The organism is Paenibacillus typhae, assembly GCF_900099765.1.
Taxonomy (GTDB): domain Bacteria; phylum Bacillota; class Bacilli; order Paenibacillales; family Paenibacillaceae; genus Paenibacillus_AQ; species Paenibacillus_AQ typhae.
On the sequence record NZ_FNDX01000005.1, the window covers coordinates 80057 to 137727 of the forward strand.

Consider the following 57671-nt stretch of genomic DNA (forward strand, 5'->3'; position numbering starts at 1 on the left):
ACAGGAGCGACCGGAGAGACAGGGGCAACCGGTGCGACTGGTGTGACGGGTGCGACCGGAGAGACAGGAGCAACCGGGTTGACAGGTGCGACTGGAGTAACCGGCGCGACCGGAGAGACAGGGGCAACCGGGTTGACAGGAGCGACTGGTGTAACGGGTGCGACTGGAGAGACAGGAGCAACCGGGTTGACAGGAGCGACTGGTGTAACGGGCGCGACCGGAGAGACAGGGGCAACCGGGTTGACAGGAGCGACTGGTGTAACGGGTGCGACTGGAGAGACAGGAGCAACCGGGTTGACAGGAACGACTGGTGTAACGGGCGCGACCGGAGAGACAGGGGCAACCGGGTTAACAGGTGCGACTGGTGTAACCGGCGCGACCGGAGAGACAGGGGCAACCGGGTTAACAGGCGCGACTGGTGTAACTGGAGCAACTGGTGCAACCGGTGCAACCGGAGAGACAGGAGCAACAGGCGTTACCGGGGTAACCGGAGCCACGGGAGCAGGTGTGGCCACGGAAGGATTCTCGGCATTTTTGCCTACAATCTCTGCAGCCGCAAGTACTCAGCTTACAGGCTGGACTGTAACGACACCTTATTATGACAGTGCCACCTTCGATGAGGTGACGGGTAACTATACCGTTCCTGTAACCGGCCGGTACTCTTTTGAGGCAACCATCAACTATGCAACGACTGCGGCTATCACAATATCTTTAGGCGCAGGCACGAATCCGGCATTTGTTATCCGGAGAACCTCTCCGACCACAACCGACCTTGTAAGCGGACTGTTCCCGCTGCTTAATGTCAACGTAGCCCTTGTTTTAACACTTAGAACCATTCTGGGCAATGGCACGGTTACACTGACGGGTGACTTTTTGCTGAACGCCGGCGATGTAATCGGACTGTTCTATGAGGCGGACGGCCTGACGGTTCCGCTTGATCTGGGCGGCGACTCCTTGGGTATTGTCTGGTCTGTTGTCCGGCTGACTTAATGTCCAGCATGTCCGACAACAGCCGAATAGCAAAAAGAGCTGGTTCCCGGGAGCAATCCCGGGGCCGGCTCTTTTACACTTTTAGCGTGATAGGGTTAGTTTGAAAGCTCTACAAAATCCCCGCGGAACCGCTCATAGTCGGCAGCCCGGCATTCCAGCGCCAGCTTTGTTCCCTGCTCCCCGTAGCTGATCTCCTGGACATGGGCATGTTCATTGAAATAAGAGACGATGCTGCCGCGGTCATACGGAATCAGAATTTCGCACTGAATGTAATCATTGAATACCTGTGAGCGAATCAGTCCCGTAAGCTCGGCAATCCCTCTGCTCTGTTTAGCGGACAAAGTGACCGAGTCGCCTTCAACAGCCGGATATGCACGCCCGGTCAGATCTGCCTTGTTGTAGGCATACACGGTAGGGATGCCGTCAGCCCCCAGCGCCTTCAGCGTTTCGGTGGTGACAGCCATATGCTGCTCATGCTGCGGATCTGAGGCGTCTACGACATGAATCAGCAGGTCAGCTTCGGTCACCTCCTCCAGGGTAGAGCGGAACGCTTTGACCAGATGATGGGGCAGCTGGCTGACAAAGCCTACCGTATCGGTTAGCAGGAAGGTTTTGTGGTCAGGCAGCCTGATGCTGCGCACCGAAGTTTCGAGAGTGGCAAACAGCATATTTTTGGCAAATACCTGTTTATTGGAGCCGGGATGATAAGTCTCAACCATAGCATTCAGCAGGCTGGACTTGCCCGCATTGGTATAGCCGACGAGACAGACCACCGGCACCTCATTTTTATGGCGCTGTTTCCGCTGGATCTGACGCCGTTCAACCTGAGCCTGCAGCTCCGTCTGCAGTGCGGTAATCCGTTCCTCAATTCTTCTGCGGTCGAGCTCCAGCTTCGTTTCACCGGCACCTCTGTTCTTCAGGCCCGATCCGCCGCCCTGGCGGCCTAATGATTCGCGCATGCCCGTCAGCCGGGGGAGCATATACTGCAGCCGGGCAACTTCAACCTGCAGCTGTGCCTCTTTCGTTTTGGCCCGGTCGGCAAAGATATTGAGGATCAGAATGGTCCGGTCAATAACCTGGCGGTCAAGCGATGACTCCAGATTCCGGATTTGGGAAGGCGTCAGCTCATCGTTAAAAATAATAACGGTGTCCTCATCCTGCACCATCGCGGCCAGCTCCTGGATTTTACCGGTACCCAGATAGTGGGAAGGGTTAATACGGCTGGACTTTTGGCTCAATTCGCCAATGACGGTAATATTGCAGGCAGCGGCCAGATTGCGCAGCTCCTCCATGGAATAAGCAAAGTTTGTATCATTCTGCAGCTGTATCCCGACAATAATCGCTTGCTGTTGAGTGGTTTCCATATGGTGAACAACCTCCTGAGATTTTAAAAATAGAGTAAAGACAGGCGAAGGACAGGTAGGCTGCGGTCTAACCGACATGAAAAAGCACAGGCGTTATCTGCCTGTGCTTGTAATTGAGGTAACAGAATAGACCAGAGGTAACATGCCGCGTACGCACGTTACCTGCCAGCAGGTACGCTCTACAGCTGGAATGATCAGGAGAACCCGGTGCCTGTAAACAGTAAATAAAACAGTATTTCCGTTATGACGGACCGGGTGGATCAAAAGCTATAGAGATGCAATTTCTAAAGGCGCAGGCTGCTTCCGGCCGTAACAACGGTCAGCCTGCATACATTATGGGTTGCCTTTAAAAATGGATAGACCTATCCTGAGACCTCTGCACATGGGCAGAACTTTAGCGCTATTCATATCTGATTAGCCGCGCAAAGTACGAATCCGGATAAAATCTATCACATTCATTTGCAACCCTCCGTTCCTAAAAGTTGAATTAAGCTTAGCATATCCGTCATTTTTTGGCAAACAGACTTATGGATATAGGACTAATCCAGAAACTTCTAGACTTGTATGCATAGTATATAGAATCTGAGGTTACCTGGAGAGGAGGAAAGCGGAATGCCTGTATTAACTTCGAATACGCTGACAAGCAATCCCATATCCGGTCTGGGTCCGATAAGCCAGGCCGTTATCAAAATAGTCAACAACGGTACATCCAGAGCCGTAGTTTATTTGACAGGCCTGAACAATGATGTGAGCCCGGGCACGCTGTTCGTTCAGGAGTTGTTTGAACTGGATTATGAGGAAGTTATCAGCAGAACCTATAATATTGTGCAGGATTTTTTTCAGTTTAATCTGGTGTATTCCCAGGAGAATGTACATGTTCAGATTTTTCTGATCGACAGCGCGGGCACCTATTATCCGGTTGAGCTGACGCGGACTGCGGTAAGCCGGATCACCTCCGAGTTTCGTGACAATATCTCACTGACGGCCACTGATTTTGCTGCAATCAGTTTCCGCAGGAGCGGGATCATTGCAATACCTGAGGCGGTTGCAGCTGAGCTAAGAGCGGAAAGCCTGGAGATCCTCGCCTCTACACCGATCCGTTACCAGCTGGTGGCAGGCGGTACGGTCAACGGCAGCTTTGTCAATTTCCCGACCCCGACCACCGCAATTCCTGCAGCAGGAACTGCACTGCAGGTCAATTATACCTGTACGGCAGTAACGGGCGGGAGGGTGATTACACAGGGGCTCGGGTCGGGCATTTCCGGTGCTTATCAGAATGTTTCGGTGAATCTGCTGGGCCAGCTGCTGCTCTACGATCTGCAGGAAGAGCCTATAACGCTTGTCATCAGCTCGCTTGCCGGTGAGGACAATGTGGCTGCTACGTTTAGAATGTCAGAGCAGTGGTGAGGAGTTGTATAGTACATGTACACTTCAAGAAGGATGATTCAGTAAGCCGGAGATGTCTGCGGCATTGTAGGTGTCGTTGTCTACTTTCCATGTGCCTCTGGTTTTTATAAGCTGGATAGTGCCTTCCAGGGTCAGTTTATCTGATGCGGTGTTTCCGAAGCGGAGAGTGCCGGTATAGGTAAGCTCGACAGATGCTTCCGAAATATTTATTTGTGTAAAGCTTATGAAGGTGATCCGGAGATTGTGCTGTTTAAGAAAAGAGAGTCTGGGGGCCGGAGAATATCCCTTGCTGTTTCCCGGCGCATCGAAAAATGCTGCTGTAGTCAGGCTGCGGATCTTGTCTCTTTTTGCCTGCTCCTGTACTGTGATTTCTTCCGGCGCAGCCGGAAGATCAGCTTCTAGTTCAGCCCTTTTGTAGGAATTGGCTAGGCTCACTGCCTCGGTCACATTGTTGCTAAGAGCAGCAGGTTCCTGATTTAAACAGGCGGAGATTATTATTAAACATACAATTACGAGTGCATTAAGGATAAATGTATTCAGCCGCATTTTAGCTCCTCATTTCCCGGGAAACTATTTAATTCCAATTCCAATATTATACACTGCGGAAATGAAAAAGACGGCCCGTCCTGGACCGTCTTTTTTGAAATATTCGGGCTTACGCTGTTACGTGCGCTGCTGATTCATTAGCAACCATCAGGCTTAACTGCACTATATACAACTAAAGCACCGATTTTCCTCTCTGATGTCTGCTTAACTGTATTTCATGCAATTAAAAAGCCGGAAAAGGGCTGTTTCAGTCATTCCAGACAGATTTAATTGCACAAACTACATTTATATGCCCCCCGGTGCTTGTTGTGGCTGTTTTTAAGTGTATAAAATGCAGCTATCCGGTTTAGTGTGGCGGTGACGGGGTAGGATGGCCTGTTAAAAAGACTTCTGTTATGCATCAAGAGCATCTGCAGCCGGGCACTTCTGCAAAACAATCAGCTCACCCATTCCCGCCGCAGCGTGAACAAATCCTTCAGCGCATCATTGTTCAGCTCGGTAATCCAGTTCTCGGAGCCGGAGATGACATCATCGCTGAGCTGCTGCTTGCTCTCCAGCATCTCGTCAATGCGCTCCTCTAGTGTGCCAAGTGAGATGAATTTATGCACCTGTACATCCTTGGTCTGGCCCATCCGGTAGGCGCGGTCTGTGGCCTGATTCTCTACGGCCGGATTCCACCAGCGGTCGAAGTGGAACACGTGATTGGCTGCCGTCAGATTGAGGCCTACCCCGCCCGCCTTGAGTGAAAGAATGAATACATTCGGCTGATCCGCAGCAGGGGGAGCTCCGTCCGGCAGAGCCGGAGTCTGAAACTGCTCAATCATGCGGTCGCGGGCCTGCTTGGAGGTACTGCCGTTTAAGTACAGCACCGGCTCCTTCAGCTCCTGCTGAAGCACGGACTGGAGCATCTGGCCCATGCCGACATATTGGGTAAAGATCAGGCAGCGCTCATTCTCTTCACGCAGCTCCCGCACCATCGCGAGCAGCCGTTCCAGCTTGGAGGAGCGCTCGATCAGGGTGGCGGCATCCAGTCCATCCCCTGACTCCGGAAGGGCTTCCTTCGTCAGCAGCACCGGATGATCGCAGAGCTGCTTGAGGCTGGTCAGTGCAGCAAGAATGGCACCCTTGCGCTCGATCCCTTCCAGCTTGTTCATTTTCTCCAGCAGTCCGGTCACGTTCTGGTCATAAAGCGCCGCCTGCTCTGCTGTGAGATTGACATAGGTCTTCATTTCGTTTTTGTCCGGCAGATCCAGCTGGATGCTCGGGTCCTTCTTTTTGCGGCGCAGCATGAACGGCTTCACCAGCTTCTGGAGATCGGCCGTCCGCTCGGGATTCCGCTCCTTCTCAATCGCATTCGCGAACCGGTCCTGAAAGGACTTGGCCGTGCCCAGGTATCCCGGTGTGATGAAGTCGTAGATCGACCACAGCTCGGACAGCCGGTTCTCAATCGGCGTGCCGGTAAGGGCAATCCGGTGCAGCGCCGGGAAGCTGCGCACGGCAGCGGACTGCTTGGTCCCGGCGTTTTTGATATTCTGCGCCTCATCGAGACAGACGGCAGCCCAGGTGAACTGCTGGAGCAGCTCCTGATCAAGTGCTGCCGTAGCATACGAGGTCAGGACCACGTCGGCCTGGGATGCCACGCCGTAGAAATATCCGGCGTTCAGCCGTCTGCCGCCGTAGTGCAGCATGACGTTCAGTGAAGGAGCGAAGCGCTGCAGCTCCTTCTGCCAGTTGCCGAGCACGGAGGTCGGGCAGATGATCAGCGCCGGCCAGCCGGGCGGATCGGTCTGCGGCCCGCCCGCCTCCGGGCCGGCCTCCTTCATGTGCAGCAGATAGGAGATCAGCTGCACGGTTTTGCCGAGGCCCATGTCGTCGGCCAGGACAGCGCCGAGGCCGAAGCGGCGGAGGAAGGCCAGCCAGGCGAAGCCTTCGTGCTGGTAGCTGCGCAGCTCCGCCTGCAGCCCGGCCGGCACAGCCGGCCTCGGCCACTCGGCCCGCTGGCCGAGCTGTCCAATCAGCTGAACCAGCTGCTCGTTCAGCTCCACCTCCAGCTGCACGCGCGCTGCCTGCTGTCCGGCCTGCTCCGCCGCGGCCTCCGCATCGTCGCCCTCATCGCCGCTGCCCAGCAGGTGCAGCTGCAGCACATCCTGGAAGGACAAGCCGTGCGACTTGTCCATCCCGGCCATGGCCCGCTGAATCTGGGCCAGCAGGGCGGGGTCAAGCGGGATCCACTTGCCCCGGAACTGCACGAGCCGTTCGCCGCGGGCGACCAGCTCGGCGAACTCCGCCTCCGAGAGGTCGGCGTCGCCGATCGAGATGCGCCAGTCGAAGTCGACCAGCGCATCCAGCCCGAACAGCGACCTGCCGCCGCCGCGGCTGTCTTCGCCGGAGCTGACCCGGGCGCGCAGCCGCGGCTTCCGGCGGCTGGCGGCCTCCCACCACGCCGGCAGCAGCACCTGCCAGCCGGCTTCCAGCAGCAGCCGGCTGTCCTGGTTCAGGAACCGCCACGCGAGCTCATCGCTGAGCGGTTCCCCCAGCACATCGTCCCCGTGGCCGATGTGCCCGCCGGGCAGGCTCTCGCGCAGCCGCGAGAGCCATCCGGGCGCCCGCTCGCGGACGTGGGCGTCCCACGGAGCGGGCCACAGGCCGTGCGGCTCACCGTCCGTGGTGAGCCGCAGCGGCACAAGCGCGGTTTCATCGCGCTTGTCCTGAAGCAGCAGCCGGAGCCGCCAGTAAGGCGACTCCTCATCCGGCTCGAGCAGCTGCAGCGCCGGCCGGAACGGCGCGGTGTCGGCCTTCCAGCCGATCGACATCAGCCAGCTCTCCTCGTCCAGGCCAAGGGCGGCTGCGCCGCCTGCACTGAACAGCAGCGGGAATTCGCTGCGCAGGTCGCCGGCTTCGGTCTCCGTGCCGTAATAGCGCTGGAAGACCGCTGCCGAGAAGGCGGCGCCAAGACCTGCCGCAAGAGCCGGCCGTCCGGCCAGCCCCTGCAGCGCTGCAGCGAGCTCGCCGTTGTCCTCGGCCAGCAGCTGCAGCGCCTGCTGGTCCCAGCTCCACTGCAGCTGGCCCTCGCGGTGTGCGGCGAAGTCGGGTACATACCGCTTCTCCGCCAGCAGCCCGGATACGGCCGGAGCCAGCTCGGTCAGCAGGGCGGCATCGCCCTGCCAGCTCCAGCCGACATGCGTGAGCAGCTGCAGTTCAGCGAAGAACGGAACCACCTGCTCGGCAGGCAGGACAACCAGATCCACGCCGTCTGCATTTTGGAGGGTCAGCTCTGTGCCATAGAAGGAGGCCTCATGCCAGGCGAACAGCATCTGCTTCAGCTGGACGCCTGGAACATATTCATTCCTGCCGTCAACGGCGTAAATCAGCGCATCGCCGTACCGGGTCAAGGCAAGCTGGACTGTAATATTCTGTATATGCTTGCTCATGGGATCAGTTTTCCTTTCCGCAGCTCTTCCTGCAAGGCGCGTAGCCGGCTGTTCCGGGAGGTGAAGGCCTCCAGAAATGCCTCCCAGCGTTCGTCGCGCTTCAGTTTTTTATATAGCTTGGCCAGTCGCTTGATCAGCTTGACAGCGGATTTATAGCTGTGCCGGTTCTTCTCCAGGACGAACCGCTCCACAGCCTGGTGATAGAAGGGCAGCAGCAGCTCCGGCGCGTTCTTCTCCAGCGGCTGGAGATCGCTGACGCGGAAGTCGGCCGGCGTCTTGCCGGAGGCGAGCTGGTAATCCATCCATTCCTGGTACCTGCCGTGCTGCAGCAGCAGCTCCTCGTAGATTTCCCGCGAGAGGGGCAGCATGGCGGCCAGGGTATCCCACATGAGCGGCTCCGTCTCCGGTACATGCCGCACTGCATCCATCCAGTGCCGGGCGTAATCGCCCAGGTTATATAACCGGCTTGTCAGCAGCGGGCCGGTCTCGGCGAGCCAGGCCGCAAGGCGTGACCACTGCCCGTCTGCACTCAACGGGGCGAGGAAGCTGAGCAGCTCGTCAGGGTGAATGCCGGGCCGTCCGGAGGCCTTGCGGAGCAGCTCCCATGCCGCCCGGTCATCGCCCAGCAGGAAATACATCCGGCTCTCTGCCAGCAGCAGTGCCTGCTGGGATTGCGGGGCCGTAAGCTCTCCCTCCGTCTGGCGCAGTGCCTCCAGCTCATCCAGGTAAAGAACCGTACTGTCCGCATTAGGGGAGAGCCAGCGTCTCCACAAGAGGTCATAGCAGGCCGAAAAATAAGGCTGCTCCCGCGAACGGTCCCGCCCCTCCTCCAGCATCTTCCTGCGCAGATAAGATAAGGTCTCCAGCACCCTCGGCCATTCTCCGGGCTCTGCCTGAAGCGGCAGCGGCTGCTGCATCAGCCCGGTGATGTCCGTCTGCAGCTCGGAAACGGCAATGGCCGTGTAATAGCCGAGTGAATAGCCCAGGCCGGCGTTGGCCGCTCCGGGCAGGACAGGCTGCAGCAGCTTCTCCAGAATAAATAGATGGGAATGCAGCCTGAACAGCCTGCCGGCAGCGGGTGAGAGCGGCGGCTGGGCTTCATGAATGGCAGACATCGCCCGGCTTGCATACTGGGGATTGCGCACCGTATGATCCAGCGGTGCCGCAAGCAGCTGCATATACTCATGCCACTGGGCTATGGTCGCTTCGGGAATCAGCCCGCTGAGCTTCTTCAGCAGGGCGCTGCGGCTCCCTTTCTCTTCCGGATCGGCTGCCGCCTTGGGCCGGTTGGCTGTTGCTTTGGCATTCGCAAGGAGCGCAACCGACCGTCCCTGGGCATTTGCATAGTGCATCAGCACCGCGGCGATATGCTTGCACAGCCCGTCTGCGGCACAATCGCAATAGCTGCCGGAGAATTTGTCCAGATTGATATAAACGCTGAAGTCCTGTCCGTCCTCAACCAGCGCGCGCATCTTGCGGGGTTCGCTGATCGAGAAGGTCTGAACGCGCTTTTGCTTGAAATATTGAAACCCCCGCTTCAGGGTCAAATCATCGAAATAATGGGCTGCATCTGAAATAAGCTTCTCCCATTCGGCCTCATCCAGAACATAATTTGGCTGCATCACAATCGGTCTCCTGTAAGCAAAAATGTGTTGTTCAAAGATCTGTTCCCCCATTATACCATCTGTGCGAGAGTTGCCTGTTATCTTTCACGTGCCTTTTACGGAGCGCCAATATGTATATTTTTCAATAATTAAAGCGAATCTATGACAATTTAATTTAAATTTTAAAAAAAGACACCGGATATGACATGCCCCATATTGCAGCAGGACCATCCATGCTACTCTAAGGTTCTGAAACTTAAGAGAACTAGCGGAAGGATGAAGCTGTAACCATGCTGCGATTCAAACTGAAGTACCTGCTGAACAACAAACAGAACCGGCTGATTCTGTTTCTTACCATAAGTGTCTCACTTTGTATTACACTGATCGGCTTGTTCTCCTACCGGGAATACCGCCAGGCGCTTGATACGGAGCTGAACACGCCGAACGTCGAGCTGCTGCAGATTAATGTGGATGTGACGAACCGGGCGTTCCGGGAGGCTGACAACAAAGCGGTCGACCTCTCCTTTAATCCGGCTGTGCTGGCGTTCCTGTCTGCAGATGCGGATCATGCGGCGGAAGCGGCCGCGCAGCCGCAGAATGTGCTGAAGGCGCTGGTGTCGGAGCCGGACATTCATGCAATCAGCGTCATTAATTTTCAGGAGCACTCTGTAGTATCAAGCCGGTATGGCTACAAATCTGGCTGGGAGGAAGCGCCGGAGCACGACTGGAGCGGATGGCTGGAGGAAATTAAGGAGAAGCCGCTTCTGATAAAAAGAAGACTCTACACCGGTTCCGATACACAGCTGAGCAATACGGAGCTGCTCTCCCTGGCCCGTCCGGTTGTCCGGGGCGGGAATGTTACCGGGGCGGTGCTCATTGACCTCGATTACGATACGCTTTTCTCCAAAATGTACACCCATTTATCCAGCTACCAGTTTGTATACAATCTGGAGGGGGAGCTGATCTATCCCAAGATCAATCTGCCTGTACCGCTGGAGGAGATGAAGGATGTGCTGACGGAGATTGATGTAAGCCCGTTTGCCCATGTCAAAATAAACGGCCAGGCTTATATGGCCAACCAGGCCTTCTCCAATGTCACCGGCTGGCGCCTTGTTTCGCTGGTTCCGATGGAGCAGCTGCTGAAGAATGTAACGACTGCCCGCAATATGATGCTGATGCTGTCGCTGATCTCGATAGCCGTCGGCTGGTCTGCGATCTACTATTATAATTTTGCCGCCTTTCGGCCGCTCAAACGGATTAACAGGCTGCTTAGCCCGGAGCAAAAAGGGGCGGGACACGGCAATCTCTATGATCTGGAACCGGTCATCAGCAAGCTGGTCGGCGAGTTCCGGAGCAAATCGCTTGTAGCTGACTGGAGCCTCCCGGAGCTGCGCTCCAAATTCCTCGGCGATCTGATTACCCGGAATATGGGCAAGCAGGAGACAGCGACGAAATGGGAGCATTATTTTGCCGGCTGGAAGGAGGGGCCTTTTGAGCTGCTGGTCATTTCCATCGACCGCCATTCACAGTGGGTGGCTGCCTATACAGAGGAAGACCAGCAGCTGCTCAAGTATGCGATGAACAATATGGTATCTGAATTCTTCAGTTCATCCTGGCGGACGGTTACGGCATCACCGCGTAAGGATAGCCTGGTTCTGCTGCTTCAGTCCGCGGAAGGGGAGAATGTGCGGAGTCTGTACGAAGATACCCTGAAGCTGGTTGGCATTGTGTCCGATGTACTGGGAATATCCGTGTCTGCCGGAATCGGTTCGCAGGCAGCGCTGATTGGTCAGGCTGCCCGCTCCTATACGGAGGCAGAGGTCGCTTTATCCTACCGTCTGTACGACGGATACGGGCGTGTCCGCCTCTACTCCGCGCTGGAGAACAAGCTTGATGAGAGCAGCACAGCAGCTGATGACACCTGGCAGCAGGAGGTGCTGCAGGCCCTCAAAAGCTCAGACGCCGCTACCGGGCGCCAGCGGGTGCACAGATGGGCGGCAGATGTACGCAAGAGAGGTCTTCAGCCGCAAAAAATGATCCGCATGCTGGATGATCTGCTGGAGGAAATTATCCGCATTGCCGCCGTAGGAGGACATGTTTTGCCTCCGGAGCTGGCTGACTATACCATTCACCAGGTATCTACACTCGATTTGACGGATATTGAAGAGATGCTGTGCCGTATCATTGAGCAGATGGCGCATGCACTGGAAGTGCACCGGCAGTCCAAGGAGTATGTACTGGTCCAGCAGCTGATTGCTTATATGGAGGAGCATTTGCAGCATAATATTGGCCTGCAGGATATCGCAGCCCATGTCAATCTGGGGGTCTCCTCGGTCAGCAACCTCTTCAAGGAAGAGACCGGAACGACCCTGTATGACTATTTGACCAACCTCAGAATCGAAAAAGCCTGTGAACTGCTGCAGGGCAGCACCCTGAAGGTGGCTGAGATTGCACAGCTTGTCGGCTATCAGAATGAGAACAGCTTTATCCGGGTCTTCCGGAAGAGCAAATCCATTACACCGGGCAAGTTCCGGGAGAACAGCAAATCTTCCAATCAATATGCAGATCTGCCAAAACCGCATAGTTCCGGCGTTTCTGACGATTCAAAATAAGATAATACGATTGCTGCATACCCTCTGAATGCTTTAAAGTTCTGTTTGAGAAAACTTTCACATCCCCGCACGCTGCGGCTGATGTGTAAAATATTCAGGGGGTGGAGCACTGTATACAGACTAAGAAAGAGGGATAGCCGTTGAAACGGACAACAAAGATCGCGTTAGGAATAGCAGCAGTTATGATAGCTGCACTTCTCTTTATTGGAGCCCGCATAACCGGATACCGGGGCGACAACGGCGTCAGCGCCGATTTTCCCGATAAACCGATCACACTGATCGTACCTTATGCCGCCGGCGGAGGAACAGATACAACCGCACGGGCTTTGGCTAAAGCTGCGGAGAAGGTGCTCGGACAGCCGGTAATCGTACTCAACCGGACAGGCGGCGGAGGTTCCGTCGGACTGATGGAAGGTGCGAATGCTAAGGCTGACGGCTACACGGTCACTTTTTTGCCGGCGGAGCTGACAATTCTGCCGCATCTGGGACTGCTGCCCATTACTTATGAGAAGTTTAAACCGATCGCCCAGACGAATTTTGATCCTTCCGCCATTACCGTAAGAGCCGAAGCGCCATGGCAAACTGTGAATGAATTTCTCGACTTTGCGAAAGCGCATCCAGGCGAATTGAAAATGGGAAACGCAGGAACGGGGAGCATATGGCATTTAGCTGCCGTAACATTGGAACGGGAAACAGGTGTGAAGTTCGCCCATATCCCCTTTGAAGGTGCGGGGCCGGCTGTCTCTGCTTTGATGGACGGCTTTGTCGATGCGGTACCTGTAAGTCCGGCCGAGGTGAAGAAGGTTGTGGATGAAGGAAAGCTGCGGACACTGGCAATCAATGCCGACAAGCGCTCAGAAGCGCTGCCTGATGTGCCCACACTGGAGGAACAGACCGGAATACATGTGAACTTTACCGGTACATGGAGAGGGCTTGCAGTACCTAAGGATACGCCGGATGCCATTTCGGAGCTGCTGGCAGAGGCCTTTATTAAAGGGACGGAAGACCGTAACTTTCGCGAAGCTATGACAATGAACGGGCTTGGACTGCTGGTTAAGGACGGTAAGGCGTTCTCGCGGCAGCTCAAGGAAAGCGATGATTTATTCTCACGGATGATTCCGGAGCTTGGACTGAGCCGTAACTGAGATGAAGGTGCGGCCGGGCAACACCATAAGATGAAAGGTATGATTAATGACTATGAAAATTAAAAAGACGCTCGACCGGATCCCCGGCGGCATGATGCTGGTACCGCTGTTCCTGGGGGCGATTATCCACACAGCTTTCCCTAATGCGGGCGAATATTTCGGCGGTTTCACCAAGGGGCTTATGACCGGTACGGTGCCTATTCTTGCTGTATGGTTCTTCTGCATGGGCGCAGCGATTGACGTGCGGGCGACTGGAACGGTACTGCGCAAATCCGGAACACTGGTATTGACCAAAATAGCCGTAGCCTGGGTTGTGGCCATCATTGCCATCCAGTTCCTGCCTGAAGGCGGCGTGAAGAACGGCTTCTTCGCCGGCTTGTCAGTGCTTGCTATCATCTCGGCAATGGATATGACCAACGGCGGCTTGTATGCCTCCATTATGCAGCAGTACGGCACCAAAGAGGAATCCGGCGCGTTCGTGCTGATGTCCCTGGAATCCGGCCCGCTCGTAACCATGCTGATTCTCGGCAGTACCGGTGTAGCTGTGTTTGAACCGCATGTATTCGTAGGCGCTGTGCTTCCGTTCCTGGTCGGCTTCCTGCTGGGTAACCTTGACCACGACCTGCGCGCTTATTTCGGAAAAGCAACACAGACCCTCATTCCGTTCTTTGGCTTCGCACTCGGCAGCTCGATTGACCTTGGCGTCATTCTGGATACAGGTCTGCTGGGTATTCTGCTTGGTTTCGCTGTTATTGTGATTACCGGTATTCCGCTGATCTTTGCCGACAAGTACATCGGCGGGGGTAATGGTACTGCAGGACTGGCCGCATCCAGCACCGCCGGAGCAGCTGTCGCGAATCCTATGCTGGTGGCCAACCTCAAGCCGGAATTCCTGCCTGCGGCTGAAACCGCAACAGCGCTGGTAGCCGCATCCGTTATTGTGACCTCCATTCTGGTTCCAATCATTACGGCTTACTATTCCGATTATATGAAAAAGAAGAAACCGCCGGTGTCAGAGGGGCCTTCTGATGTTGGAGCACCAAAAGCTGCTGTTTAAATAATTCTCATAACAACGTTAGTAATATAGTTTATAAAATAGATCTATTTGCTGAACAACCCTCCGTACGCATCATGGCGTGATGCGGAGGGTTCTTTTTGCGTACGGTTACGACCCTGTTAAATACTGTACAGCCGTTTCAGCCTGCGCTGTCGTAATCTTGCTCTCCTGTTCCGGAAACCTGCATAAGCCGGGGCCAATCGTTTATACTGGCGGTATGAGGTGATGTGATTATGGAGCAGGCATTGTTTGAGCGTATTTATGCTTCAGTAGTGAACCGAGAGCCGACCTATGACGGCATTTATTATACGGCAGTGCGTACGACACGTATCGTCTGCCGCCCGTCCTGCCGGGCCAGGACGCCCAAGGCGGAGAATGTGGAGTTTTATACGTCTTTGGAAAAAGCGGTCCGGGCGGGCTTCCGCCCGTGCAAGCGGTGCCGGCCCGAGGAGGGCGGCACACTCCGCCCGGATGCGGTGCTGGCCGCCCGGGCGGATGCCGTTATGGAGGCCCGGCTGGCTGAGAAGCTGACGCTGGCGAAGCTGGCTGAGGAACTTGCAGTCAGCCCGTTCCATCTGCAGCGGACGTATAAGCGCGTGGCCGGCTGCTCGCCGGCCGCGCGGCTGGACCAGCTGCGGTCGGACAAAGCGTGCGGGCTCCTGGCCCGCACAGATATGCCGGTTGCTGAGATCGGCAGGGCGGCGGGCTTTAAGGGCGCCTCGCATTTTGCCGCCTGGTTCACGCGCAAGAACGGTCTGTCACCAACAGAGTACCGCAATCAGATTAAGGGAGGGAAGGCTCATGAGCAGAATCACGAATAAACCGGAAATGGCCGGGAACCGGAGGAAGGCTGCGGCCCAGCCGGTCACAATCTATCATCATACCGTTAATCTTGGGGGCAGGGCATGGACGCTTTGGGCGAGCGCCAAGGGGTTGATCCGGGTTTCCTATGAGCAGGATCAGGGTCAGCTTCCGGCAGGCTGGCTTAACCTGCATGCCCCTTCCGCACAGCTTGAAGAGAATGCAGGCGTTTTTGCGGAGATGGGTGTTACGGGTCTGCTTGAACGCTATTTCGCGGGTGAAGCTGTCAGCTTCGGCAGTCTGCCGCTTGATCTGTGGGGAACCGCCTTTCAGCAGGAGGTCTGGAAAGGGCTGATGCAGATCCCGCACGGGCAGCTTGCTACCTATAAGGAGCTGGCTGTGCAGATCGGCCGCCCGCTCGCAGTCCGCGCGGTCGGAGCAGCCAATGGGCAGAACCCCGTTCCGGTTATTGTCCCGTGTCACCGGGTCATAGGTGCGAACGGTACCCTGACCGGCTACCGGGGCGGGCTGAAGCTGAAGCAGGAGCTGCTGGCATTGGAGGGAATTACGCATGTGGGGGCGCAGGGACATGAACGATTTGCTTTTTGAGCTGCCGCTGCCGGATTATTTTGATTTGAATGCATGCCTGGCTTATATGAACCGTTCCCCGCTGGAGTGCCTGTTCCGCCCGGACAATGAAGGGGTTAACCGGCTGTTTATGCCGGAAGGGAAGCCGCTTTTGGTGCGTCTGACAACGGCGGCGGAACAGCCTCCGCGTCTGCAGGTTACACTGCTGAGCGGGGCTGTTCCTGGAGCGGAGGCCACGGCTGGCCTGGTCCGCTATATTGTGGAGTGGTTTGATCTGGACCGCGATCTGGCCCCGTTCTACGGGATTGCCGGCCGTGACCCGCTGCTGCAGCCGCTGGCTGTGAGCGAAAGGGGGCTGCGGATTATCGGCATCCCCGATCTGTTCGAGGCCCTGTGCTGGGCCATTCTCGGCCAGCAGGTCAATCTGGCCTTTGCCTACAGGCTCAAGCACCGGCTTACTGCCGAATACGGGACTTCATTAGAATATGAAGGACACACGTATTATCATTTCCCCGCACCGGAGGTGTTCCTGGAGGTCACCCAGGAGGAGCTGTGCAGCCTGCAGCTGACCCGGAATAAAGCGCGGACGGTGCTGGAGGTTGCTGCCCTTATCGCCGGGGGCGGCCTGAGCCGGGAGGAGCTGCTGGCCCTGCCCTCGCCGGAGGAAGCGGAGGCGCGCCTGCTGAAGCTCCGGGGAATCGGCCCGTGGACCTCGCAGTATGTGCGGATGCGCTGCCTGCGCGATACAACCGCTTATCCCACAGGCGATGTCGGCCTGCAAAATGCGGTCAAATTCCTGACCGGCATGGACCGCAAGCCTACGCCTGCGGAGCTGCTGGAGCTGGCGGTGCCCTGGAAGGGCTGGGAAGCCTATGCCACCTTTTATTTGTGGCGGGCGCTTTATTAATTCAAGCTCCTGCTAATCAGGTCAGGCGCTTATTTCAGCAGCGGCTCCGCCAGCCGGACCATCTCTTCCTTGCTGAAGAACTGTCCGCTCATCTCGTCGAGCTGGTACTGATAGGTTGCGCCATCCGGTGCCTCAGCAGTCCAGGTCAGGCTGTTGCCGCCTTTGTAGCGGGTGTAGATCAAATCAATGCCTCCGGCGGTCAGTTTCTCGGCTGTGAACTCGACCTGCTCATCCACATAAGCTGTGGCCGGCCCATCTGTTTTGCTTATGCTTACTATGACTTCATCATTTCCCAGCCGGTAAGCTGCCTTCACATTAAGCAGATTGTCTGATAACCCGACAGGCTGCAGGGCATACCCCTTGCCCGACTCTTCTGCCTGCTTGCGCAGCTTGTCTGTTATAGCTGCCGATTCTTCAGGAGCGGGCTTGAGCGGCTCATATCTGACGGAAGCGCTGTGGAAGGCGTAGCCGTCAGGAAGCTGACTGGCAAGTCCGATCTCCTGTCCGGCCAGCTTGGCCTGCAGTTCAGACCAGTCATGATAGACCACCGGCTTGGACCGCGTGTCTGTTACCCCCTCCGGGTTGTGCGCAGTGACGTAAAAAATGGCTGCCGTACCCTCCTGAAGCAGCTGCTCCCCAAGCTCCCGGGTGTAATCAAGCCGCTGAACCGCTTCCTCCTCCTGCTGCACAGGGAATTCTGCTGCCGGTTTCACCTGGTAGGTAAGCTCCCCGTCTTTATTCTTCAGGCTCTGATAATGCACTGCAGCAAATCCGGAGGACGCCGTCAGCAGCAGTCCCGCCATAACCAGTACGCCTACTTTATATTTCATAAAGAACCTCTCCTTTGTCTGCTTAGTGGCATATAACCGTTCCATCACCCTGCCGGACACATCCATTTCTGCTGGTGCGGCCTTAAGAAGGATGTCTTTCAATTCCTTGTCGTTGTAAACCGGCATAGCGGTCCTCTCCCTTCGCATTTGAATAGTATTTGCGGAACTTCTCCGCTGCGCGTTCGTACTTCTTCCGCAGCCGGGCACTGTTCTGCTGCAGAATCAGGCTGATATCCTGATAGCTCATCTCCTCCACCGAGCGCAGGATCAGCAGGTTCCGTTCCTCTGCCGACAGCTTGGCCATAGCCCGCTGAACCTTTTCGTCCAGATACTTGGCTTCAATCTGCTGGTCTACCGGCCTGTGCTGCGTCTCATCCTGATAAAACAGCCTGAGTGCCTTCCCCAGCTTCCTTTTGCGGAGCACATCGATGCACTGGTTGTAGGCGATTTTGTACAGCCAGGCTCCAAATGGCACTTCGGGATTATACTTGTCCAGGGAGCGGTAGGCTTTGAAAAAAACCTCCTGTGCGCTGTCCTCGGCCTCCGGATAAGAGCCGAGCATGTGATAGCAGTAGAGGATAATCGGTTTCTGATAAGCAAGCACGATGCCTTCGTATTTTCCGGTATCCCCGGCCAGAACCTCATCGATCGTCCGCTGCAGTTCAGTGTTTTCCAAGGCTGTTCACCTCCTTTCAATCTGTACAACGGAGCAGGCAGCGGGAATGTGACATTTTTTCTGAAAAGCATATCTGAATTTGCGAAAAAAAGCCCGTACAGCTATAAAGCAGCTGACGGGCTTTACTAGGGTGATTACTGTTGCCGCTTCGTGAAAATCTGGAAGGTAACGCCGAACTTGTCGGTCACCATACCGTAAGCGGGGCTGAAATACGCCGGTCCCAGTTCGATGTCAACCTGTCCGCCTTCTTTCAGGACGTTATACAGCTGCTCGGATGTTTGCGTCTCACTGGTGGAGATGCAGAGATTCAGCCCGTTGCCGGTCTGCCGCGTCTGTCCCGGTTCCAGGTCCGCTACGAACATTGTGGTTTCACCGATGCGGAGCACGGAATGGGCAATCCGCGCCTTGTCTTCGTCAGACAGAGGCGTATCGTGATCAAGCGGGCCTTCCCCCACAGTCTGCATAAAAAGCAGCTTTGCACCCAGACTCTCCTGATAAAAGTTAATCGCCTCCCGTGCTGTTCCTTCAAGCATAATAAACGGATTTACTTCTATAGACATTATAAATCGCTCCTCCGGCGGTAGATTTGCCCGTCCATCCGGGCTATGCTCTTATTGTAGGCTGTGATAGTGACAACTATTGTCACAAATAAAAAAATAGGAATGGAGATTATGCATGTCCAAATCCAAAAGGCTGCTGGACCTGATGATGACGGTCAACCGCAAACGGAAATTCAACGTCAGGGAGCTGGCCGATGAATTCGGCGTGTCCACCCGGACCATTCTCAGGGATCTGCAGGAGCTTGGCGAGCTGGGTGTTCCGCTGTATTCCGAGGTAGGGCCCCATGGGGGCTACCAGGTGCTGAATGAACGGATTCTTCCGCCGATTGCTTTTACGGAGGAGGAGGCGGTGGCGATTTTTTTTGCCAGCCATGCCCTGCGCCATTATGAGTATCTGCCCTTTAAAGAAGCGTCTGTCACCGCATTGCGCAAATTTTATCACTATATGCCCGGCGATGTGCGGGACCGGATAGATGAAATGAAGCACCGGATTGACTTCGTAACCCCGGCGCGTCAGGCGGAATTCCCTTACCTGTCTGTCCTGCTGGAAGCGGCCATTGATCAAAAGGTGCTGCTTATCGGCTATGAGTCAAGGGGAGAGCGCAGACTGCGTCCGGTTCAGCCGGTCGGCATTTATGCGAGCAACGGTCTGTGGTACTGTCCGGCCTATTGCTTTTTGCGCGGAGGCATCCGCGTGTTCCGCTGTGACCGGATTGATGCCGTAGAGGAAGAGGCTTCAGGCTATGAGCCGCTTGATCTGCGCCGGGTTCACTTGGGGAACAGGCATGAGTATACGGCAGAAGGGCAGCTGCGAGGACAGTCTGATGGGGCGAAAGCACAAATAAGCCGGAACAAAGTCCGGCTATACGCCGAGCTGACAGCTGAAGGAGTGCAGGCCTGCGAGGCGGAGCTGTGGTCCGCTTCGCTGCTGCATATCCGTGCCGATGGCACCGGCTGGCTGGAGGGAGAGGCGCCCGCGCAGGATATGCGCTTCTTCGCCCGGTTTTTTACCGGGCTGGGCAATGAGGCGATGGTCCATGAGCCGCCTGAGCTGGTGGAAGAGCTGAAGACGATGCTGGAAGAGATGCTGCGAAAATACAGCTGAGCGGCCGCACCGGACCGCAAGCCAAGATGATGGGACGCAGCAAGTTGGGCGGTCTGTTCAGCCCAGCCATACCTCGGCCAGCCGGCGGATGCCTTCGCCGATCCGCTCTTCCGGGATAGCCCCGAAGCCCAGAATAAACTCAGGGGCGTCGTTCCTGTGCGCCTCTGCTCCGGATTGCCCCCACCACGTATACGACATCGGGGTCACGCGGATTCCGGCGGCCGCAGCTGTATCTGCCAGCAGGCGTGCGTCATTTTCGCGGTTCAGCCGGAGCAGAAGGTGAAAGCCTGCTCCCTGCCCGCGTAATGCCGCCTGCTCCCCGAAGTATAGCTGGATGGCCTGCAGCAGAGCATCATGCTTCTTCTGGTAAAGCAGCCGCATCCGCCGCAGATGTCTGGCGAAATGCCCGCGCTCCATGAAATAATGCAGCGCGATCTGGTTCAGCCGCGAAGCGGAGTGCTCCAGGTACAGCTCTCTAGCCAGGTTACGGTAAGCCGGGAGCAGCTCCTCCGGCAGCACCATGTAGTGTACACAGAAGGCCGGGGCAACCGATTGGGCGAAGCTGCCCATGTAGATCACCCGGCTGTTCTCCATAAGCCCCTGCAGCGAGGGAACCGGCCTGCCGTGATAACGGAATTCGCCGTCGTAATCATCTTCTATGATATAGCCGCCTGTGGCCCCTGCCCAGTCCAGCAGGGCATGGCGCTTGGCTATGGACATAATCATCCCGCACGGAAACTGGTGGGATGGTGAAATGTATGCAGCGCCGGCGCCGCTGGCACGCAGCAGTTCTATATCAAGCCCGTCTTCCTGCAGGGGAACCGGAATGATCTCATAGCTGTTTCTGGAAAAAGCGGCCGGCAGCAGATGGTAGCCCGGATCTTCGATGCCGAGCCGCCGGTTACTGCCGGGCAGGATATGGCACAGCAGCGTGCAGAGCAGATGCTGGTCACCGCCGATCACGACCTGCTCCGGTGTGCAGCGCAGCCCGCGGAACTGCCGCAGATGAGCAGCAATGCTGCCGCGCAGAGCCGGCTCGCCCTGCGGGTCGCCATACTGCAGCAGGTCGGGATTGGCCAGCTGCTCCTGAAAGAGGCTGCGCCAGATTTTGCGGGGAAACAGCGAAAAATCATTTTTGGAGATATGAAAATCATACAGGTAATGCTGCGGGTCACGGGGCGTAATCGGCGGAGCAGGCAGGGATTTCCGGCTTGCTTCGACATCTTCAGCGGCGGCTCTGCCGCTGAGCATATGCATCGGCTGTACAGCATACCCGCTGCGCGGCCGGCTGGCGATAAAACCTTCAGAAACCAGCTGCTGGTAGGCCAGCTCGACCGGAGTGGCGCTGATATTCAGCTGTCCGGCCAGGGCGCGGATGGAGGGCAGGCGTGTGCCTGCAGGCAGTGCGCCGCCGAGAATCTCTTTTTTGAAATAGTCATACAGCTGGATATAATACGGAAGTTTGCGGTCTTCGCTAAGCATGGGGTTTATCAGCATAGGGTTCTCATCTGTCCTTTAAAATTAGCTTGTTTTGTATATTTTACAGAATACAGATCTGTAATACCATAGAGCTATTAATGAAGACAGGGGATGACATAATGGGCAAGCATTCAGGTTTGTTGACAGGAGAACGGGTGTATCTGCGCCCGCTGAACGGGGAGGATGCCGAGGTATATTACCATATGTTTTTCGGCGAGGAGACACGCAGGCTTACGGGAACGCAGAAGCACATCAACAAAGAGCAGATCAGTGCCTATATCGACCGCAAGGCGGGAGATGACAGCGGGGTGCTGCTGCTGATTGCCCTTAAAGAGAACGATGAGGTCATCGGCGATATCGCCATACAGGATATGGACCGGGGCAACCGGACCGCCAATCTGCGGCTGGCTATCGGTGAAGAGCGGCATCAGAACCGGGGATACGGGCGGGAGGCGCTGCTGCTGATGCTGGAGTACGGCTTTGGCATTTTGAATCTGCACCGGATTGAGCTGGAGGTCTATACCTTCAACAGCCGTGCCGAGCATGTCTACGAGAGTGTCGGCTTTGTACGGGAGGGCGTGCGGCGGCAGACGCTTTTTTATAATCATGAGTACCATGATGTAGTAATGATGAGCATGCTGGAGCAGGAGTACCGCGAGCGATATGTACAACAAAGGTCAAAATAGGTCAAATAAGTTGAATGGTAAAAATAAGCTTTGAAGAACAAGCCGAAATGCCGGAATTTCCCGGTTTTTCGGTTTTTTCCGGTTTTGAGCCTGCGCCGGGAGCACGCTATAATAAAGCCATAAGAAAGATCAAATAAAGTCAAAGTCAAAACAACAAACAAAAGTCAAAGAGAGGAGAATGAAACATGTTTGATTTGGTCCCTTTTGGAAAACGCAGAGATGATGTATTCGGTGCACTCACAAAGTCTTTACATGATGTCTTTAATGATGAGTTTTTTGCCCCGATGACCGGCGGCAGCGCCCTGTCTTTCCGGACAGACATCCGCGAGAGCGGGCAGGCCTATCTGATTGAGGCTGAACTGCCGGGCTTCAGCAAGGACGATATCGACATTGATTATTCGAGTCCTTATCTGACGATCAAGGCGGTGCGCAAGGAAGAGAGCAGCCGGGAAAATGAAGACCAGCAGGTTGTGCGCCGGGAACGCCGTTATGGTGAATATGTTCGCCGCTTCTATGTGCAGGATATTAACGGGGATGAGATCCGGGCTTCACTGAAGGACGGGCTGCTGAGACTTGAAGTGCCCAAGCGGCAAAAACCAGCCGGCAAGCGGATCGAAATTCAGGATGACGGAAACGCCGGGCAACAGCTTCAATAAGCTGTCCAAGTCTGCGCGGAGTGCTGAAGAAGTACGGGGTGCGGGACTGCGACTTTATGCCGGATGTCCCCTCTGAGCTCCGCAGCATCAGCGGCTTCACCAGGCTTTTAATATAGCAGTTCATACAAAGGCGCATTGTAGTGGGGATACCGGCTATAGTGCGTCTTTTCTGAATAAACTGAAAGAGATGACATGACATGCAGAGTCTTGGAAAGGAGAGGATCGCCTTGGCGGCCAAAAATTACTACGATGCGCTGGGCGTAAGCAGGCAGGCGGGCAAGCAGGAGATTAAAAAGGCTTACCAGAGGCTTGCGAAGCAGTGGCATCCCGATGTGAACAAGGCTCCGGAGGCTGAGGCCAGATTCAAGGAAGCCGCGGAAGCCTACGAGGTACTGGGCAATGAAGAGAAGCGGGCGGCTTATGATGAGGAGCTGCGCTATGGGGCTGCCGGGGGCTGGCGTGCCGGCGGTCCGTCATCGGGCCGGCAGTCCGGCTGGGAGTCTGCGTTCGGGGCAGGCCGGGGCGGTGCTTATTCCGCTTCGGGCAGCGGAATAGACGAAGACGATCTGTTCGGGATGTTTTTTGGCAGCCGGGGTGCGGCGGACCGGGCGGGGTTTGACTTTTTCGGCGGTTTTGGCGGCGGGCAGGGAATAGCCCAGGCCCAGCTGGAGATTACGCTTGAGCAGGCCTATAAGGGCGGCAATGTGACTGTGCAGGTCGGGGGCCGGGAGGTGACGGTCAGCATTCCGCCCCGCTCAGCCGAGGGAACTGTCATCCGTGTTCCCGGCGGGTCCGGCCAGAGCGACGATTTGCTGATCGTCCTGCAGCTTGCGCCGCACCCTATCTACGACACTCAGGAAGAGGATCTGCACGGCACGGTTGAAATTGCGCCATGGCAGGCGGTGCTTGGCGGAGAAGCCAAAGCGCCGCTGCCTGACGGCAGCAGCATCAGGCTGAAGATCCCGGCCGGAACGGCAGGCGGCCACACGCTGCGCATTCCGGGCAAGGGACTGAAGCGCCAGAACGGAACGAACGGCGATATCCTGTTCCGCATGGAGATTGTCATTCCGGCCGAAACCGGAGAGGCGGAGAAGGCGCTCTACCGGAAGCTGGCAGATGCAAGCGGCTATCAGGCCGGAGTAAAGCGCGGCAGCAGCGGGAAACGGCGGCACAATGCGGCTAGGGGCTGACCGGCCGGGTAATGATTATAGAAGGAATAAGGATCGAACAGTATAAGGAATCGTTTCTCCCATGAAAGGTGATGAAGGCATATGGATTTCAACAAGTTAACCCAGAAGCTGCAGGAAGCGGTCGCTGCAGCACAATCACTGGCGGCAGCCGCCGGGCATCAGGAGATCGACAATCTCCATCTGCTGAAGGCGCTGCTCCAGCAGCAGGAGGGCCTGCTGCCAAGGCTGCTGCAGAAGCTGAATGTTCCGGCAGCCGAGCTGCTGCGCGGTACCGAGGAGCTGCTGCAGCGGAAGCCGAGCGTGAGAGGCTCGGGCGCAGGTACCATGAGGCGCTATGCATCAGCCTCCTTAATTGAAGTGCTGGAGCAGGCGGAGAAGGAAGCGGCCGCGATGCACGACGAGTTCGTGGCCGTAGAGCATGCCGTGCTGGCGATGGTGTCGGATACGGGCAGCGGCAACCGGGAGCTGCGCGGCTTGTTTACGAGCCGCGGCATTACGCGCGACAGGCTGCTGGCTGTACTGGCGGAGATCCGCGGCCACCAGCGGGTGACCAGCCGGGAGCCGGAGGCCACCTACGAGGTGCTGGAGAAGTACGGCCGTGATCTGGTTGCCGAGGTACGGGCCGGCAAAATCGACCCCGTCATCGGACGTGACGGTGAAATCCGCCGGGTGATCCGCATCCTCTCCCGCAAGACCAAGAACAACCCGGTGCTGATCGGGGAGCCGGGGGTCGGGAAGACGGCGATCGTCGAAGGTCTGGCCCACCGGATTGTCCGCCGGGATGTGCCTGAGGGACTAAAAGACAAGACGATTTTTTCGCTGGATATGAGCGCTCTGGTCGCCGGTGCGAAGTACCGGGGCGAGTTTGAGGAGCGGCTGCAGGCCGTGCTCAAGGAAATCCGTGAGAGCAACGGGCGGATTATCCTGTTTATCGACGAGCTGCATACCATCGTCGGCGCAGGCAAAACGGAAGGCGCGATGGATGCCGGCAATATGCTGAAGCCGATGCTGGCCCGCGGGGAGCTGCACTGTATCGGGGCAACCACGCTGGATGAGTACCGCAAGTATATCGAGAAGGACCCGGCGCTGGAGCGCCGCTTCCAGCAGGTGCTGGTCAGTGAGCCGGACGTTGAGGACACCATCTCCATTCTGCGCGGGCTGAAAGAGCGGTTCGAGGTGCATCACGGGGTCAAAATCCATGACAGCGCCCTGGTCGCTGCGGGCGTGCTGTCGAACCGTTATATCACCGACCGCTTTCTGCCGGATAAGGCGATTGATCTGGTGGACGAAGCGTGCGCGATGATCCGCACCGAGATTGACTCGATGCCGGGCGAGATGGATGAGGTTACCCGCCGTCTGATGCAGATGGAGATTGAAGAAGCGGCGCTCAAGAAGGAGACAGACGACGCCAGCGCCCGCCGGCTGGAGAATCTGCAGCGGGAGTTGGCCGATCTGAGGGAGAAGCATCTCACCATGACCGCCCGCTGGGAGAAGGAGAAGTCTGCCATCCAGGGCATCCGTGACCTGAAGAAGAAGCTGGAGCAGGCCCGCAAGGATCTGGTCGACGCCCAAGAGATCTACGACCTGAACAAGTCGGCTGAGCTCAGCTACGGTATCATCCCGGAGCTGGAGAAGCAGGTTAAGGCTGCGGAGGAAGCGGCGCAGCAGGATCAGGAGAGCCGGCTGCTGCGCGAAGCCGTGACGGAGGAGGAGATCGCCGATATCGTGTCCCGCTGGACCGGCGTTCCGGTCAGCAGGCTCGTAGAAGGCGAACGGGATAAGCTGCTGCGGCTGGAGGAGACGCTGCATGAGCGGGTTGTCGGCCAGGAGGAGGCCGTCTCGCTGGTGGCCGATGCCGTGCTGCGTGCCCGGGCCGGGATCAAGGACCCGAACCGTCCGATCGGTTCGTTCCTGTTCCTCGGGCCGACCGGGGTCGGCAAGACCGAGCTGGCGAAGGCGCTGGCGGTCTCGCTGTTCGACCGGGAGGACGGCATGATCCGCATCGACATGTCGGAGTACATGGAGAAGCACAGCGTCTCCCGTCTCGTGGGCGCGCCTCCGGGCTACATCGGCTATGAGGAAGGGGGCCAGCTCACCGAGGCGGTCCGCCGCCAGCCGTATACGGTTGTCCTGCTGGATGAGGTCGAGAAGGCTCACCCGGATGTGTTCAACATCCTGCTGCAGCTGCTCGATGACGGTCGGCTGACCGATTCGCAGGGACGGATTGTCGATTTCAAGAACACGATCGTCATCATGACCTCGAACATTGGCTCACCGCACTTGATTCAGGGTACGGATGACAACGGTGATCTTACCCAGGCGGTCAAGGACCGTGTAATGAAGGAACTGAGCGGCCATTTCCGTCCGGAATTCCTCAACCGGGTGGACGACATCGTCATGTTTAAACCGCTGACGATGGCGGAAATCGGCCAGATTGTCGTCAAGCTGGCTGACGGCCTGCGTCTTCGCCTTGCTGAGCGCGGCATCGGGCTTACGCTTAGCGATGCCGCTGTGCGCTTCATCGCCAAGGAGGGCTTCGACCCGGTATACGGGGCCAGACCGCTCAAACGGTTCATCCAGCGCAGCCTGGAGACACCGGTCGCGCGGGCGCTGATCGCCGGGCAGGCGGAGGAAGGCTCGGTGCTTTCCGTCGATGAAGCGGCCGGCAAACTGAGCGTTGCTATCCGGCAGCCGGAGCCTGCCGGTGCTGTGGGCAAGGCGTGAGCGGGCTTATGGCCAGCTGGTGATTGTAGCGGGTTTACGGCTGCCCGCTGCTGATCCAGCGGATATTTGCGGCTCCCCGCCTGGTGATCGTAGCCTGCGCCTGCCCGGCTGGAGAGCAGCCGCAGGCTACAGGCCGGGAGCTGGAGACGGCGGGTTGTTCTGACTTCTATGGCAAGGAGATTCCTGCTTTCTATTGTAGTGAATAGTTGAACTCGCTGGGGAAGCGCCGGAGGGGACGTACATTCCAGTAGTCTCCATGAGGAATAGCTGCATTTCATAGACAATTTCATAATTCAAATATCACCATATTTACACGCACAATCTTATAGCGAAAATCATTTATTGTTCGGAAATAACTGTTGTTGTGACATTAATGCTCATCAAACACGAAAAAAGGTACGATTATTTCATGGTAAAAAATGTTTATGAAATTGTCTCTTTCATACAACTAAATGGGCTGGAAAATATGCTTTTCAAGATATAACTGCACTCCGTGCAGCTATTCCTGGAGTTTTCAGCCCAAAAAGCCCGCAGGCGGACTTTTAATTGCACAGACTGCAATTAAGTGCTGCTGCGGGCTTATTTTGGTTGGGAATAGTTGCACAGAGTGCAGCTAGGCTGCAGATTAGGATGATTGGTCCGCCGAATTAAGCGATACGTGGCTGGCTGTCATTCCACCCAAGGGACCAGCTTGGGCTGCTGGTCGAGGATGGACTGATACTGCTCCTTCCAGCCGTATTGGCCGTCGGGGTCCAGCAGCATGTAGCGCAGGTACTTATCGAGCCGGTACTCCGGCCTGGACCAGCCCAGATGCTTTAGCCGCAGGTTGCTGAGCTGATGGGGCAGCTCGAATATATTCTCCGGCAGCCGGCCGCAGTGCTGCGGTGTGTCATTCCAGACATAGGCAAACTCCTCCCGGTAACGCAGCAGGAACGGCCGGTAGCTCTGGTGGGAGCGCCAATAGTTGTCCTCGCGGTAATGGTTGTCGTCCCAGAAATCATACAGCCGGAAGCAGAACAGGTCGCAGCTCTCCTCCTGCAGCAGAAGCCCGATGTCGCGGGCGAACCGGTCTTCAAATACCTCGTCGGCATCAAGGCTTAAGATCCATTCGGGATTGGTTTTGACAACTTCCTCCCACTGCTGCATGCGCAGTTCAGCTTCGTTATGGAATTTGGAGATGTCATTACGCACCAGATGAAGCGGGATGCCATGCAGCACTTCACGGCAAATGTCGGCCGTATTGTCGGTGCTGCCGTCATCAATAATGACGGCCTCGTCAATATATTTGCGGTGCTCCTGCAAAACCTGCCGCAGGAAGCGCCGGCTCTCGTTTTTGACAATCATCGTCAGCGTAAGCTTGGGCCGTCTGGCTGCCGGCGGTACATCTCCGGCTGCCGCCGGTTCCGCCGTACCGTCCGGACTGCTGTCCGCGGGGGAAGCCTTACGCAGCCGCTCTTCAGCCTCTGCCGCAGACCATAACCCGTCAGCGGACGCAGCCTCCCGCTCCAGCGGCGGTTCCGCAGCAGCGCCGTTGCTTCCGCCCCCGTCAGCCGTGTCAACTCCGTCATCCGCCTTGCCCCTACTCCCGTCAGCTGTGCCAAGGCCATCCGCCTTGCCCCCGCTTAACGTGTCACCGCTGTGGGCTGTACCGGCTCCGCCCGCCGCAGCGCCCCGGCCAGCCCCGTCCGCACCGCCGTCCTCCGGCCCGCTTCCACCGCCTGCCGCCGGCTCTGCTGTCGTCTGCCGGATATAATCCGCGACCTTCTCCAGGTCGCTGTCCCGGTACAAATGCAGCGCCGGGTAGTGGGTATCCACATACAGCGGGATGCCGAGTGCAGCGGCCCGGATGCAGAAATGGCGGTCCTCGCCCCAATACGAGATGTTGCGGATCATATCATAGCTGACCCCGGAGCTGATCGCCCGGCGGCTGATCAGGGTGCAGGCGCCAAGACCGCCTACCTCGTATATTCCCGGCAGCTGCAGCTTGGCCAAAAAGGCGTGAAACCGCCGGTTAATCTCCGCCTGGCTGGGCTTCTCCCCGGGCAGGATCTCCCACTGGTTGTATTCATCATGCATCCAGACCTGCGGCTGCAGCATCGTACCGGGCTGCCACTGGGTCCAAAAGACCTCCGAGATAATATCCTTTCCCGTCCCGATCAGATGCAGCAGGGTACCGGGGTGGAGGATCAGATCGGAATCGATCAGGAACAGATGGTCATAGCCAAAGGCGTCGGCCCGGCGGATCATCAGATTTTTAAACCCGGCCACCTTCCAGACCAGATCGGAGTTCCAGTAATGGGTAGTGTCATTGCGGATATAGGCATCATGGAAGCCCGAGGACTGCAGAAAAACCTCACTGCCGGGCGGGGCGAACTGCTGCAGCAGCAGGCTGGAGGCACTATCCCCGTTGTCATCGATAAAATAAAAATCCAGCGCTATTCCGTCACGGCGGAGGCGCAGAAGGGAATTCAGGAAGTGCTCCAGGACTTGGGGCTTCTGATGAATCGGGCTGCCGAGCAGCACGCGGGTTTTCGTCTCACTCATGGCCGGGCACTCCAGTGCAGGGTTATCATAATTGTACATCCCCTCGTATATGCAAATAGATGATATGAAATATATGTATTCAATATATTGAGAGAAGTACTAGACTAATCCTGATTTTTTGCAGCTGCAAGGAAATTTATGGATTGGTGCTTTGAGAAAGGCTGTTGTACAATACCGCATAGGCAGACTTGAATCTTACATAGCGATGAGGGGAGTGGGGGAAATGGAGCAGTCACCCCTGAAGGTGGAGCAGCTGATCAAGCTGCTGCTGGCGATGAATCCGCGCGCCGAGGTGTACTGGAATGATGCAGAGGGGCAGTACAGGGCGCTTTTGGATGAGGACATAGAAGAGATCTACGCACCGGAGAAGGCGGCCAAGACGATCGTTCAGTTCGGCAGCCTCCGCAAGCCCCGGCAGGTGGAGGATACTGTATGAAGCGGGCGGCGATTACGCTGGAAAAAGGGCAGGTTATCGGGCTGGAGCTATATGAGCAGGATGCACCCGGGACAGTGGCCAATTTTGAAAAGCTGGCGAACAGCGGCTTCTATAATGGTCTGACCTTTCAGCGGGTAGTCCGGAATTTCGTGGCCCAGGGCGGATGCCCGGATGGGACGGGACGCGGCGGTACGGAGAAGATTCCCTGTGAAACGCAGAACAATCCTCACAAGCATGTGCGCGGGGCGCTGTCGATGGCGCATTTCGGGCCGAATACAGGCAGCTGCCAGTTTTTTATCTGCTATGACACCTTTGATTATCTGGACCCGTGGCATACGGTATTTGGCGGTGTGACCGACGGCATGGAGCATGTGGACGCGCTCAAGCGCGGGGACGTTATACAGGAGATCCGCGTGTGGGACAGCAGGCCGGAGGAAGAGTAAAGGATGAGTTTCCTCAAAATAACATTTATGAAAAAAATCAATGATTGTAATTCCGAGTATTCCGATATATAATTCAGAAACAGAAAGTGATATTGCTCACAACATGGAGGAGAGAGAGACATGAAAAGAGGGTTATCCGGAATTGCCGTTCTAATGCTGTTAACATTTTTGATTAGCGCATGCTCCGGCGGAAACAACGCGGCATCGACCAATACAAACGCAGCTCCGGCGGCTACTGAAGCAGCTGCCAGCACAGAACCGAAAGATGGAGGCAGCCTGATTATCGGAGTGGCTTCCGATCCGCAGGTGCTGAATCCGAACTACGCAGGCGACCGTGTCAGCCTGACTATTGACCAGGCGCTGTACGCGCCGCTGTTCCAGGTGAACAATGGAGAGAAGACCTTTTACCTGGCAGAAAGCCTGACCCCATCGGAAGATAACCTGACTTACACACTGAAGCTGAAGGATGGCCTGACCTGGCATGACGGCGAAAAGCTGACTGCTGATGACGTGGTATTCACGATCGACAGCATTCTGGACGAGAAGCAGAACAGCTTCCTGCGCGCTAACTTCCTGATCAACGACCAGCCGATCACAGCTACCAAGGTGGATGATCTGACGGTTGAGTTCAAGCTTCCGCAGGTCAGCCCGGCGTTCGAAGCAACCCTGGTGCAGGTATCCCCGATTCCGAAGCATATCTTCGAGAATGAAGCCGACATCGAGAAGAGCACGAAGAATGCTGCTCCTGTAGGCTCCGGTCCATTCAAATTCAAAGAGTACAAAGCGGGCGAGTATCTGACCCTGGAGCGTTTTGATAACTACTTCGGCGGCAAGCCGCATCTGGATTCCGTAACGTACCGTATTGCCAAGGATGCCAACGCGGCTAATCTGGCCCTGCAGAACGGCGAAATCAATGTGCAGTACCTTGATCCTAAAGATGTAGCAACGATTCAGGCAACCAATAACTTTGAAATTCTGCCTTACAGCGAAGGCCGTCTGGCTTATCTGATGTTCAATGCGAACAGCGATACCGGCGCACTTGCCAAAAAAGAAGTCCGTCAGGCGCTGTCCCTGGCCCTCAGCCGCGATGAGCTGATCCAGACGGCGTACACCTCCAGTGAATATGCAGATCCGGCCAAGTCGTTCCTGACCCCGGATGCCCTGTACTTCACCAATGACGTAACCACCTTTGATAATGATGCTGCAAAAGCTAAGGAACTTCTGGCAGCTGCCGGCGAAAGCAACCTGAAGCTGAGATATATCGTGCAGAGCGGCAACAAGGCACAGGAGGCTATCTCCCTGTATGTTCAGCAGAAGCTGAAGGAAATCGGCGTTGAGGTTGAACTGCAGAACATGGATTCCTCCGCATGGGTACAGAAGTTCATCGACCTGAAGGCTACTGATTATGAGCTGGCTTTGACCGGTTACATTATGGGCTATGACCCGGATGCATACCGCATTCTGTTCACAACAGGCGCTTCTTCCAACTACTCGCATTACTCGAATCCTGAAGTAGATAAGCTGCTGAATGAAGGTGCCAGCGAAGCGGATGCAACCAAACGCGGCGAGATCTACAAGCAGGTTCAGGAAACCATTGCTGAGGATGCACCAATCTATCCGATCGCTTATACTAAGACTGTTGTAGCTGTATCCAAAAACTACGGCGGCATCGACGAAGCTGTCCTGAAGCCGGTCGTTATTTTCGAAGACCTGTCCAAGATCTATCTGAAATAAAATAATACAAAATAAGCACGGCAAAAATAAGCTGGACCTCCAGCTTATTTTTTTGCCGATCATGAGCTGGGAGAATCGCGTATGAGACAACTCATCGTCCGCAGGCTTGCACAGACTATTCCGATGCTGTTTTTCGTATCGGTTGTCTGCTTTGCCATGATTAAGCTGGCGCCGGGAGATCCGGTGCTGTCCTTTGTTACACCTAATATGCATGCCGATGATATCGAGCGGATCCGCCATAACCTCGGCTTGGACAAACCGGCCTATATTCAATATTTTATCTGGTTGGGCGAGCTCGTTCAGGGCAATTTCGGCTATTCCCTGGTTAACCACCAGCCGGTGCTGGATCAGATTCTGGAGCGTCTGCCTGCTACAGCGGGCCTGATGGGCAGCGCGATTGCGCTGGCCGTGCTGCTGGCGGTTCCGCTCGGCCTGATTGCCGGAGCGAACCGCAACCGTTGGGTGGATAAGCTGGTTAATCTGATTGCCTACATCGGCATATCCGTTCCGCTGTTCTGGCTGGCGATTCTGCTGATGTACCTGTTCGCGATCAAGCTGCACCTGCTGCCGAGCATGGGCATGCGCACGATTGGCGTAGAATCGGCCGTTGACGTGCTGAAGCACGGCATACTGCCCTGCACTGTCCTGGCCTTCGGCTTCCTGGCAACCTACGTACGCTATATCCGCTCCAGCACAATCGGGCAGCTCAAGGAAGAATATGTGCAGATTCAGTATGCCTTCGGGTCAAAGAAATCGACGATCCTGTTCCGGCATGTCCTGAAGCATGTGCTGCTTCCGGTTATCACGCTGCTCGGTATGTCTATGGGCGATCTCGTAGCCGGAGCCATCGTGACGGAGACGGTCTTCAGCTGGCCGGGTATCGGCTCACTGGGGATGACGGCCGTCCGGGGGATGGATTATCCGGTCATTATGGGCATTACGCTGTTCTCGTCGCTGATGCTGATCATCGGCAATCTGGCTGCGGATATTCTCTACAGCTTTGTAGATCCGCGCATCAAATTAAAGGGGTGACCTCATGAATCGCAGTAAATGGAAAAACCTGAAGTCTGAGCTGTTTACGAACGGTCTGGGTGTCGCCGCGCTCATTATATTGGTTGTCTTTACGCTGGGGGCGATTTTTGCCTTTCTGTCCGGCCATGATCCGAATGCAATGGACGCGATGAACAGGCTGACACCGCCGGGCAGCGCCCACTGGTTCGGGACGGATGATTACGGCCGCGATTATCTGGCGCGCGCGCTCTACGGGGGACGCGTCTCCCTCCTGGTCGGCTTTGCTTCAATGATTGTTGCCACCGTAATCGGCGTGGCCGTAGGCGTTATCAGCGGCTATTTCGGCGGCTGGCTGGATAATCTGCTGATGCGGATGCTGGATATTATTATGTCGATTCCTTCCTTTCTGATTCTGCTGCTGCTCAGCGTGTTCCTGAAGCCGAGCGTCGGCAATATCATCATTATTATTGCCCTGCTGATGTGGATGAGCGTGGCCCGCGTCATCCGGGCGGAGACCCTGACGATCAAGGAACGTGAATATGTGCTGTACGCCAAGGCCTCAGGCCAGAGCGCTTCCGGCATCATCTGGCGGCATATTCTGCCGGGCCTGATTCCGGTAACGATTGTAGGGGCAACGAACAACATTGCTTCAGCCATTATGATGGAATCCTCGCTGAGCTTCCTCGGCTTCGGTGTACAGCCGCCGAACGCCACCTGGGGCAGCATGCTGAACAGCGCCCAGGGCTATATTGCCCAGGCGCCCTATCTGGCGCTGTTCCCGGGGCTGATGATTCTGCTGACAGTGCTGAGCTTCAATGTGCTGGGCGATATTTTACGGGTCGGCTTTGAACCTAAGCTGATCCGGAGATAAGGGAGTGAAGACATCATGAGTGAGCGGCTGCTCTCTGTTGAGGATCTGCAGGTATCGTTCTCCACCCGTGACGGTGAGAATCAGGCTGTGCGGGGTGTGAGCTTCCATATCCATGCAGGCGAGACCGTCGGCATAGTCGGAGAATCCGGCAGCGGTAAAAGTGTAACTGCCAAAGCGATCATGTCGCTGATTACCCCGCCGGGCCGGATCACCTCCGGCAGGATTCGTTTTCAAGGCAAGGAATTGACCGGGCTTCCGGAAAAAGAGTGGCGGAAGCTGCGCGGCAACCGGATTGCGATGGTCTTTCAGGACCCGATGACCTCGCTGAATCCGGTCAAGAAAATCGGCCAGCAATTAACGGAAGTCATCCGCAGACACCGCGGATTAAATAAGGCGGAAGCCAATAAGGAAGCGGCGGAGATGCTGCGCCAGGTCGGCATCCGTGACCCTGAGCAGCGGCTGAACCAGTACCCGCATGAATTCAGCGGCGGAATGCGCCAGCGGGTCATGATTGCGATGGCGCTCTCCTGCCAGCCGGAGCTGCTGATCGCCGATGAGCCGACCACGGCGCTGGACGCGACCATTCAGGCGCAGATTCTCGACCTGTTCAAGGAGCTGAAGGGCAAATCGGATACCGCAGTCGCGCTGATCACCCACGACCTCGGTGTGGTTGCACAGGTCTGCACCCGGGTTGTCGTTATGTACGGCGGACTGGTCATGGAGGAGGGGACGGTAGAAGACATCTTCTACCGCCCGCAGCACCCGTACACGCAAGGGCTGCTGCGCTCGATTCCGAAGCGCGGCGGCGGCTCGCGTGAGCGGCTTATTCCGATCGAGGGTACACCGCCCGATCTGCTGAACCCGCCTCCGGGCTGCCCGTTCATGGAGCGCTGCCCGCATGCCTTTGAGCGCTGCAGCCAGCGCCCGCCGGTGACCGAGCTGTCGCCCGGACACCGCTCGATGTGCTGGCTGGCGGATGGCACGCAGCCGGTAGCACCGGCTGTGGAAGGAGGCGTTACACAGTGAGCGAGAGCAAGATATTAGTAGATGTAAATAATCTGAAAAAGCACTTCTCCAAGGGCAAGGACCTGCGCGGACGCGATACATCTGTGCTGAAGGCAGTGGACGGCGTAAGCTTCCAGATCCGCCGCGGAGAGACCTTCGGGCTGGTCGGCGAGTCGGGCAGCGGCAAGTCAACGGTCGGGCGCTGCCTGCTCCGGCTGTACGATTATACGGCCGGTGAGGTGTCGTTCGACGGTCAGCCGCTCGGCCGTCTGGGCGAGAAGCAGCTGAAGCCGTTCCGCAGACGGATTCAGTCGATTTTTCAGGACCCGTACTCCTCGCTGAACCCCAGTCTGAATGTGCTGGATCTGATCAGCGAGCCGATGAAGATTCATGGTGTATACCAGGGGGATGAGCGCAAGGAAGCGGTAGCTGCGCTGCTGGAAAAGGTAGGCCTGAAACGGGAGCATCTGTACCGCTACCCGCATGAGTTCAGCGGCGGGCAGCGCCAGCGGATTTCCATTGCCAGAGCGCTGTCGGTACGGCCGGAGTTCGTCGTCTGCGATGAGCCGATCTCGGCGCTCGACGTCTCCGTCCAGGCCCAGGTGGTCAACATGCTGGAGGACCTGCAGGCCGAGTTCGGGCTGACCTATCTGTTCATCGCCCATGACCTGTCAATGGTCCGGCATATTTCCGACCGGATCGGCGTTATGTACGGCGGGCGGCTGGTTGAGGTTGCGGACAGCGATGAGCTGTATGACAACCCGCTTCATCCGTACACCAAAGCACTGCTGTCCTCCATTCTGGAGACAGACCCGCTTAAGGCGACTGAGCGGATTCATCTGGACGGCTTCTCCGTCTCCCGGGGCGAGGGTGAGGCAGCACCGCTGCAGGAAGTAAGCCCGGGCCATTTTGTAGCTTACGATTTCAAGGAATAAACAGGAGGTAATGAGATGACGGAATCAGTGAATAAAGTCAAATTATCGCAATGGGATGCCTTGCTGCTTGAATCGCTGCGCGGACAGGGCTGGACGGATGAGCAGCTGCTCGGGATCACTTCCGCAGCAGAGCTGCCGGAGGATAACAGCCCGTTTGAATTCGATTATAAGCAGCTGGCTGCCTTTGCGGCAGAGAAGCCGGAGGAGTACCGGCAGGCTGTAACCGAAGGGTACCAGATCAAATACAACACCATCCGCGGTATCCGCAGCTGGGTTCAGGTTGCGCTCGGCAAAGAGCCGAAGCTGGAGCTGGAAGAAGGCAGGGAAGCGGTTGAAGCTGATTTGACTGCCGATGAAAGAACCCGTGTAGAGCAGGTTCTGTCCTTCGGCTGGCAGATCAGTCCCGCTGATCCGCAGACGGACGGCGTTTACCGGATTGAACCGGTCCAGCGGTAACTGCTTATTAAATAGAAGATCAGCCCTCCGCAATGATGCCGGGGGGCTGTTTATATTACATTTGTGTTGCGGTAACAGGAAACAGGGATAAACACAGCCGGGGTTGCATGGAATAGACTAAGGGAAGGAGGCGGTCTACAGTTAATCCTACGGCTTTATAAGCAGCATTCTGAAAGGCGCGCCAACGGAATATTAGGAAAGTGTGGTAAGCTGCACCTGCAGGTCCCCGCCATTTAGTTGGATTTTCGCCACCTAATTCCTTGATTTAACAACATTTTCATTCCTTAGTGGGAAAATCACCACTTATTTAGGACCGCAAACGCCATTTGGGGAGAAAAGAGGAGCTACATATTCAGCTGAATCTTACGGGTGCTGAGCACACCGTTAAGCCCGGTAGGGTCCGTGCTTACTTTATGGGCTACAAAGGCTTCCGCCCGCTCTGAAGTGCGGATACGCACCGGCTTGGTCTCCATATGCACCAGCTCCCACATCACGTCCGCTACGGACTCCGCTGTCTGCGGCTCCACATTGCGCTGCAGAAAGGCTGCGGTGTAGTTATCGATTACCGGCTTATACTCATCCTCCAGAATACCGCCGGTGCCCGCTACATGACCCATCACCGTTTTGGTGAATTCGGTAGCAATGGCTCCCGGCTCCAGCAGGGTTACATCAATGTTGAATTGCGGCTTGTAATAGGTAGCCAGGCTTTCGAGCAGCCCCTCCACCGCAAACTTGCTGGCACAGTAAATTTCGTTCATCGGCTGGCCGACAAGCCCGCCTACACTTGAAGTGGCGACAATATGTGCATATCCGCTCGAACGCAGCAGCGGCAGCGCCGCCCGGATGGTATGCATCACCCCGTACACATTGGTGTCGAATACGCGGTGAATATCTTCCGCCGGCGCCTGGCCGAGGGCCCGGAGATAGCCGAAGCCGGCATTGGCAAACAGCACATCCAGCGAGCCCTGCTCAAGCGTAATCCGGTCAATGACAGCCTGGATGCTGGCCGGATCGGTAACCTCCAGCTGCACGAAATGCAGATTATTTTCCTCACGGTACAGCTCCTGATCCCGCTCCGGATTGCGTGTCCCGGCATAGACAGTCCACCCTTCCCGGGCGAAGCGAAGAGCCGTAGCCAGGCCGATCCCGGAGGATGCACCGGTAATGCAGATGATTTTTCCCATATTCCTTTTGCCTCCTGAAAAAAAGATGAGTTACAAATTTTTACACATTGCAGCATAAAGCGGGTGCAGTTTTCTTAAGTTTACATAAAGACTGCATTTTTGCGTGTTTTTGCGGACACCTTATGTTGTAGGATCGTTTTCATTACGGTAGACTATAAAGGAGTCTATAGTTGTAAGCGAATGGAGAGGAACAATGGAAGTGTTTAAGCGTTATTATGCAAATTTGACGGTCCGGCGCTTTGGAATTCTGGTGCTGATCGGTCTGCTGCTCTACAGTATCAGAGATATGCTTAATTTGGTGCTTCTGACGTTTTTGATTGCTTATGTGATGAACAGCTTTCAGGTTCTGCTGACGAAGCGGATCAGCAAGTTTATCAAAGTGAACAGCAAGGTCATTATTGTTATTTTGTACCTGGCGCTGATCGCGATGATTGTGCTTGCCCTGGTTAAATATTTGCCCAAAGTGTTCGAGCAAGTCAAGCAATTAACCTTTTATTTAACAAATTTGTCCTCTGCAGACATTCCGCAAAACGAGATTACCCAGTATCTGTTCAAAACGCTAAAGGAGCTCAATTATGAGTCCTACCTCAAGGGCGGGATCGATTATGTGTTCAAAATCAGCAACTGGGGTACCACCTTCGTATTATCCACCATTCTGAGCTTTGTTTTCATCCTGGAAAAAGGCCGCATTGTCAGCTTTACTTCCCGCCTGAGAGAGAGCAAGATTTCCTGGTTCTACGTCGAGCTTGAGTATTTCGGCAAAAAATTCATTTCCTCCTTCGGTAAGGTTATTGAGGCACAAATCCTGATCGCACTGTTCAATACCTTCTTCACTGTTGTCGGATTATGGATCCTGGGCATGTTCTTTGCACCGTTTCCGTATCTGTTTGCGCTCTCGATCATGATCTTCCTGCTCAGCCTGATCCCGGTAGTCGGCTTTGTCATCTCGCTGGTTCCGCTCTGTATTATCGGCTATAATATCGGCGGGCTGGAAATGGTCATCTATGTATTGGCTATGATTGCCGTGCTGCACTTTATGGAGGGCTATTTCCTCAATCCGAAGCTGATGTCCTCGAAGATGAATCTGCCGATGTTCTACACCTTTATCGTGCTGCTCTTCTCGGAGCATTATATTGGCGTATGGGGACTGATCCTCGGGATTCCGATCTTTGTATTCTTCCTGGACATTCTGGAAATTACCCGTGATGAGCCTGCCAAGCTCCTGAAATAACCGGAAGTGAACTGCATATATAAGAAAAGGCAACCCGTAAGCAGAAGCTTTCCGCCGGGCTGCCTTTTTTGCATGTTTATTAATAGGTTCGGCTTAAGTACGGGAATGCTAGCTCTAAGTATCCGGATCAGCCGAAGGTGGTTGCTACGCTCTGTGTTACAAGCTCTCTCAGCTCGGCCTTTTGGGCTGTATACTGCTCAGCCGTGATGCTGCCGCTAGCCAGACGCAAATCCAGCTGTTCCGTCAGCTGGGCAATCTGCAGGTTAATGACACTGTCGATATTGCCGCCATTTTCTGCTGCGATATCTTTAAGGGATTTGCCCTCATATAACGACTCATACAGCTCTTCTTCCGAGGACTGATTCAGCGCGTCCAGCAGCTCATCCTTGTCAGCCACCGGGGTCGAAGTGGACCATTTGGCTACCGGTAAGGCAAGGGCGGCGGTTCTGCCCCAGGCGGTTCCACCAAAAGACATGGCGACAATCATTGTCCCGACAATCATCACTCGTTTTATATTCATGTAAATATCCTCATTTCATAATGTAATATATCGGTAAGGGGTCATAGGCTGGGTCAGCTAGGATAAGAATGCTTAAGTGCATTATAACCGGCAAAGCTGAGGCTAAGCTTAAGTCCGGTTAAAGATTACCTAAATAATGGCGCTCCGCTTGGGTCCGGGCGATGAACCAAGGTATACTGTCAGGAGGAACGCAGAACAGTTAATGACGGTTATTAAGAGAAGCAGGGCCAGATAGTAAATAAACCATAAGGGTAAGGGGTGAACCGCCCGTGAATAAAAAAGTGCTGGTAGTCGACGATGAACAGAGTATTTCGAGCGCAATTGCCTACGCACTCCGCCGGGAGGGCTATGAGGTAGATACGGCAGGGGACGGCGAGGAGGCGCTCTCCAAGGTGCAGACCTTCCGGCCGAACGCCCTGGTGCTGGATGTGATGATGCCGAAGCTGAGCGGCTATGATGTGTGCAGGCGGCTTGAGGACCGCGATGATATCGGAATTATTCTGCTGACGGTCAAAAATGATATTGTCGATAAAATCGTCGGCCTGGAGCTGGGTGCAGATGATTATATGACAAAGCCGTTCGAAATCCGCGAGCTGCTGGCCCGGGTAAAGGCGCTATTGCGCAGGCTGGAGAAGAAGACAGGCGAGACTCCCGCTGAGCTGCTCGAATACGGGGAGCTGCGCTTGTACCCCGAGCGGCGTTCGGCTGAGCTCAGGAACGAGGAGCTGGAGCTGACGCCGAAGGAATTTGATCTGCTGCTTCTGCTGCTCTCCCACCCGCAGCGTGTGTATATGCGGGAGGAGCTGCTCGAGCAGGTCTGGGAGATGGATTATGCCGGCGGCACCCGCACGGTGGATATCCATATCCAGCGGCTGCGCAAAAAGCTCGGCGAGCCCTACCAGAACATGCTCCAGACCGTGTACGGGGTCGGCTATAAAGCGGTGCCGGCAGGGGGCTACCCATGAGATTCAGCATCAAGCTGAAATTCAGCCTGTTTCTGGGGCTTCTGCTCATTCTGGCGGTCAGCGTGCTGAGCTATTTAGTGCTGCGCGGGGTGGAGCGCAATGAGCAGGTACAGGCGGAAGTCTCGCTCGCCCAGCATGTCAAAACGGTCAATCTGCGTGTAAAGCAGGCTTATTATACCGGCGCACGCCTTGAACCGCAGCAGTTCCTGCAGCGGCGAGGCCGTGAGCTGGCCGCTGAGCTGGCCGGCTTTACCGGCCTCGAAGTCACGCTGTATGATGCGGAGGGCGGGCAGGTAGGAACCTCGGTGCAGGGTGTGCCTTCGTCCGGAAATCCAGGCACAGCGGATGCACTGGCTTATGCACTCCAGGACAAGGTCGCCTATCAGAGCAAGGGAGACAAGCTGCTGTATCTGGCCCCGCTGCAGGGCCCTGAGGCACAGATGGGTGTAGTGCAGCTGCAGTATTCGCTGAAGAGCGCCCAGGCCTTCCAGCAGACGCTCCGCAATCTGTTCCTGACAACCGGTGCGGCTGTGCTGCTGCTCAGCTTCATCACCGGTTATTTGTATTTCAGCCGTGCGGCGGCGGCGATCAGCCGGCTGAAAAAGGCGGCGGAATCAATCCGCCACGCCGAATATATCTCCGCTCCGCCGGTGAAGCGCAAGGATGAGCTGGGCGAGCTGGCGGAGGGGATTTATTTTATGAGCCGGGAGATTGAATCCAGCATCGCCGCCAAGGATGAGGAGCGGCGCAAGCTGCAGCTCGCCGTAACCAAGCTTCAGGCGCTGGAGCAGCAGCAGAAGCAGTATATCGGTAATATCAGCCATGAGTTCAAGACGCCGCTGACCTCGATCAAGGCTTATGTGGATCTGCTCAACATGTATGACGATGACCCCAAGCTGCTGTCTGAGGCCAAGACCAACATTGCCAAGGAGACGGAGCGGCTCTACGAAATGGTGGACAAAGTGCTGCAGCTGACTGCGCTGGAGAAATATGATTTTGAATCACAGGCAGAATTGCTTGAAGTATCCGAGGTGCTGCGCGATATTTGCGGCCGGATGAACGGCAAGGCTGAGCGGTTCGGGCTGACGATAACCCTTGAGGCAGAGCCTGCGCATATCTGGATCGATAGAGAAAGCTTCATGCATATTTTCATCAATCTGATCGATAATGCAATCAAATATAATGTTCCGGATGGGGCAGTCAACCTGCATAGCGAGGTGCACGGGGAACAGGTGGAGATTACAGTCAGCGATACCGGCATCGGGATTCCGGCAGAGGCGCGGGACAAAATTTTCGAGCCGTTCTATACGGTCAACCGTGACCGGGCCCGCGCATCAGGCGGCACCGGGCTCGGGCTGTCACTGGTGCGTAATCTGGTGGAGAAGCAGGGAGGCAGTATTGTTTTGCTTGAGACAGAGGGCACGGGTTCGGCGTTCCGGCTTTCTTTTCCGCTGGTGAACTAAAGTTTACAAGTTGGAAACATCCTGCGGCGGTTTGGAAATAACTTTCGGGTATTCTGGGTGCATCAACATTGTAGGGGGAAGCGATCATGAGCAGACAAGCGGGCGGCAAGGGGATTCTTCGTACGGGGCTGCTGGCAGTGGCGGGCCTGGCTGTAATACTGTCTGTGACGGCATGCCGTTCAGGGGAAACAGAGGCACGGCAGATCATTGAGAAGGCCGGTACAAAGATTACGGTGATGGATAATACCAGTGAATCTGTATACACAAGGCTCCAGCTGGAAGGCATAGATAAGGTGGAGGGCGTTCGCGGCCTGGATTGGATCAGCGAAGATGTCATTGCAGTAGACAAAGAGAACCGGAGCCTTGCCCCGCAAATAATTGAAGGCATCGAGCGTTACCCGCATAATCTGTATCAGCACAATCTTTCCTCCGGGGAGGAGGCAGGGCTTGTGGAAGGAGATAAGAATTATGGCGCTGTTCAGCTGTCTCCCGACAAGCAGTATCTCCTGTATAAGGAAGCGGAGGATATCGTCGGCCTTGGCTACATCATGACTCTGGAATCAGGCACTTCTGTCCCGGTGGATGAAGCACCGTTCCGGATTGAAGAGGGGGAGTGGGCAGACGACGGACATGTAATTTTCCCGGGGATGGATGGAGTTATTTACAGAACGGATGTACAGGGGGCAAAAGAGAGCGTTGTGGACCCCGGCTTACCGTATGTGCACGAGGTAGTGCAGTCGGGCAGCATCGTCTACTATGTGACCGGCGAGGATATGCAGCTGACCGCTTACGACACAGACTCGAAGCAGCCGAAGGTGCTGAAAAAAAGCGTAGTCTGGGTTGTTCCGTCACCGGACGGCAGCAAGCTGGCTATTGTAAAGCGGACGAAGCCGGGTGAGATGGTGCTGGTGCTCTGTGACAGCGAGGGCAACGAGCAGACGGAGCTGGCCTCCGGTCAGCAGGTGTTCGGAACCAGCTGGTCACCGGACGGCAGCAAGCTGGCTTATTCATTAACTGCCGAGAATCCGGCGGATGACCAGAACGGGGTATTCATTACCGAGCTGGAGAGCGGGGAACAGACCCAGCTGCTGGGGGATATTGAGATTGCCGACCAGCTCCGCTGGAGCCCTTCCGGCAAGAAGCTGCTGGCCTCAGCCTCCGTGCTGAAGGATAACAAGTACGAGTTCACGACTTATGTGATCAGGCTGTCATAATGTTAATAAAAAGCGCCTGCGGTTTGGCTTTCGCTCATACAGCAGGCGTTTTTTTGCTTATTGCGGAATCAGCTGGCTGATCTCGTTCAGCAGACCGTTGATCTGGCTGATTGTTTCCGGAATGCCTGTGGCTTCGAAGGCGGCCTTGCCTTCCTCGAGGTTCGTTGCGGCCTGATCCAGGCCCTGCTGGAGCTTATCGTTATAACCGGTGATCGACTGGTGCAGGTCGGCTGCATATTCCGGAACCTGAAGATTGGCGTAATCAGAAATCTGTTCCTTCAGGGCATTAAGCCGTTCCATCAAAGCCTCTTTGGCCTGCGGATCTGTCGCTGCTTCGGTCGCCAGCGTCTCCATCTCCTGCCCGAATTCGGTTAAGGCCTGCATGTATGAAGCGGTGTCAGAAGCAAAGGTGACGCTGTTTTCCACCTTTTCGGCAAAACCGCAGCCGGGGACAATCAGCAGGACGAACAGCAGCAGGCTTAGTCCGTATTTCTTCATTTGCTTCACTCCTCTTAAGTAGCGTAGGTGCTGGTGTACTCTCATTCATACGTCTTGCCGACAGAGCGGGTTACGGGAAACATTATGAAATTACGATGAAAATACTATGAATTTAAATTTAGAATGTCAGAGAATCAAATTCTTACTTGACAGGTGGGATTAAAGGGGTATATGATAACAGCAATCCTTCACTACTAATTAAATGAACAGTGAAATAATGAATTGAGCCGATTGGACCGCCAAAGGCTCCCGCAGTACTACCCTATGGAGGGAGTATGCCGGGAGCCTTTTTTTGTATATTCGGGATGGGGTTGTTTTATTGGCCGATGGAGGAAGGCGGGGATGGTATGACAGATGAGCAATGGGAGCAGCTGGAGGAGGCGGACTATTTGTTCCGCAGAATGGTGCGGAGATTCGTAAAGGAACGCGACCGTGTGAATGTGGAGGGCATTGCCCTGCCGGGCATGCTGATTCTGAACAAGATTATCCGTGACGGGGAGCAACGGCTGGGCGATCTGGCCGAGGAGCTGGACTTCACCTCCGGTGCGATCACGGCGCTTAGCGATAAGCTGGAAGCCGGCGGATTCACTGTCCGCAGGCGTAAGGAAGATGACCGCAGGACGGTGCTGCTTGATATAACAGCGAAGGGCCGGGAACTGGTTCAGCGTAACAGCAGTATCGGTGAACGATGTATTACGCTTCTGTTCGAGGGCTTTACAGAGGAGGAGCTTGCCCAGCAGAGCCGCTTCCATGAGCGGATTACCCGGAATCTGGAGGGGTTCTCGGATACACTGCTGGAGCTGGCCAGACAAAAGGCCGAAGCGCCTCTACCTCCGGCTCCTGAACAGAAGCGGAGAACCGCGCCGGATAATAAATATCTGAGTTACTGATAACAACGAGAGATAGATATATAGAATTAGAGTGTATGCTGCAAAATCACGCGTAGGATAGGGGAGACATTATTCCGAAGGCTGCTTGGAGTTTGGATTGTATCAGCACAGGAATGTTGCTTTGCTAACCTTGGGAATGGGAATGGGAATGGGAATGTGAGTTGGATTTGCTCGATAAGGATTGCTTGCCGAGCAAACTAAGTGGAAATAAGTCATCTATTTTCCGGCAAACGGCTCTGAAGAGGAGATTAGGTGGAAAAAAGCTACTTAATTCTACTGTTTTCCGGCTTTCGAGGGGTTTGCGGCTCAACTAAGTGGCGATTTTCCACCTAATTCTCACAAATGGTATGAAACGACGGAATTAAGTGGCGGAAATCCAACTAGATGTTGCTTCTGGAGGCCAATAGGGAGTCTATGCTCACAAAAACTAAGCAAATGCTTCCGAAGCAAGTTTTGTCAGAAGTCCATTCAATGAGGTATATCAAACAAACCTAAGCGTATGCTCCCGATGCGAGTTTTTGTACTGAGCAGACTCAAGGAACGTACACTCATAAAAACTTTTAGGGAGAGATCATTATGGGACACTCAACCATTTACCCGACAGGAGCTACTTTGTACAACCCGGCCAAGGCATGGAGCGGCTATACCGTCTATCAGGCGGGCGAGGAAGGGGTCGTGCTGATTGACATGAACGGCAAGGAAGTCCATCTGTGGCAGGGGCTGCTGGGCTTTCCGGCCAAGATTCTGCCCGGCGGCTATGTGCTGGGCAGCACAGGCAGAAGAGACCCGAAATTCGGCATTCAGGACAATGTCGATCTGGTGCAGGTGGACTGGGACGGCAACATTGTCTGGAAGTTCAACGGCTATGAGCACATCGAAGATCCCGGTTATGAGCCGCTGTGGTATGCCCGCCAGCATCATGACTATCAGCGCGAGGGCAATCCGGTAGGCTATTATGCTCCGGGACTTGACCCGCAGGTGCACAGCGGCAAGACGCTGATCCTGGCCCACAAAAACCTGCATAACCATGAGATTTCCAACAAAGAGCTGCTGGATGACACAATCCTTGAAGTGGACTGGGACGGTAAAATCGTATGGGAATGGAAGGCCAGCGATCATTTCGCCGAGCTTGGCTTTGATGAGGCGGCGCGGAATGTATTATTCCGTGATCCGAATACCCGCTCCTTCGGCCATCTGGGTGGCGGTGTAGGGGATTGGCTGCATATCAACTCAGCCTCCTACGTAGGACCGAACAAATTTTACGATAATGGGGATGAGCGCTTCCACCCGGACAACATTATCTGGGATGCCCGTGAGGCGAACATCATCGCCATTACCGACAGAGCAACAGGTGCCATTGTCTGGCGGCTTGGACCGGACTATTCCCTGCCTGACGTGAAGCATATCGGCTGGATTATCGGCCAGCATCATGCCCACATCATTCCTAAAGGCCTTCCGGGCGAAGGGAATGTGCTTGTATTCGATAACGGCGGCTGGGGCGGATACGGCCTGCCAAACCCGGCATCCCCTTTTGGCCAGAAAAATGCCGTGCGCGATCATTCGCGGATTCTGGAGATCAACCCGGTTACTTTTGAAATTGAGTGGCAGTACACCTCGGCAGAGGCCGGTTTTTCCGTTCCGACGGATTCCTACAAATTCTACAGCCCGTATATCAGCTCTGCCCAGCGCCTGCCCAACGGCAATACACTGATTACGGAAGGCTCAAACGGCCGCCTGTTCGAGGTAACCGCAGAGCATGAAATCGTCTGGGAATACGTCTCGCCTTACACAGACCGCCGCAATACCAACATGGTGTACCGTTCCTACCGCGTACCTTACGCCTGGGTTCCGCAGCTTGCAAAGCCCCAGGAAACCGAGATCGAGCCGATTGATGTGACGACCTTCCGGGTACCGGGTGCAGCGCCAAAAGGCGCGGATTCTGTAGTAAGTGTAGCGACAACGCTGCCGTTCGTGGAGGGGTCCGCTTGCGTGGCTACGGCGGATGAAGGTGTGCTGCAGCGCAAGGGTTAGCCCATTAATATAACGAAGAGGTGGATCGTCCATGAAAAAAACAGCAACCTGGTACGGAACGGTACTTCTGCTCTTATCCCTTTCCCTTGTTACGGTTCTTTCCGGCTGCAGCTCCAAGGGGGATGCAGCGGCTTCCGGAGAGGCGGGAGGCAGCCGGCCTGCAGCCCTGAAGATTAAAATCGCCGACACCAACACCAATCCGGTGTTCCGGGTGGCGGCGGACAAGGGCTTTTTCAAGAATCATAATATTGATGCAGAAATCGTCACCTTTGCCTCCCCGGCCGAGGGGGTAAACGCCCTGTTCATCAAGCAGGTGGATGTAGCTTACGGCGCGGACTTTCCGGTGCTGAACGCGGTATCCAAGGGCGGGTATTCCATTATTGCTTCTGCGGGGCAGGCCACCGATCAGGCGGCTGCAGCCTGGAAGCTGTACGTAAGGGATGAAATCCAGTCGGCGGCTGACCTGAAGGGCAAGAACCTCAGCTTCATCCGCGGAACCTTTATTCCGTACCTGTGGGATGAATACCTGAAGGAGCAGGGCATTGCGCTGAGCGATGTGACGTTGACCGGACAGGGCGGATTTGATGAAGCCTTTATTGCCCTGAAGCAGGGGGATATTGATGCAGCCTGGGTCATCGGCTCGGCACTCGTTGATAAGCTGGCAGCCCTGGAGAATGTGCACGAGCTGAGCGATATGTCCAAAACGCCGGTGCGGCTCGGTATGGGCATTGTGAGCAGTGACGAATTCATTGCCGGGAATCCGGATGGAATCGGCAATTTCCTGGCGGCAGTTGATGAAGCCTCGGCGTATGCCCAGGAGCATCCCGAAGAAGTGGCTGACCTTATGTATGACGAAGTAAAGCAGCCTAAGGAAAACACGCTGAAGGATCTTCCGCTGAATCCGTGGATTATCGGCTTTACCCCGGCTGCTTATGACAGCCTGGCCGGACAGAAGGAATATATGATCGGTGCGGGAATCATCGAGAAGGATTTTGACCTGAAGGCCACTATCAATCTGGAGCCGCTGAAAAAAGTGCTGCCGGATACCGTAACTTACGGGGAGTAGAACAGCCGGCAGGCCAACGGAGATTTGCTGTTTTAACTTAAAATGTTCAGGAGGTGCCTTAGATGTCTTCACTATCGAACCGTCATGCGATTCAAATCGAGCAGCTCCGCAAAAGCTACAGTGCCCAGACAACAGGGGACGTTCATTACATCATTAAAGACGTCAATCTGGTGATCAAAGGCGGGGAGTTCTTCGTTCTGCTCGGACCGAGCGGCTGCGGCAAATCAACGCTGCTTAATATGATCGCCGGGTTTGTCTCGAAATCGGGAGGCAACCTGAAGGTGGACAATGTCGAGGTTGACCGGCCGGGCAGAGACCGTGCGGTAGTCTTCCAGCAGGCGGATTCGTCCCTGTTCCCCTGGCTGACGGTGCAGGAGAATGTCGAGTTCGGGCTGCGGATGAAGAAGACACCGAAGGCCGAGCGCAAAGTCATTTCTGACCGTTTCATCCAGCTGGTCGGCTTATCCGGTCATGAAAAGAAGTTCCCGAAGGAGCTGTCCGGCGGTATGAAGCAGCGTGTACAGCTGGCCCGGGTGCTGGCGAACGATCCGGCCATTCTGCTGATGGATGAACCGTTCGGCGCCCTGGATGCGATGACCCGGCGGACGATGCAGAAGGAGCTGGTTAATATCTGGCGGGAGACGCACAAGACGGTTATTTTCGTCACGCATGATATTCAGGAAGCGCTGCTGCTCGGGGAGCGGATCGGAATTATGTCGGTAGGCCCCTCCTCCAACATTACCGATATTTACGACAATACCCTGCCTTTTCCGCGGGATGTCGCTTCTCCTGAGTTCTACTCGCTGTACAACCGGATTCAGGGTCATTTTGAAGAATAGATAAGGGTGTGACACATAATGAAATGGGTGGAGAAAAAATGGGTGTCCGTCTCGCTGCTGTGGCTGGCCGCCTTGTGCATCTGGCAGCTCGGTGCGCTGATCTACGGCCCTGACGTTATTCCGGGACCATGGGCCACCCTGCAGGGCGGCCGGGAGCTGATCAGTGACGGTACCCTGATGCAGTATATCGGGATCAGCTTTTACCGGGTACTGGTGGGCTGGGTGCTGGGCAGTCTGCTGGCTGTTCCAGTCGGGCTCACTATCGGCAAGGTGAACATCATCCGGATTTTTGCCGAGCCATTCTTGAACTTTATCCGCTTTATTCCCCCGATTGCCTTCATCACGCTGTTTCTGGTGTGGTTCGGGATCGGGGAACAGTCCAAAATCGCCCTGATCATGTACGCTACCTTCTTCATCGTGGTGCTGAATACGCTGACCGGCGTGATGTCGGTGGAGGAGGACAAAATCCGCTCCGCCCGCAGCATGGGGGCAAGTGAATGGCAAATCCTGCTGCATGTCATCGTTCCGGCAACCACACCGTATATTTTTACCGGTATCCGGCTGGCGATGGGCACCTCCTATATGGCGATTATCGGGGCAGAGATGATTGCCTCAAATGAAGGTGTAGGTTATCTGATCTGGAACTCGCGGCTGTTTTTCCGGACGGACTGGATTTTTGTCGGGCTGTTCTGTCTTGGCTTCATGGGCTTCTTTACCGACCGGCTGTTCAACTGGTTCGGGCGCAAGGTGCTGTACCGCTATGGTGTAGTGAGTATGGCGGCGCGCAAACGCTGATCGGCAGGCTTAATCAGGCGGCTTTCTTTCCGGATCATGCTATAATGTAAGGGCAACAGCACACAGCAAACGGGATTTGAAAGGGGCAGCAGCCTGATGGAAGTAACCGCACAGGAAGTAGCGGAGTGGATGGTCAAGGAGATCCGGTTCACCGGGACTCTTCACCAGACCGCCGCGATTGAATATGTTAAGGCCAACTTCGGCGAGCAGTTTGTGTTTGTGAACGAGAACGGAAATGCCTCGCTGGCCAAGGATGTGAAAAAGGCGTTCCGCAAGCTGCACGGCGGACGGATCGCCTGGGACCGCGATGCTTTTTTGTGGGCCTGGACGTAGCACAGCAAAAAGGACCATTGCCCGGTGAGGGCAATGGTCCTTTTTGCTGTATAAGGCCTGCCTTTGGCGGCAGAGGTGCCGGAGCCTGAGACCTGTGCCAGGCGTCTGGGCTGCCAGAGTCTGAGGGCTGTGCCCCCAGAAGATTAAGCCATCCGACTATGCCGCGCCGTAAATACCAGCAGTCCGGCATGGTACAGACACCGGCGGGCCGCCGGCTTATACAGGCACCTCACGGGTGCTTTTCTCCATCGGGGAGCTGCACAGCGGACAGGGCTTGGAGGCCAGGTGGTCCTCCGCCCCGCCGGCCTTCATCCGGGTCCAGCCCGGGCAGCGGGCGCCGGTGCAGTTCCAGACCGGAACCCTATGGGTCCGGGCGTTCCCTGCTGTGCCGGAGGTATGCACCCTGGACACTCCGGTTCTGCTCACGGACACGGTGGAAGCTGTGGAAGCGGCAGGTCTGGACGGGGCGGCAGCCGTGAGGAAGGCGGACAGCATGAAGCGGGACACCTCCGCCTTCTTGCCCCGGTGTCTTGCCGGGGAGCTGATGAACAGCTCCTCCCGTGCCCGGGTGACGGCGACGTAAGCGAGCCGCCGCTCTTCCTCCAGCGCTGCGAAGCCGGAATCGCTGCCTGCCCTGAAGCTTCCGGCGGGCGGCAGCTGGGCTGCCTTGCGGTCCTTGAGCCGGTCGCCCTCCAGCGCAGAGCTGTGGGGCAGGATGCCCTCCGAGGCACCTAGCAGGAAGACAACAGGGAACTCCAGTCCTTTGGACTTGTGGATGGTCATGAGTGCAATCCGGTTGCCCTGCTCCTTCAATCCGCTCTGTCGGCTCAGCTCATTGCGTTCGGTAATGCTGGCAATAAAGTCGAGGAAGACAGGGAGGCTGTCGAACCGCTCCGCCGAGGTTTCCAGCTCATCCAGCATTTCCTTCAGCGTCTCACGGTGCAAGGTGGCCTGATGACGCTCGTTGGCTTCAATGAAGTGGTCGTAGAAGCTTGTACGGATGCGGCGGATCGCCTGCAGCGGTGTCAGTGCGGCCAGGCCGCGGATCAGCTCCAGCCGCTCGCGCAGCTTGGCACCCTTGAAATCCTCCATTCCCGGCAGGGACAGGAGATGGATCAGCGGGCCCTGCTTGGGCTGGACAGCTTCCATCCGGCGGATATGCTCCATGCCTGTTTCCCGGTTCATGTAGAGAGTCGGCAGGATACTCTCCATTGCGGCGAAATTACGCCGGTTCAGTGACAGCCGCAGATGGTCCAGCACCGGCAGGATCAGCCAGTGCTCGTAGAGCAGCTGCCCTTCACCGTAATCAATATACGGAATATCCCGAAGCAGCAGCAGCTCCAGCACGGCCCGGTTGCTGCTGGAGGCCCGGTACAGCAGGGCAAAATCACGGTATTCCCGGCCGCCGCCGACCTCATTTACAATATGGTCGACAATCTGCTCGGCTTCCTCATCGGCCGTCTGCGGGCGCAGATAACGGGGCTGCGCACCGCCGGCTCTGGCCGCCTGCAGTGTTTTGGAACGGCGGCGCAGGTTATGGCGGATGATCCCGTTGCCGAGGCCGATAATGGCCGGACCGGAACGGTAGTTAATGTCCAGGGTAATGACCTTTGCCCCGGGATACAGCTTTTCAAATTCCAGAATGAATTCGCTGCGGGCCCCGTTAAAGGAATAGATCGTCTGATCATCATCGCCGACAACCATCAGGTTGTTCTGCGGGTAAGCGATCATTTTGACCAGCTCATACTGCAGCTCATTCGTATCCTGGAACTCATCGACCATGACGTACTGGAACTTCTGCTGCAGCTCCTGCAGCAGATGAGGCTGCTCAACCAGCATTTTATAGGCGATCAGCAGCACATCATCAAAGTCCATTTTGTTATGATCCTGCTTCCACTGCTCGTAGAGGGTCAGAATCGCCTTCACTTCCTGCTCGGCGGTGTTCGTCTCGGGAAGCGTATCCGCATCCCTCATGTTCATCTTGCAGGAGGAGAGCAGGGCCAGCAGCGTCTCCGGCGGATAGGCATCCTTCGGCAGCCCCAGCTCCCGCATAATCTGCTTCAGCAGGATGTGCTGGCGGCGTGTCTCATGAAAGATGTCCTGCCGCAGACCCTGCCGCCGGAGAAAGTACAGAAAGAAAGAGTGGAAGGTACGGGCCTGCAGGCCTGCGGCATCGCCTTCGGCGACTCCCGGCAGCGCAGCAATCCGCTCGCGCATCTCCGCCGCCGCTTTGCTGGAAAAGGTAAGCAGCAGCATCCGGCTGGGGGAAATTCCCCGCACGGACAGCAGATAACCGGTCCTGCAGATCAGCACCGACGTTTTGCCGGAGCCTGCGCCCGCCAGTGTCAGCAGCGGCCCTTCATGATGACGTACCGCTGCAATCTGCGGCGGATTAAGCAGAATCCCGCCCTCCTCAAGCCGGCGGAAATAAGCGGCATCGCCTTCCCCCGGCTTCACCGTGTCACGGCTGGTCCGGGCTGAGGCAATTGCCGCCTGGGGAATACGTTCACCGCTTGCACCAAGCGGTATATTATGAAATAAAAGCTTGTTCATCACAGAATCACCTTCAATATAAGTCCATTAGCCAATCTACAATATAACACCGCCCTTCCCATATAGAAAGGCGGTTTTCCGCGTTACTCTATTTTTCCAAGCAGATTGTTGACCTTGCGCTCATATTGGCGGGGATGGTTCTCACGGATTTCTTCGAGCAGGAAAACAAGTGCCCGCTTCACACGGGGGGACATGCCTTTGGCAATGGCAGTGTATTCCTTCCGGAACAGGCTGTCATCCAGAATCCTCTTATTAAGCACAATTGCCCAGCCCCGGGCAGGCTCAAGCATATCCGGCAGCGACTCCAGCAGCTGGGTCAGATACATTTCCATATGGCAGCTCTCGACAAAATGAACGAGGCCGAACATCAATTCCTCATGCTCGGTCTCATCGTCAAATACTTTAAAAATCTGCTGGATCACCGCCTCCTCTGTATCGCCGGCCAGCCCCTCCAGCGCAAGGTCAAACAGCTCGCATTCCAGCTCTGTCCGCAGCAGCCGGTTGTTGTACAGCTGGGCAATTCCCGGATACATATTCATCGCGGGCACCGCCTATTTCTTATCGAGAAGATGCCGGATTCCGGCAGCCACACCATGCTCGATGTTAGTGAGTGTCACAAAATCAGCGGTTTCCTTGAGGAGTTCGGCGGCATTGCCCATGGCAATCTTATAGCCGGCCCGTTCAAACATCGGCAGATCGTTATAGCTGTCGCCCATCACGGCTACCTGCTCTTCAGGAATACCGTAGTGTGCAGCAAGCTTTATGACGCCTGCCCCTTTGTTGGCATCCTTGTGATTGATTTCAATATTGCTCTCATGGGAGGCTGTGATAATAAGGCCGGGAATCTCGGCGAAGCGTGTGGAGGCTTCCTTGAGCACTTCACGGTTCAGTGAGAAAGCAAGCGCCTTATAAATATGCTGATCTTCCTTGCCCCAGATTTCCTCCATGCTCTCCACATACGTTACGGCAGCCTGGCGGAACTGCTTGGCGATCATTGCCTTGAGCAGCCAGCCGAACCCCTCGGGGATTTCTTCGTCCTTGAGCTCTGCCAGCTTCTCCAGCCGGACCCGCTTGTCCAGCTCCACATATACATTGTCCTCGGTGTACACCTCGTAATACAGCTCAGGAACCTCATTCATCCAGCGCAGTACAGGGATTATATCCTCTTTATCCAGCGGCCGGCTCACCGCCTGGGAACCGTCCGGCAGGATCAGCAGGGCCCCGTTCATAGCAACGACAGGACAATTCAGGTCGGCCAGGCGCAGCTGCCGCTCAGCATCCATATAAGAACGTCCGGTGGCAATCGCCACAATATGGCCCAGACGCTGGGCATGGATAATCGCCTCGCGGTTCTCCGGACTGATATTTCCATTCTCGTTCAGCAGTGTTCCGTCCATATCAAGTGCAATCAGCATAGTGTTGTTCTCCTTTTTTTGTAGGTTCTAATCCGCACCTCAGGGACTGTGAAAATCATTTCCTGTATTTTATCATTAATTCTCTGCAAATTAAAAATTCCTTTTCATGAACTTGCCGGAATTTCCGGAATACAGCCCGCCCGTGTTACAATAAAAGACAGACTATTGATGAACCGCCGGAAAATGGAGGATTAATAATGAAATCCAGGAATTTAGCCACAATATCGCTTGTTGTAATGGCATGCGGTTTTCTGATTACGCTGTTCTTGCCGGATACGATCCCCTTTGAGCTGCTACGGGGCGGCTTTGAAGCCGGTCTTGTCGGCGGGATTGCCGACTGGTTTGCCGTGACTGCGCTGTTCCGGCATCCGCTGGGACTGAAAATTCCGCATACCTCACTGCTGCTCAAAAACAGGAACAAAATCGTCCAGTCTCTAATCTCTGCGATGGAGAACGAACTGCTGAACAAGGCGAGCATTGAAAACAAGCTGCGCGGCATCCGCATGGTTAAGCTTGCCGGCGGCCTGCTGACCAAATTTATGTCCAGAAAGAAAGTAAGGTCAGAAATTCTGGAGCAGCTGGGCACCTTTGTGCTGCAGCTGCCTGTAGAACAGGCGGTGCCCTATCTGCAGAAGACCGCTGCTGATTATATCCGTGAAGCGGAAGTGGGTGAGACCGCAGACAAGATAGCCACAAGGCTGATGAATGACGGCAAGGATATAGCTGCTCTGGATTATGCACTCGAGGGCGTGTCCGGCTGGACCGGACGTCCGGAGACCCGGGCCATGCTGGGCAAGCTGGCCGGTGAAAAGCTGGCCGAAGTAAAGCTCGGCGGACTGAAGGGAATGGCCTTCCAGGCCTTTGTCGGCTTTGTGGATGCCGATATGTTGGGGGAAATGCTGCAGGGCATGATCCAGTCGGGAATCCGCGATTTCCGTGAAGCGGATAATCCGTACCGCGAGCAGATCATCCGGGAGATCCGCGTGGCCTTGTTCCAGCTTGTAAATGACGAAACGAAGCTGGCTTCGCTCAAGGAGTGGGCCGTAAACGGAGTGCAGGGGGATGAGGCGGCGGTCTTTCTGCAGAAGCAGCTGGAGGTTGTCCGCAGCAAGGCGGCTGCCATGCTGGATGAGGACCGGGTAAGCGGCGGCCGGAAGCTGTTCAGCCTGTACGCCCAGCTGGTCCGCCGTGTAAGCAGGGAGACGGATCTTATCCAGAGCTGGGAGGAGCGTATCCGTGCTTCACTGATTGCTTTGGTAGAGGCCAATCATTACCGTATCGGTGTTCTGGTCAAAGAAAACCTGGATCAGATGGACGATGACAGTCTTGTAGCGATGCTGGAGGAGAAGGTCGGAAAGGATCTGCAGTGGATCCGGGTGAACGGGGCAGTATGCGGTTTCGTAGTAGGCCTTGTACTGACACTCATTCAGCTGATCTGAGCGGGATAATCGGTAAGAAAAGGGACGGCAGGTGCCTGAAGAGCGGATATCCGCCCTTCAGGCACTCAGCTGTCCCTTTAATATAGATTCATATTCATTAATGGGTCAGGCTACAGCAGGTTTTTGCCGTTGCTGATCGTGAAGGCTTCCATGACTGGCAGCACGAAAATTTTGCCGTCGCCGAAGGAGCCCTGTTCTCCTGTTCTTGCCGTTCTCATAATAATGCTGATGACATCGTCCTTTTCTTCATCTTTAATGACGATCATCAGCATTTTTTTGGAAATTTGATTATAATAGTTGGTTCCGACCTGGATTCCTTTTTGTTTGCCGCGGCCAAGCAGATCCATCTTACTAATGGAAGGGAAGCCGGCTAGCATCAGCTCAGCCATCACTTCATCTGCCTTCTCGGGTCTAATAATGGCCTTGATCATTAACATAAGGATGCACCCTTTCTACAGCGAATAGTTGGTTGTAGGGGGTTGCCAGCATCTTGGTGGCGGTACAAGTTAACACAGTCTGTTATTGGCAACGCTTACATTAACAGTATAATGGCAGCCGCAGGCAATATCCTGCGAGAAGGGTCACAAAAACCTTTATACACATTGTCGCAATTCAGAGGAGCGAGCTTTCAGGCAGACCCCCCTGTCAGGTATGAATAAGGGACTGATATAATTCTTCCAAACGGTACGCGGTATGACTCCACTCAAAAGTGCGCAGAGCATCGCTGCGGCCCTGCATTCCGATCCTGGCTGCCAGCGCCGGATTGCGGCCGACCCGTAGCAGCAGCCTGGCAAAAGGCAGAGCCTCCCGGTATCTGCCGGCCAGATAGCCATTATGCCCCGAACGGATAATCTCCCGGATTCCCCCGTTATCCGAAGCGATGACCGGGAGGCCTGAAGCCATCGCCTCCACATTAACCAGCCCGAACGATTCATGCCTCTGAGAGGGGCAGACGAAGCAGTCCGCAGCCTGATACAGGCCGTGAATCTGCTCATGGGCAATCCTGCCGGGGAAGGATACGGATACACCCAGTCTTCTGGCGAGAAGCTTCAGCCGGCGGATATACGCCGGCTTGCCCTGCCCGGCAACAACCAGATGGGCAGGCATGCGTTTGTTCACATGATGCATTGCCCGGATGAGCACCGGCACTCCTTTGCGGGGGATGACTCTGCCTGCGAACAGAACGGTAAATACCTGTGGCAGCCGGTACAACAGGCGCAGGCGCTGACGCTCCTGCGGCTCCGCCGGTGTGAACCGGGAGAGGTCCGCTCCCAAAGGGATAACGCTAAGCTTCCTGTGTACCCCGGGAAAGCGCCTCGACAGCCTCTCCAGCAGGGAAAGGCTGTTGACTGCAATACCATCGGCGCGGGCAAGAGTCCGTGCTATTCTGCGCTCAGCCGGGACAAAGGTCAGGGAATGAAGATACAGCAGGACCGGGATGCCGGGGTGCTGCTCTTTTACAGCGGCCATAAGCAGGGGACGGTTATCGACCTGGATGATATCGAACGACTCCTCTTCCAGGAATTTGAGCACGGAAGCCTGATAAAGACGCGGAGTGCCGGAGGCCAGGCGGATAATCCGCACCTGTTCCAGCTCTGCGGAGTCCGGAAGCTGGGTTGTTGTCCGGCTGACGACAGTTACCCGATGTCTCCCGGCCAGGCGTCTGGCTATAGCCCAGATGCAGATTTCTACAGAGCCGTCCCCCGGCAGCGGGAACTGCTCCGGTGCTATGATACAGATATGCATAGATCAAGCCTCCTCCGGCCGGCATTTATAAGAGTTCTCTATCACCATATGCACTCTGGCAGGCTGAAGACACCCTTATGGCCAATCAGGAGCTGATCTGCTTGAAAGTTGCTGCAATAACCGCGGCAACCTTTTGTTCCAGCTCAATGATTTTCTGTTTGCTGACAGCGATCTGCCTGTAGCCTGAAACAAGCGAGCTCAGGGACTGTCCGGCCAGGGAAGGATTCTGCTTGCGGATGGCCGACTTGAAGCTGCTGAAGTCAGCTGTGATCCGCTTGTTAAGCGCAGCGGCGGCGCTTTTGTGGGATTTGATGGAGGCCTGGGGACTTTCGATACCCGAAAGGGTGTTGCGAGCGGCGGTCATCTTCCGGGTACGAGCCTCCTTAGCGGCCTTCAGCACCGCCTCCTTGTCCCTGATATCCTGGCGGGCAATCTGGACCGTGATTTTCATGGCATCAGCCTGAGCCTTGAGAACAGCGTTCAGTGTCTTGTCCTTCAGCCCCTTAACAAGTGTAATCCGGCTGTTCAGGGCGCTGTACTGGTCAAAAAGAGGCTGGTAGCGCTCCTTGGCACTGGTGACAGTTGTGGTAAGCTTGGCTACGGCAGCCTGGTCAATCGCCGTAATTTGCTTGCGGACCGAAATCAGGGACTGGGCATTGGCTTCATGCAGGACGCGGATCTGTTCTTCCCTGCTGTCATATTGTGCCGTCAGGACGGTCAGCTCGCTGTACTGGCTCTTCAGTCGGCTCCGGTCCCCGGCAGCAGCGGTTGCCGCAGTCAGATCAAAGGCAGCCTGAATGGACGGGGTCAGTACAACGGCCGCTGCGGCAGCCGTACCTGCTGAAGCGAATATGGGCATCAGCAGAAAGACTACGGCGGTAAAGACTTGGACAAGCTTGTTCACTTTATTCCTCCTCCTGATATCACTGTTAACCGGCATAACAAAAAGCACCCGCAGTAAAGGCAAATAAGCCTTTATTACGGGTGCTTCCGGCGTAACAGGTCAGTTTAATATATTATTAATCCAAACTTTAGTGGAATTACGGAAAACCGTCAATATTTTAAATTCGGTATTTATACCCTATCAGGTGCTGTGCATTTCTTCCGTTGTTCACTTTGTCGTATACTGTAGAAAGAGTTATCAGAGAGTCTGCATGGAGCGGCTCGTGATGAAGGAGGCCCTGAATAAATGGATTACTTGGCAGAAAATCACAGTATTCTGGATCAGGCATTCATGATGTCCCCGGTAGGAATTGCTGTGTGGGCCATAGAGGCGGAAAAGTGGATCAAGATCAATTCTGCATTATGTGATATTTTGGGCTGCAATGAAGCTGATTTTCTCCAAAGCGCACTGTGCGGGAGCCTGATTGCACCGCCGGCGGAGCAGGAGGAGCTGTCATTAAAAGAAACTATATACCCGCACTCACTCGCGCCGGGGGCCTCTTCTGTAAAGGAATTGAAATTCTACAGTCCAGCAGGCCGTCCCTTATGGCTGTCCCTTACCTTTGTGCGACCTGACACCGGACAGGACTCCCCGCACATTATCGTATACGTAACAGATATAACAGACCGGAAAATTGCGGACCAGCTCACCGTTGACAGCCGTGATTTATACGATTTATTTATAAAAGACGACCAAAGTATGATCTCCTTCTCCCAGCCTGACGGCATTCTGAGCTTTATATCTCCCTCTTCC

At 55.6% G+C, this 57671-nt stretch carries 51 protein-coding genes and 1 pseudogene (1 of these 52 cut by a window edge); 34 read left to right on the forward strand and 18 right to left on the reverse strand.

Annotated features, from left to right (window positions below; all coding sequences use genetic code 11):
• Positions 1-990, forward strand: a pseudogene (locus BLR64_RS06220) (collagen-like protein); the annotation flags it as partial.
• Between the two features lie 95 nt (positions 991-1085).
• On the opposite strand, the gene hflX reads toward BLR64_RS06220, so the two are convergent.
• Positions 1086-2354 (reverse strand): GTPase HflX, encoded by a 1269-nt coding sequence (hflX, locus tag BLR64_RS06225; RefSeq protein WP_090713268.1) that lies wholly within the window; start codon positions 2352-2354, stop codon positions 1086-1088.
• 612 nt (positions 2355-2966) lie between these two features.
• On the opposite strand from hflX, the gene BLR64_RS06230 reads away from it, so the two are divergent.
• Entirely contained in the window at positions 2967-3761 is a 795-nt protein-coding gene (locus BLR64_RS06230) for a hypothetical protein (RefSeq protein WP_090713270.1), read from the forward strand.
• A gap of 24 nt (positions 3762-3785) precedes the next feature.
• Here the strand turns inward: BLR64_RS06230 and BLR64_RS06235 are convergent, their stop codons facing one another.
• The 3 genes from BLR64_RS06235 to BLR64_RS06245 all read right to left on the reverse strand — a co-directional run bounded on the left by BLR64_RS06235 (position 3786) and on the right by BLR64_RS06245 (position 9360).
• Positions 3786-4196 carry a hypothetical protein gene (locus tag BLR64_RS06235; RefSeq protein WP_139171915.1) on the reverse strand — a complete coding sequence of 137 codons (411 nt, stop codon included), beginning with the start codon at positions 4194-4196 and terminating at the stop codon, positions 3786-3788.
• A gap of 548 nt (positions 4197-4744) precedes the next feature.
• Positions 4745-7738 carry a DEAD/DEAH box helicase gene (locus BLR64_RS06240; protein WP_090713275.1) on the reverse strand — a complete coding sequence of 998 codons (2994 nt, stop codon included), beginning with the start codon at positions 7736-7738 and terminating at the stop codon, positions 4745-4747.
• Positions 7735-9360, reverse strand: a complete 1626-nt coding sequence (locus BLR64_RS06245; RefSeq protein WP_090713277.1) for an SWIM zinc finger family protein — start codon at positions 9358-9360, stop codon at positions 7735-7737. Before BLR64_RS06245 ends, BLR64_RS06240 begins: the two co-directional genes overlap by 4 nt.
• A gap of 272 nt (positions 9361-9632) precedes the next feature.
• Here BLR64_RS06245 and BLR64_RS06250 point away from each other — a divergent pair, with 272 nt between their 5' ends.
• The 6 genes from BLR64_RS06250 to BLR64_RS06275 all read left to right on the forward strand — a co-directional run bounded on the left by BLR64_RS06250 (position 9633) and on the right by BLR64_RS06275 (position 16452).
• Entirely contained in the window at positions 9633-11954 is a 2322-nt protein-coding gene (locus BLR64_RS06250; RefSeq protein ID WP_090713279.1) for a helix-turn-helix domain-containing protein, read from the forward strand.
• A 182-nt stretch (positions 11955-12136) separates the two neighbouring features.
• Positions 12137-13099 carry a tripartite tricarboxylate transporter substrate binding protein gene (locus BLR64_RS06255; protein ID WP_090713441.1) on the forward strand — a complete coding sequence of 321 codons (963 nt, stop codon included), beginning with the start codon at positions 12137-12139 and terminating at the stop codon, positions 13097-13099.
• A 52-nt stretch (positions 13100-13151) separates the two neighbouring features.
• Positions 13152-14156, forward strand: coding sequence for a 2-keto-3-deoxygluconate transporter (gene kdgT, locus BLR64_RS06260; protein WP_090713442.1), 1005 nt, complete (start codon positions 13152-13154; stop codon positions 14154-14156).
• 233 nt (positions 14157-14389) lie between these two features.
• Positions 14390-14977: a bifunctional transcriptional activator/DNA repair enzyme AdaA gene (locus BLR64_RS06265; RefSeq protein WP_090713281.1), complete on the forward strand. Its 588-nt coding sequence runs from the start codon at positions 14390-14392 to the stop codon at positions 14975-14977.
• Positions 14958-15566, forward strand: a complete 609-nt coding sequence (locus BLR64_RS30980; RefSeq protein ID WP_279615455.1) for a methylated-DNA--[protein]-cysteine S-methyltransferase — start codon at positions 14958-14960, stop codon at positions 15564-15566. Before BLR64_RS06265 ends, BLR64_RS30980 begins: the two co-directional genes overlap by 20 nt.
• A complete protein-coding gene (locus BLR64_RS06275) occupies positions 15547-16452 on the forward strand; it encodes a DNA-3-methyladenine glycosylase family protein (protein WP_090713283.1) in 906 nt (301 codons plus the stop codon). The genes BLR64_RS30980 and BLR64_RS06275 overlap by 20 nt, the downstream gene beginning before the upstream one ends.
• Before the next feature lie 29 nt (positions 16453-16481).
• On the opposite strand, the gene BLR64_RS06280 is transcribed toward BLR64_RS06275, so the two are convergent.
• From BLR64_RS06280 to BLR64_RS06290, 3 genes are all read right to left on the reverse strand, one after another.
• Entirely contained in the window at positions 16482-17282 is an 801-nt protein-coding gene (locus BLR64_RS06280) for a hypothetical protein (RefSeq protein ID WP_139171919.1), read from the reverse strand.
• Positions 17283-17364: 82 nt separating this feature from the next.
• A complete protein-coding gene (locus BLR64_RS06285; protein WP_090713287.1) occupies positions 17365-17958 on the reverse strand; it encodes an RNA polymerase sigma factor in 594 nt (197 codons plus the stop codon).
• 134 nt (positions 17959-18092) lie between these two features.
• Positions 18093-18518: a VOC family protein gene (locus tag BLR64_RS06290; RefSeq protein ID WP_090713289.1), complete on the reverse strand. Its 426-nt coding sequence runs from the start codon at positions 18516-18518 to the stop codon at positions 18093-18095.
• Positions 18519-18633: 115 nt separating this feature from the next.
• On the opposite strand from BLR64_RS06290, the gene BLR64_RS06295 reads away from it, so the two are divergent.
• Positions 18634-19623: a helix-turn-helix transcriptional regulator gene (locus tag BLR64_RS06295; RefSeq protein WP_090713291.1), complete on the forward strand. Its 990-nt coding sequence runs from the start codon at positions 18634-18636 to the stop codon at positions 19621-19623.
• 57 nt (positions 19624-19680) lie between these two features.
• Here the strand turns inward: BLR64_RS06295 and pdxR are convergent, their stop codons facing one another.
• Complete coding sequence (gene pdxR, locus BLR64_RS06300; RefSeq protein WP_090713293.1) at positions 19681-21120, reverse strand: MocR-like pyridoxine biosynthesis transcription factor PdxR; 1440 nt, start codon at positions 21118-21120, stop codon at positions 19681-19683.
• A 101-nt stretch (positions 21121-21221) separates the two neighbouring features.
• Between pdxR and BLR64_RS06305 the strand changes: the two genes are divergently transcribed.
• The 5 genes from BLR64_RS06305 to BLR64_RS29965 all read left to right on the forward strand — a co-directional run bounded on the left by BLR64_RS06305 (position 21222) and on the right by BLR64_RS29965 (position 26521).
• Positions 21222-21788: a GNAT family N-acetyltransferase gene (locus BLR64_RS06305; RefSeq protein ID WP_090713295.1), complete on the forward strand. Its 567-nt coding sequence runs from the start codon at positions 21222-21224 to the stop codon at positions 21786-21788.
• 185 nt (positions 21789-21973) lie between these two features.
• Positions 21974-22444, forward strand: coding sequence for an Hsp20/alpha crystallin family protein (locus BLR64_RS06310; protein WP_090713296.1), 471 nt, complete (start codon positions 21974-21976; stop codon positions 22442-22444).
• Between the two features lie 227 nt (positions 22445-22671).
• On the forward strand, positions 22672-23634 hold the full coding sequence (locus BLR64_RS06315) for a DnaJ C-terminal domain-containing protein (protein WP_167360612.1): 963 nt from the start codon (positions 22672-22674) through the stop codon (positions 23632-23634).
• Positions 23635-23715: 81 nt separating this feature from the next.
• The gene (gene clpB, locus BLR64_RS06320; protein WP_090713300.1) at positions 23716-26358 is read left to right on the forward strand and encodes an ATP-dependent chaperone ClpB; all 2643 of its coding nucleotides are present in this window, start codon (positions 23716-23718) and stop codon (positions 26356-26358) included.
• Positions 26339-26521 (forward strand): hypothetical protein, encoded by a 183-nt coding sequence (locus BLR64_RS29965; RefSeq protein ID WP_139171921.1) that lies wholly within the window; start codon positions 26339-26341, stop codon positions 26519-26521. The genes clpB and BLR64_RS29965 overlap by 20 nt, the downstream gene beginning before the upstream one ends.
• 506 nt (positions 26522-27027) lie before the next feature.
• On the opposite strand, the gene BLR64_RS30530 is transcribed toward BLR64_RS29965, so the two are convergent.
• The gene (locus tag BLR64_RS30530) at positions 27028-28902 is read right to left on the reverse strand and encodes a glycosyltransferase family 2 protein (protein WP_244157627.1); all 1875 of its coding nucleotides are present in this window, start codon (positions 28900-28902) and stop codon (positions 27028-27030) included.
• 223 nt (positions 28903-29125) lie between these two features.
• On the opposite strand from BLR64_RS30530, the gene BLR64_RS06330 reads away from it, so the two are divergent.
• The 8 genes from BLR64_RS06330 (at position 29126) to BLR64_RS06365 (ending at position 35793) form a co-directional block, all read left to right on the forward strand.
• Complete coding sequence (locus BLR64_RS06330; protein ID WP_090713302.1) at positions 29126-29338, forward strand: hypothetical protein; 213 nt, start codon at positions 29126-29128, stop codon at positions 29336-29338.
• On the forward strand, positions 29335-29781 hold the full coding sequence (locus BLR64_RS06335) for a peptidylprolyl isomerase (protein WP_090713305.1): 447 nt from the start codon (positions 29335-29337) through the stop codon (positions 29779-29781). Before BLR64_RS06330 ends, BLR64_RS06335 begins: the two co-directional genes overlap by 4 nt.
• Before the next feature lie 120 nt (positions 29782-29901).
• The gene (locus tag BLR64_RS06340; RefSeq protein ID WP_090713307.1) at positions 29902-31515 is read left to right on the forward strand and encodes an ABC transporter substrate-binding protein; all 1614 of its coding nucleotides are present in this window, start codon (positions 29902-29904) and stop codon (positions 31513-31515) included.
• Between the two features lie 81 nt (positions 31516-31596).
• The gene (locus BLR64_RS06345; RefSeq protein WP_068727040.1) at positions 31597-32547 is read left to right on the forward strand and encodes an ABC transporter permease; all 951 of its coding nucleotides are present in this window, start codon (positions 31597-31599) and stop codon (positions 32545-32547) included.
• Between the two features lie 4 nt (positions 32548-32551).
• Positions 32552-33397 carry an ABC transporter permease gene (locus tag BLR64_RS06350; protein ID WP_090713310.1) on the forward strand — a complete coding sequence of 282 codons (846 nt, stop codon included), beginning with the start codon at positions 32552-32554 and terminating at the stop codon, positions 33395-33397.
• 15 nt (positions 33398-33412) lie between these two features.
• Positions 33413-34423 carry an ABC transporter ATP-binding protein gene (locus BLR64_RS06355; protein WP_090713312.1) on the forward strand — a complete coding sequence of 337 codons (1011 nt, stop codon included), beginning with the start codon at positions 33413-33415 and terminating at the stop codon, positions 34421-34423.
• On the forward strand, positions 34420-35337 hold the full coding sequence (locus BLR64_RS06360; RefSeq protein ID WP_090713315.1) for an ABC transporter ATP-binding protein: 918 nt from the start codon (positions 34420-34422) through the stop codon (positions 35335-35337). The genes BLR64_RS06355 and BLR64_RS06360 overlap by 4 nt, the downstream gene beginning before the upstream one ends.
• A gap of 15 nt (positions 35338-35352) precedes the next feature.
• Positions 35353-35793 (forward strand): hypothetical protein, encoded by a 441-nt coding sequence (locus tag BLR64_RS06365; RefSeq protein ID WP_090713317.1) that lies wholly within the window; start codon positions 35353-35355, stop codon positions 35791-35793.
• A 344-nt stretch (positions 35794-36137) separates the two neighbouring features.
• On the opposite strand, the gene BLR64_RS06370 is transcribed toward BLR64_RS06365, so the two are convergent.
• The gene (locus tag BLR64_RS06370; protein ID WP_090713319.1) at positions 36138-36977 is read right to left on the reverse strand and encodes an SDR family oxidoreductase; all 840 of its coding nucleotides are present in this window, start codon (positions 36975-36977) and stop codon (positions 36138-36140) included.
• Between the two features lie 193 nt (positions 36978-37170).
• On the opposite strand from BLR64_RS06370, the gene BLR64_RS06375 reads away from it, so the two are divergent.
• The gene (locus BLR64_RS06375) at positions 37171-38208 is read left to right on the forward strand and encodes an AI-2E family transporter (protein ID WP_090713321.1); all 1038 of its coding nucleotides are present in this window, start codon (positions 37171-37173) and stop codon (positions 38206-38208) included.
• Positions 38209-38335: 127 nt separating this feature from the next.
• On the opposite strand, the gene BLR64_RS06380 is transcribed toward BLR64_RS06375, so the two are convergent.
• Positions 38336-38728, reverse strand: coding sequence for an SHOCT domain-containing protein (locus tag BLR64_RS06380; protein WP_090713323.1), 393 nt, complete (start codon positions 38726-38728; stop codon positions 38336-38338).
• A gap of 269 nt (positions 38729-38997) precedes the next feature.
• Here BLR64_RS06380 and BLR64_RS06385 point away from each other — a divergent pair, with 269 nt between their 5' ends.
• The 3 genes from BLR64_RS06385 (at position 38998) to BLR64_RS06395 (ending at position 42370) form a co-directional block, all read left to right on the forward strand.
• Positions 38998-39693 (forward strand): response regulator transcription factor, encoded by a 696-nt coding sequence (locus BLR64_RS06385; protein WP_090713325.1) that lies wholly within the window; start codon positions 38998-39000, stop codon positions 39691-39693.
• Positions 39690-41156: a sensor histidine kinase gene (locus BLR64_RS06390; RefSeq protein WP_090713327.1), complete on the forward strand. Its 1467-nt coding sequence runs from the start codon at positions 39690-39692 to the stop codon at positions 41154-41156. Before BLR64_RS06385 ends, BLR64_RS06390 begins: the two co-directional genes overlap by 4 nt.
• Before the next feature lie 86 nt (positions 41157-41242).
• Entirely contained in the window at positions 41243-42370 is a 1128-nt protein-coding gene (locus BLR64_RS06395; RefSeq protein WP_090713329.1) for a PD40 domain-containing protein, read from the forward strand.
• 57 nt (positions 42371-42427) lie between these two features.
• On the opposite strand, the gene BLR64_RS06400 is transcribed toward BLR64_RS06395, so the two are convergent.
• Positions 42428-42868 carry a DUF6376 family protein gene (locus BLR64_RS06400; RefSeq protein ID WP_090713331.1) on the reverse strand — a complete coding sequence of 147 codons (441 nt, stop codon included), beginning with the start codon at positions 42866-42868 and terminating at the stop codon, positions 42428-42430.
• Between the two features lie 347 nt (positions 42869-43215).
• Between BLR64_RS06400 and BLR64_RS06405 the strand changes: the two genes are divergently transcribed.
• The 6 genes from BLR64_RS06405 (at position 43216) to BLR64_RS06430 (ending at position 48822) form a co-directional block, all read left to right on the forward strand.
• Positions 43216-43758, forward strand: coding sequence for a MarR family winged helix-turn-helix transcriptional regulator (locus BLR64_RS06405; protein ID WP_090713445.1), 543 nt, complete (start codon positions 43216-43218; stop codon positions 43756-43758).
• Between the two features lie 576 nt (positions 43759-44334).
• On the forward strand, positions 44335-45789 hold the full coding sequence (locus BLR64_RS06410; RefSeq protein WP_090713333.1) for an aryl-sulfate sulfotransferase: 1455 nt from the start codon (positions 44335-44337) through the stop codon (positions 45787-45789).
• Positions 45790-45820: 31 nt separating this feature from the next.
• On the forward strand, positions 45821-46855 hold the full coding sequence (locus BLR64_RS06415; protein WP_090713335.1) for an ABC transporter substrate-binding protein: 1035 nt from the start codon (positions 45821-45823) through the stop codon (positions 46853-46855).
• A gap of 62 nt (positions 46856-46917) precedes the next feature.
• A complete protein-coding gene (locus BLR64_RS06420) occupies positions 46918-47694 on the forward strand; it encodes an ABC transporter ATP-binding protein (RefSeq protein WP_090713338.1) in 777 nt (258 codons plus the stop codon).
• 18 nt (positions 47695-47712) lie between these two features.
• Positions 47713-48489, forward strand: coding sequence for an ABC transporter permease (locus BLR64_RS06425; protein WP_090713340.1), 777 nt, complete (start codon positions 47713-47715; stop codon positions 48487-48489).
• Between the two features lie 96 nt (positions 48490-48585).
• A complete protein-coding gene (locus BLR64_RS06430; protein ID WP_039869189.1) occupies positions 48586-48822 on the forward strand; it encodes a DUF6953 family protein in 237 nt (78 codons plus the stop codon).
• A 216-nt stretch (positions 48823-49038) separates the two neighbouring features.
• On the opposite strand, the gene BLR64_RS06435 is transcribed toward BLR64_RS06430, so the two are convergent.
• From BLR64_RS06435 to BLR64_RS06445, 3 genes are all read right to left on the reverse strand, one after another.
• A complete protein-coding gene (locus tag BLR64_RS06435; RefSeq protein WP_090713342.1) occupies positions 49039-51375 on the reverse strand; it encodes a UvrD-helicase domain-containing protein in 2337 nt (778 codons plus the stop codon).
• 83 nt (positions 51376-51458) lie between these two features.
• The gene (locus BLR64_RS06440) at positions 51459-51914 is read right to left on the reverse strand and encodes an Imm30 family immunity protein (RefSeq protein ID WP_090713344.1); all 456 of its coding nucleotides are present in this window, start codon (positions 51912-51914) and stop codon (positions 51459-51461) included.
• A gap of 12 nt (positions 51915-51926) precedes the next feature.
• The gene (locus BLR64_RS06445) at positions 51927-52790 is read right to left on the reverse strand and encodes a Cof-type HAD-IIB family hydrolase (protein WP_090713345.1); all 864 of its coding nucleotides are present in this window, start codon (positions 52788-52790) and stop codon (positions 51927-51929) included.
• Positions 52791-52987: 197 nt separating this feature from the next.
• Between BLR64_RS06445 and BLR64_RS06450 the strand changes: the two genes are divergently transcribed.
• Positions 52988-54229, forward strand: a complete 1242-nt coding sequence (locus tag BLR64_RS06450; RefSeq protein WP_090713346.1) for a DUF445 domain-containing protein — start codon at positions 52988-52990, stop codon at positions 54227-54229.
• Between the two features lie 110 nt (positions 54230-54339).
• On the opposite strand, the gene BLR64_RS06455 is transcribed toward BLR64_RS06450, so the two are convergent.
• The 3 genes from BLR64_RS06455 to BLR64_RS06465 form a co-directional block, all read right to left on the reverse strand.
• Entirely contained in the window at positions 54340-54666 is a 327-nt protein-coding gene (locus BLR64_RS06455; RefSeq protein ID WP_090713347.1) for a P-II family nitrogen regulator, read from the reverse strand.
• A gap of 208 nt (positions 54667-54874) precedes the next feature.
• A complete protein-coding gene (locus tag BLR64_RS06460) occupies positions 54875-55975 on the reverse strand; it encodes a glycosyltransferase family 4 protein (RefSeq protein ID WP_090713348.1) in 1101 nt (366 codons plus the stop codon).
• Between the two features lie 85 nt (positions 55976-56060).
• A complete protein-coding gene (locus BLR64_RS06465) occupies positions 56061-56879 on the reverse strand; it encodes a hypothetical protein (RefSeq protein WP_090713349.1) in 819 nt (272 codons plus the stop codon).
• Between the two features lie 285 nt (positions 56880-57164).
• Between BLR64_RS06465 and BLR64_RS06470 the strand changes: the two genes are divergently transcribed.
• Positions 57165-57671, forward strand: partial view of a PAS domain S-box protein gene (locus tag BLR64_RS06470; protein ID WP_167360613.1) — the beginning only. Its footprint extends 3033 nt past the window's final position; only the first 507 of its 3540 coding nucleotides appear in the window; the start codon lies at positions 57165-57167; its stop codon lies beyond the right edge, outside the window.

Bases quoted from the DNA above. Each gene is read 5' to 3' on its own strand.
- hflX (WP_090713268.1), bottom strand. From the start codon at position 2,354: ATGGAAACCACTCAACAGCAAGCGATTATTGTCGGGATACAGCTGCAG.
- BLR64_RS06230 (WP_090713270.1), top strand. From the start codon at position 2,967: ATGCCTGTATTAACTTCGAATACGCTGACAAGCAATCCCATATCCGGT.
- BLR64_RS06240 (WP_090713275.1), bottom strand. From the start codon at position 7,738: ATGAGCAAGCATATACAGAATATTACAGTCCAGCTTGCCTTGACCCGG.
- BLR64_RS06245 (WP_090713277.1), bottom strand. From the start codon at position 9,360: ATGCAGCCAAATTATGTTCTGGATGAGGCCGAATGGGAGAAGCTTATT.
- BLR64_RS06250 (WP_090713279.1), top strand. From the start codon at position 9,633: ATGCTGCGATTCAAACTGAAGTACCTGCTGAACAACAAACAGAACCGG.
- BLR64_RS06255 (WP_090713441.1), top strand. From the start codon at position 12,137: ATGATAGCTGCACTTCTCTTTATTGGAGCCCGCATAACCGGATACCGG.
- kdgT (WP_090713442.1), top strand. From the start codon at position 13,152: ATGAAAATTAAAAAGACGCTCGACCGGATCCCCGGCGGCATGATGCTG.
- BLR64_RS06265 (WP_090713281.1), top strand. From the start codon at position 14,390: ATGGAGCAGGCATTGTTTGAGCGTATTTATGCTTCAGTAGTGAACCGA.
- BLR64_RS30980 (WP_279615455.1), top strand. From the start codon at position 14,958: ATGAGCAGAATCACGAATAAACCGGAAATGGCCGGGAACCGGAGGAAG.
- BLR64_RS06275 (WP_090713283.1), top strand. From the start codon at position 15,547: ATGAACGATTTGCTTTTTGAGCTGCCGCTGCCGGATTATTTTGATTTG.
- BLR64_RS06280 (WP_139171919.1), bottom strand. From the start codon at position 17,282: ATGAAATATAAAGTAGGCGTACTGGTTATGGCGGGACTGCTGCTGACG.
- BLR64_RS06290 (WP_090713289.1), bottom strand. From the start codon at position 18,518: ATGTCTATAGAAGTAAATCCGTTTATTATGCTTGAAGGAACAGCACGG.
- BLR64_RS06295 (WP_090713291.1), top strand. From the start codon at position 18,634: ATGTCCAAATCCAAAAGGCTGCTGGACCTGATGATGACGGTCAACCGC.
- pdxR (WP_090713293.1), bottom strand. From the start codon at position 21,120: ATGCTGATAAACCCCATGCTTAGCGAAGACCGCAAACTTCCGTATTAT.
- BLR64_RS06305 (WP_090713295.1), top strand. From the start codon at position 21,222: ATGGGCAAGCATTCAGGTTTGTTGACAGGAGAACGGGTGTATCTGCGC.
- BLR64_RS06310 (WP_090713296.1), top strand. From the start codon at position 21,974: ATGTTTGATTTGGTCCCTTTTGGAAAACGCAGAGATGATGTATTCGGT.
- clpB (WP_090713300.1), top strand. From the start codon at position 23,716: ATGGATTTCAACAAGTTAACCCAGAAGCTGCAGGAAGCGGTCGCTGCA.
- BLR64_RS30530 (WP_244157627.1), bottom strand. From the start codon at position 28,902: ATGAGTGAGACGAAAACCCGCGTGCTGCTCGGCAGCCCGATTCATCAG.
- BLR64_RS06330 (WP_090713302.1), top strand. From the start codon at position 29,126: ATGGAGCAGTCACCCCTGAAGGTGGAGCAGCTGATCAAGCTGCTGCTG.
- BLR64_RS06335 (WP_090713305.1), top strand. From the start codon at position 29,335: ATGAAGCGGGCGGCGATTACGCTGGAAAAAGGGCAGGTTATCGGGCTG.
- BLR64_RS06340 (WP_090713307.1), top strand. From the start codon at position 29,902: ATGAAAAGAGGGTTATCCGGAATTGCCGTTCTAATGCTGTTAACATTT.
- BLR64_RS06345 (WP_068727040.1), top strand. From the start codon at position 31,597: ATGAGACAACTCATCGTCCGCAGGCTTGCACAGACTATTCCGATGCTG.
- BLR64_RS06350 (WP_090713310.1), top strand. From the start codon at position 32,552: ATGAATCGCAGTAAATGGAAAAACCTGAAGTCTGAGCTGTTTACGAAC.
- BLR64_RS06355 (WP_090713312.1), top strand. From the start codon at position 33,413: ATGAGTGAGCGGCTGCTCTCTGTTGAGGATCTGCAGGTATCGTTCTCC.
- BLR64_RS06365 (WP_090713317.1), top strand. From the start codon at position 35,353: ATGACGGAATCAGTGAATAAAGTCAAATTATCGCAATGGGATGCCTTG.
- BLR64_RS06370 (WP_090713319.1), bottom strand. From the start codon at position 36,977: ATGGGAAAAATCATCTGCATTACCGGTGCATCCTCCGGGATCGGCCTG.
- BLR64_RS06375 (WP_090713321.1), top strand. From the start codon at position 37,171: ATGGAAGTGTTTAAGCGTTATTATGCAAATTTGACGGTCCGGCGCTTT.
- BLR64_RS06380 (WP_090713323.1), bottom strand. From the start codon at position 38,728: ATGAATATAAAACGAGTGATGATTGTCGGGACAATGATTGTCGCCATG.
- BLR64_RS06390 (WP_090713327.1), top strand. From the start codon at position 39,690: ATGAGATTCAGCATCAAGCTGAAATTCAGCCTGTTTCTGGGGCTTCTG.
- BLR64_RS06395 (WP_090713329.1), top strand. From the start codon at position 41,243: ATGAGCAGACAAGCGGGCGGCAAGGGGATTCTTCGTACGGGGCTGCTG.
- BLR64_RS06400 (WP_090713331.1), bottom strand. From the start codon at position 42,868: ATGAAGAAATACGGACTAAGCCTGCTGCTGTTCGTCCTGCTGATTGTC.
- BLR64_RS06405 (WP_090713445.1), top strand. From the start codon at position 43,216: ATGACAGATGAGCAATGGGAGCAGCTGGAGGAGGCGGACTATTTGTTC.
- BLR64_RS06410 (WP_090713333.1), top strand. From the start codon at position 44,335: ATGGGACACTCAACCATTTACCCGACAGGAGCTACTTTGTACAACCCG.
- BLR64_RS06415 (WP_090713335.1), top strand. From the start codon at position 45,821: ATGAAAAAAACAGCAACCTGGTACGGAACGGTACTTCTGCTCTTATCC.
- BLR64_RS06420 (WP_090713338.1), top strand. From the start codon at position 46,918: ATGTCTTCACTATCGAACCGTCATGCGATTCAAATCGAGCAGCTCCGC.
- BLR64_RS06425 (WP_090713340.1), top strand. From the start codon at position 47,713: ATGAAATGGGTGGAGAAAAAATGGGTGTCCGTCTCGCTGCTGTGGCTG.
- BLR64_RS06430 (WP_039869189.1), top strand. From the start codon at position 48,586: ATGGAAGTAACCGCACAGGAAGTAGCGGAGTGGATGGTCAAGGAGATC.
- BLR64_RS06435 (WP_090713342.1), bottom strand. From the start codon at position 51,375: ATGAACAAGCTTTTATTTCATAATATACCGCTTGGTGCAAGCGGTGAA.
- BLR64_RS06440 (WP_090713344.1), bottom strand. From the start codon at position 51,914: ATGAATATGTATCCGGGAATTGCCCAGCTGTACAACAACCGGCTGCTG.
- BLR64_RS06445 (WP_090713345.1), bottom strand. From the start codon at position 52,790: ATGCTGATTGCACTTGATATGGACGGAACACTGCTGAACGAGAATGGA.
- BLR64_RS06450 (WP_090713346.1), top strand. From the start codon at position 52,988: ATGAAATCCAGGAATTTAGCCACAATATCGCTTGTTGTAATGGCATGC.
- BLR64_RS06455 (WP_090713347.1), bottom strand. From the start codon at position 54,666: ATGTTAATGATCAAGGCCATTATTAGACCCGAGAAGGCAGATGAAGTG.
- BLR64_RS06460 (WP_090713348.1), bottom strand. From the start codon at position 55,975: ATGCATATCTGTATCATAGCACCGGAGCAGTTCCCGCTGCCGGGGGAC.